Origin of the sequence: Nocardioides speluncae (assembly GCF_003121585.1) — a bacterium.
GTDB classification, from domain to species: domain Bacteria; phylum Actinomycetota; class Actinomycetes; order Propionibacteriales; family Nocardioidaceae; genus Nocardioides; species Nocardioides speluncae.
In genome coordinates, this window is record NZ_QEOO01000026.1 from 115,344 (window position 1) to 172,064 (window position 56,721).

Annotated in this window: 51 protein-coding genes (2 of these 51 running past the window's edge); 23 read left to right on the forward strand and 28 right to left on the reverse strand. The window is 70.6% G+C overall.

Translation table 11 applies throughout. The features are described from left to right. The 6 genes from DDV73_RS14975 to DDV73_RS15000 all read left to right on the forward strand — a co-directional run. Positions 1-1,257, forward strand: the 3' portion of a protein-coding gene (locus DDV73_RS14975; protein ID WP_109508061.1) for a wax ester/triacylglycerol synthase domain-containing protein. The gene continues 195 nt to the left of window position 1, outside the view; the window shows 1,257 of its 1,452 coding nt (coding positions 196-1,452); its start codon lies off the left edge, out of view; the stop codon is at positions 1,255-1,257. A gap of 310 nt (positions 1,258-1,567) precedes the next feature. Further along, complete coding sequence (locus DDV73_RS14980; RefSeq protein ID WP_161962413.1) at positions 1,568-3,574, forward strand: SGNH hydrolase domain-containing protein; 2,007 nt, start codon at positions 1,568-1,570, stop codon at positions 3,572-3,574. 15 nt (positions 3,575-3,589) lie between these two features. Further along, the gene (locus DDV73_RS14985) at positions 3,590-4,777 is read left to right on the forward strand and encodes an extracellular solute-binding protein (protein ID WP_109508063.1); all 1,188 of its coding nucleotides are present in this window, start codon (positions 3,590-3,592) and stop codon (positions 4,775-4,777) included. 4 nt (positions 4,778-4,781) lie between these two features. Beyond that, positions 4,782-5,696: an ABC transporter permease gene (locus DDV73_RS14990; RefSeq protein WP_240617297.1), complete on the forward strand. Its 915-nt coding sequence runs from the start codon at positions 4,782-4,784 to the stop codon at positions 5,694-5,696. Positions 5,697-5,711: 15 nt separating this feature from the next. Next, positions 5,712-6,512, forward strand: a complete 801-nt coding sequence (locus tag DDV73_RS14995) for an ABC transporter permease (protein ID WP_206050889.1) — start codon at positions 5,712-5,714, stop codon at positions 6,510-6,512. A gap of 39 nt (positions 6,513-6,551) precedes the next feature. After that, the gene (locus DDV73_RS15000; RefSeq protein ID WP_109508065.1) at positions 6,552-7,994 is read left to right on the forward strand and encodes a gamma-aminobutyraldehyde dehydrogenase; all 1,443 of its coding nucleotides are present in this window, start codon (positions 6,552-6,554) and stop codon (positions 7,992-7,994) included. 15 nt (positions 7,995-8,009) lie between these two features. Here DDV73_RS15000 and DDV73_RS15005 read toward each other — a convergent pair whose 3' ends face one another. The 3 genes from DDV73_RS15005 to DDV73_RS15015 form a co-directional block, all read right to left on the reverse strand. Continuing rightward, entirely contained in the window at positions 8,010-8,834 is an 825-nt protein-coding gene (locus DDV73_RS15005; RefSeq protein WP_109508066.1) for an alpha/beta fold hydrolase, read from the reverse strand. Between the two features lie 26 nt (positions 8,835-8,860). Then, positions 8,861-9,631, reverse strand: coding sequence for a M15 family metallopeptidase (locus DDV73_RS15010; protein ID WP_109508067.1), 771 nt, complete (start codon positions 9,629-9,631; stop codon positions 8,861-8,863). Between the two features lie 71 nt (positions 9,632-9,702). Beyond that, the gene (locus tag DDV73_RS15015; protein WP_109508068.1) at positions 9,703-10,098 is read right to left on the reverse strand and encodes a VOC family protein; all 396 of its coding nucleotides are present in this window, start codon (positions 10,096-10,098) and stop codon (positions 9,703-9,705) included. A 209-nt stretch (positions 10,099-10,307) separates the two neighbouring features. Between DDV73_RS15015 and DDV73_RS15020 the strand changes: the two genes are divergently transcribed. After that, positions 10,308-11,435 carry an HNH endonuclease signature motif containing protein gene (locus DDV73_RS15020; protein ID WP_240617298.1) on the forward strand — a complete coding sequence of 376 codons (1,128 nt, stop codon included), beginning with the start codon at positions 10,308-10,310 and terminating at the stop codon, positions 11,433-11,435. Positions 11,436-11,590: 155 nt separating this feature from the next. Here the strand turns inward: DDV73_RS15020 and DDV73_RS15025 are convergent, their stop codons facing one another. Then, a complete protein-coding gene (locus DDV73_RS15025; RefSeq protein ID WP_109508070.1) occupies positions 11,591-12,763 on the reverse strand; it encodes an ROK family transcriptional regulator in 1,173 nt (390 codons plus the stop codon). An 86-nt stretch (positions 12,764-12,849) separates the two neighbouring features. Between DDV73_RS15025 and zwf the strand changes: the two genes are divergently transcribed. Genes zwf through eda form a run of 3 tightly spaced genes read left to right on the forward strand, consistent with a single transcriptional unit; the run spans position 12,850 to position 16,815 of the window. Beyond that, on the forward strand, positions 12,850-14,340 hold the full coding sequence (gene zwf / locus DDV73_RS15030) for a glucose-6-phosphate dehydrogenase (protein ID WP_109508071.1): 1,491 nt from the start codon (positions 12,850-12,852) through the stop codon (positions 14,338-14,340). Beyond that, positions 14,337-16,190, forward strand: coding sequence for a phosphogluconate dehydratase (edd, locus tag DDV73_RS15035; RefSeq protein ID WP_109508072.1), 1,854 nt, complete (start codon positions 14,337-14,339; stop codon positions 16,188-16,190). The genes zwf and edd overlap by 4 nt, the downstream gene beginning before the upstream one ends. Continuing rightward, on the forward strand, positions 16,183-16,815 hold the full coding sequence (eda, locus tag DDV73_RS15040; protein ID WP_109508073.1) for a bifunctional 4-hydroxy-2-oxoglutarate aldolase/2-dehydro-3-deoxy-phosphogluconate aldolase: 633 nt from the start codon (positions 16,183-16,185) through the stop codon (positions 16,813-16,815). The genes edd and eda overlap by 8 nt, the downstream gene beginning before the upstream one ends. Before the next feature lie 38 nt (positions 16,816-16,853). Here eda and DDV73_RS15045 read toward each other — a convergent pair whose 3' ends face one another. From DDV73_RS15045 to DDV73_RS15060, 4 genes are read right to left on the reverse strand one after another with little or no spacing between them, the layout of a single operon-like run. Next, the gene (locus DDV73_RS15045; RefSeq protein ID WP_109508074.1) at positions 16,854-17,795 is read right to left on the reverse strand and encodes a PfkB family carbohydrate kinase; all 942 of its coding nucleotides are present in this window, start codon (positions 17,793-17,795) and stop codon (positions 16,854-16,856) included. Further along, positions 17,788-18,645, reverse strand: a complete 858-nt coding sequence (locus DDV73_RS15050; protein WP_109508075.1) for an ATP-binding cassette domain-containing protein — start codon at positions 18,643-18,645, stop codon at positions 17,788-17,790. The genes DDV73_RS15045 and DDV73_RS15050 overlap by 8 nt, the downstream gene beginning before the upstream one ends. Continuing rightward, positions 18,642-19,661 carry an ABC transporter permease gene (locus DDV73_RS15055; protein WP_109508076.1) on the reverse strand — a complete coding sequence of 340 codons (1,020 nt, stop codon included), beginning with the start codon at positions 19,659-19,661 and terminating at the stop codon, positions 18,642-18,644. Before DDV73_RS15055 ends, DDV73_RS15050 begins: the two co-directional genes overlap by 4 nt. 5 nt (positions 19,662-19,666) lie before the next feature. Beyond that, complete coding sequence (locus DDV73_RS15060) at positions 19,667-20,731, reverse strand: substrate-binding domain-containing protein (protein ID WP_109508077.1); 1,065 nt, start codon at positions 20,729-20,731, stop codon at positions 19,667-19,669. Positions 20,732-20,854: 123 nt separating this feature from the next. Between DDV73_RS15060 and DDV73_RS15065 the strand changes: the two genes are divergently transcribed. Continuing rightward, positions 20,855-21,880 carry a LacI family DNA-binding transcriptional regulator gene (locus DDV73_RS15065; protein WP_109508078.1) on the forward strand — a complete coding sequence of 342 codons (1,026 nt, stop codon included), beginning with the start codon at positions 20,855-20,857 and terminating at the stop codon, positions 21,878-21,880. A 314-nt stretch (positions 21,881-22,194) separates the two neighbouring features. Here the strand turns inward: DDV73_RS15065 and DDV73_RS15070 are convergent, their stop codons facing one another. From DDV73_RS15070 to DDV73_RS15095, 6 genes are all read right to left on the reverse strand, one after another. Beyond that, on the reverse strand, positions 22,195-23,163 hold the full coding sequence (locus DDV73_RS15070; protein WP_109508155.1) for an ROK family protein: 969 nt from the start codon (positions 23,161-23,163) through the stop codon (positions 22,195-22,197). Further along, positions 23,163-24,584, reverse strand: a complete 1,422-nt coding sequence (locus tag DDV73_RS15075) for a glycoside hydrolase family 3 protein (protein WP_109508079.1) — start codon at positions 24,582-24,584, stop codon at positions 23,163-23,165. Before DDV73_RS15075 ends, DDV73_RS15070 begins: the two co-directional genes overlap by 1 nt. Continuing rightward, the gene (locus DDV73_RS15080; RefSeq protein WP_240617299.1) at positions 24,581-25,435 is read right to left on the reverse strand and encodes a carbohydrate ABC transporter permease; all 855 of its coding nucleotides are present in this window, start codon (positions 25,433-25,435) and stop codon (positions 24,581-24,583) included. The genes DDV73_RS15075 and DDV73_RS15080 overlap by 4 nt, the downstream gene beginning before the upstream one ends. Before the next feature lie 3 nt (positions 25,436-25,438). Continuing rightward, positions 25,439-26,338: a carbohydrate ABC transporter permease gene (locus tag DDV73_RS15085; RefSeq protein ID WP_109508080.1), complete on the reverse strand. Its 900-nt coding sequence runs from the start codon at positions 26,336-26,338 to the stop codon at positions 25,439-25,441. A 104-nt stretch (positions 26,339-26,442) separates the two neighbouring features. After that, positions 26,443-27,720 carry an extracellular solute-binding protein gene (locus DDV73_RS15090; RefSeq protein ID WP_109508081.1) on the reverse strand — a complete coding sequence of 426 codons (1,278 nt, stop codon included), beginning with the start codon at positions 27,718-27,720 and terminating at the stop codon, positions 26,443-26,445. Positions 27,721-27,799: 79 nt separating this feature from the next. Further along, positions 27,800-28,921, reverse strand: coding sequence for an ROK family transcriptional regulator (locus tag DDV73_RS15095; RefSeq protein WP_109508082.1), 1,122 nt, complete (start codon positions 28,919-28,921; stop codon positions 27,800-27,802). 40 nt (positions 28,922-28,961) lie between these two features. On the opposite strand from DDV73_RS15095, the gene DDV73_RS15100 reads away from it, so the two are divergent. Next, entirely contained in the window at positions 28,962-30,053 is a 1,092-nt protein-coding gene (locus DDV73_RS15100) for an ABC transporter ATP-binding protein (protein WP_109508083.1), read from the forward strand. Positions 30,054-30,266: 213 nt separating this feature from the next. On the opposite strand, the gene DDV73_RS15105 is transcribed toward DDV73_RS15100, so the two are convergent. From DDV73_RS15105 to DDV73_RS15115, 3 genes are all read right to left on the reverse strand, one after another. Further along, complete coding sequence (locus DDV73_RS15105; RefSeq protein ID WP_109508084.1) at positions 30,267-31,397, reverse strand: trypsin-like serine protease; 1,131 nt, start codon at positions 31,395-31,397, stop codon at positions 30,267-30,269. 232 nt (positions 31,398-31,629) lie between these two features. After that, a complete protein-coding gene (locus DDV73_RS15110) occupies positions 31,630-32,778 on the reverse strand; it encodes a trypsin-like serine protease (protein ID WP_109508085.1) in 1,149 nt (382 codons plus the stop codon). A 126-nt stretch (positions 32,779-32,904) separates the two neighbouring features. Then, entirely contained in the window at positions 32,905-34,101 is a 1,197-nt protein-coding gene (locus tag DDV73_RS15115) for a saccharopine dehydrogenase family protein (RefSeq protein WP_240617300.1), read from the reverse strand. Positions 34,102-34,221: 120 nt separating this feature from the next. Here DDV73_RS15115 and DDV73_RS15120 point away from each other — a divergent pair, with 120 nt between their 5' ends. The 3 genes from DDV73_RS15120 to DDV73_RS15130 all read left to right on the forward strand — a co-directional run bounded on the left by DDV73_RS15120 (position 34,222) and on the right by DDV73_RS15130 (position 37,455). Continuing rightward, positions 34,222-36,141, forward strand: coding sequence for a beta-propeller domain-containing protein (locus tag DDV73_RS15120; RefSeq protein WP_109508086.1), 1,920 nt, complete (start codon positions 34,222-34,224; stop codon positions 36,139-36,141). A gap of 157 nt (positions 36,142-36,298) precedes the next feature. Further along, positions 36,299-36,619: a DUF2277 domain-containing protein gene (locus DDV73_RS15125; RefSeq protein ID WP_240617301.1), complete on the forward strand. Its 321-nt coding sequence runs from the start codon at positions 36,299-36,301 to the stop codon at positions 36,617-36,619. Further along, the gene (locus DDV73_RS15130; protein WP_109508087.1) at positions 36,616-37,455 is read left to right on the forward strand and encodes an NAD-dependent protein deacetylase; all 840 of its coding nucleotides are present in this window, start codon (positions 36,616-36,618) and stop codon (positions 37,453-37,455) included. Before DDV73_RS15125 ends, DDV73_RS15130 begins: the two co-directional genes overlap by 4 nt. Here the strand turns inward: DDV73_RS15130 and DDV73_RS15135 are convergent. Together DDV73_RS15135 and DDV73_RS15140 are read right to left on the reverse strand one after the other, a co-directional pair. Next, positions 37,452-38,372 (reverse strand): NADP-dependent oxidoreductase, encoded by a 921-nt coding sequence (locus DDV73_RS15135; RefSeq protein WP_109508088.1) that lies wholly within the window; start codon positions 38,370-38,372, stop codon positions 37,452-37,454. The genes DDV73_RS15130 and DDV73_RS15135 overlap by 4 nt on opposite strands. A 50-nt stretch (positions 38,373-38,422) precedes the next feature. Then, positions 38,423-39,109 (reverse strand): iron-dependent transcriptional repressor DtxR, encoded by a 687-nt coding sequence (locus tag DDV73_RS15140; RefSeq protein WP_109508089.1) that lies wholly within the window; start codon positions 39,107-39,109, stop codon positions 38,423-38,425. A 54-nt stretch (positions 39,110-39,163) separates the two neighbouring features. On the opposite strand from DDV73_RS15140, the gene DDV73_RS15145 reads away from it, so the two are divergent. Then, positions 39,164-39,958 carry a hypothetical protein gene (locus DDV73_RS15145; RefSeq protein WP_206050891.1) on the forward strand — a complete coding sequence of 265 codons (795 nt, stop codon included), beginning with the start codon at positions 39,164-39,166 and terminating at the stop codon, positions 39,956-39,958. Then, the gene (locus tag DDV73_RS15150) at positions 39,955-41,547 is read left to right on the forward strand and encodes a glycoside hydrolase family 13 protein (protein WP_109508159.1); all 1,593 of its coding nucleotides are present in this window, start codon (positions 39,955-39,957) and stop codon (positions 41,545-41,547) included. The genes DDV73_RS15145 and DDV73_RS15150 overlap by 4 nt, the downstream gene beginning before the upstream one ends. On the opposite strand, the gene DDV73_RS15155 is transcribed toward DDV73_RS15150, so the two are convergent. The 8 genes from DDV73_RS15155 to DDV73_RS15190 all read right to left on the reverse strand — a co-directional run bounded on the left by DDV73_RS15155 (position 41,530) and on the right by DDV73_RS15190 (position 50,699). After that, positions 41,530-42,000, reverse strand: coding sequence for a MarR family winged helix-turn-helix transcriptional regulator (locus tag DDV73_RS15155; protein ID WP_109508090.1), 471 nt, complete (start codon positions 41,998-42,000; stop codon positions 41,530-41,532). The two genes, DDV73_RS15150 and DDV73_RS15155, sit on opposite strands and share 18 nt — an antisense overlap. After that, on the reverse strand, positions 41,997-43,556 hold the full coding sequence (locus tag DDV73_RS15160) for an MFS transporter (RefSeq protein WP_109508091.1): 1,560 nt from the start codon (positions 43,554-43,556) through the stop codon (positions 41,997-41,999). Before DDV73_RS15160 ends, DDV73_RS15155 begins: the two co-directional genes overlap by 4 nt. Positions 43,557-44,302: 746 nt before the next feature. Then, on the reverse strand, positions 44,303-46,222 hold the full coding sequence (locus tag DDV73_RS15165) for an ABC transporter ATP-binding protein (protein WP_109508160.1): 1,920 nt from the start codon (positions 46,220-46,222) through the stop codon (positions 44,303-44,305). Between the two features lie 101 nt (positions 46,223-46,323). Then, positions 46,324-48,057: an ABC transporter ATP-binding protein gene (locus DDV73_RS15170; protein WP_109508092.1), complete on the reverse strand. Its 1,734-nt coding sequence runs from the start codon at positions 48,055-48,057 to the stop codon at positions 46,324-46,326. A 2-nt stretch (positions 48,058-48,059) separates the two neighbouring features. Beyond that, positions 48,060-48,638, reverse strand: coding sequence for a TetR/AcrR family transcriptional regulator (locus DDV73_RS15175; protein ID WP_109508093.1), 579 nt, complete (start codon positions 48,636-48,638; stop codon positions 48,060-48,062). A gap of 97 nt (positions 48,639-48,735) precedes the next feature. Beyond that, complete coding sequence (locus DDV73_RS15180; RefSeq protein WP_109508094.1) at positions 48,736-49,488, reverse strand: class I SAM-dependent methyltransferase; 753 nt, start codon at positions 49,486-49,488, stop codon at positions 48,736-48,738. A gap of 15 nt (positions 49,489-49,503) precedes the next feature. Next, positions 49,504-50,169: a pyridoxamine 5'-phosphate oxidase gene (gene pdxH / locus DDV73_RS15185; RefSeq protein WP_109508095.1), complete on the reverse strand. Its 666-nt coding sequence runs from the start codon at positions 50,167-50,169 to the stop codon at positions 49,504-49,506. A gap of 14 nt (positions 50,170-50,183) precedes the next feature. Beyond that, positions 50,184-50,699: a hypothetical protein gene (locus DDV73_RS15190; protein WP_109508096.1), complete on the reverse strand. Its 516-nt coding sequence runs from the start codon at positions 50,697-50,699 to the stop codon at positions 50,184-50,186. A gap of 68 nt (positions 50,700-50,767) precedes the next feature. Between DDV73_RS15190 and DDV73_RS15195 the strand changes: the two genes are divergently transcribed. Next, the gene (locus tag DDV73_RS15195; protein WP_109508097.1) at positions 50,768-51,871 is read left to right on the forward strand and encodes a citrate synthase 2; all 1,104 of its coding nucleotides are present in this window, start codon (positions 50,768-50,770) and stop codon (positions 51,869-51,871) included. A gap of 10 nt (positions 51,872-51,881) precedes the next feature. Next, positions 51,882-52,451, forward strand: coding sequence for a dihydrofolate reductase family protein (locus tag DDV73_RS15200; RefSeq protein ID WP_109508161.1), 570 nt, complete (start codon positions 51,882-51,884; stop codon positions 52,449-52,451). Between the two features lie 23 nt (positions 52,452-52,474). Here the strand turns inward: DDV73_RS15200 and DDV73_RS15205 are convergent, their stop codons facing one another. Beyond that, a complete protein-coding gene (locus DDV73_RS15205) occupies positions 52,475-53,311 on the reverse strand; it encodes a GNAT family N-acetyltransferase (RefSeq protein WP_109508098.1) in 837 nt (278 codons plus the stop codon). Positions 53,312-53,550: 239 nt separating this feature from the next. On the opposite strand from DDV73_RS15205, the gene DDV73_RS15210 reads away from it, so the two are divergent. The 4 genes in view from DDV73_RS15210 to DDV73_RS15225 are tightly spaced (at most 25 nt apart) and all read left to right on the forward strand, a layout consistent with a single transcriptional unit that may run on beyond the window. Continuing rightward, on the forward strand, positions 53,551-54,564 hold the full coding sequence (locus DDV73_RS15210) for a 3-oxoacyl-[acyl-carrier-protein] synthase III C-terminal domain-containing protein (RefSeq protein WP_109508099.1): 1,014 nt from the start codon (positions 53,551-53,553) through the stop codon (positions 54,562-54,564). Next, positions 54,555-55,415, forward strand: coding sequence for an MBL fold metallo-hydrolase (locus DDV73_RS15215; protein ID WP_109508100.1), 861 nt, complete (start codon positions 54,555-54,557; stop codon positions 55,413-55,415). Before DDV73_RS15210 ends, DDV73_RS15215 begins: the two co-directional genes overlap by 10 nt. Positions 55,416-55,440: 25 nt before the next feature. Beyond that, positions 55,441-56,697, forward strand: coding sequence for a F390 synthetase-related protein (locus tag DDV73_RS15220; protein ID WP_161962414.1), 1,257 nt, complete (start codon positions 55,441-55,443; stop codon positions 56,695-56,697). Beyond that, positions 56,697-56,721: the start of an NAD-dependent epimerase/dehydratase family protein gene (locus DDV73_RS15225; protein WP_109508102.1), read on the forward strand. It continues 977 nt past the right edge of the window; only the first 25 of its 1,002 coding nucleotides appear in the window; the start codon lies at positions 56,697-56,699; its stop codon lies off the right edge, out of view. Before DDV73_RS15220 ends, DDV73_RS15225 begins: the two co-directional genes overlap by 1 nt.

Genomic DNA, 56,721 nt, shown 5'->3' on the forward strand with positions numbered 1-56,721 from the left:
TACGCCGCGCACCAGTGGGCGGCCGAGCTGATCCCGCGGATGTCGGAGCGGGTGCTGGAGCCGTCGGTGCCGGTCGGGCCCGCGGCCTGGGTCGCCGATCCCGCGTTCGACCTCGACTACCACCTGCGGCGTGCCCAGCTGCGCGCGCCCGGGACGCAGGCCCAGCTGCTGGAGTTCGTCCAGGGCGAGGCGATGCGGCCCTTCGACCGCACCCGGCCGCTCTGGGAGGGCACGCTGATCGAGGGCCTTGAGGACGGCAAGGCGGCGTACCTGCTCAAGCTCCACCACTCGCTCACCGACGGCCTGGGCGGCATCCAGCTGATGGCGCTGGTGCAGAGCCGCACCCCCAAGCACACCCCGAAGCAGCCGATCGACCACTCCCACCGGCAGCCGCCCGAGCCCGACCCGAACCGGCTCGCCGTCGACGAGGCGACCGAGCAGGCGCGGGCGGTGCCGCAAGCGGCGCGCAAGCTGCTGGCGACCGGACTGCAGGGGCTGTCCAGCCCGGGTACGTCGGTCTCCTCGACGCTGCGTTTCACCGGCTCGCTGCGCCGGATGCTCTCCCCGCCGCCCACCGGGGGCTCCCCGCTGTGGCGGCAGCGCACCGGCCGGGTCTGGCGGTTCGGCACACTCGAGTGTGAGTTCGCGCGGCTGCGGGCCGCCGCCAAGGTGACCAGCGCGTCGGTCAACGACGCGTACGTCGCCGCGCTGCTCGGCGGCATCCGGCGCTACCACGAGGACCACGACGTCGAGCTGGACAAGCTGCCGATGGCGATGCCTCTGAGCGTGCGGAAGTCCGACGACCCGATGGGTGGCAACAAGTTCGCGGGCGCGATGTTCGCCGCTCCGGTGTCGATCGAGGACCCCGCCGAGCGGATCGCGACCATCCGGGGCATCGTGCTCTCGGTGCGCGTCGAGCCGGCGCTGGACACGCTGTCCCTGATCACCCCGGTGGTGAACCGGCTGCCGTCCAGCGTCGGCGCCGCCGCAGCCCAGATCTCCTCGGCGGCCGACCTCTCGGCCTCCAACGTGCCGGGCCTGCCGTACGCGACGTACATGGCCGGCGCGAAGGTCGAGAAGGTGATCCCCTTCGGGCCGCTGCCCGGCGTCGCGGTGATGGCCGCGATGGTCACCCACAATGGCACCTGCTGCATCGGCCTGAACATGGACGGCTCGGTCATCAACGACCCCGAGCACCTCATCGCCTGCATGCACGCCGGCTTCGACGAGGTCCTCGCCCTCGCCGACCAGAAGTAGCCGACCCGCCCCGTCTTCACGCCGTACGACGCCCACCCGGCCCGTCATCACGCCGTACGACGCCCACCCGGCCCGTCTTCACGCGATGGATGTCAACACCGGCCGGGTCAGCGTCCGTCACCGCGAACACGGGCCGGGTCAGCGTGCGTCACCGTGAACACGAGCCGGATCGGCGCGGACAAATGTGCGACGGCTGTCATCCAGAACGGCCTGCCATCTCGTCTGTCTACCAAGGGGGACCGCGCGAGCCGCGGTCTAGTGGTTGCGGCGACGGGGGCGTGGGGGCATGTATCGGACCGACATTCAAGGCTTGCGCGCGCTCGCAGTCGGGACAGTGGTCGCCTGCCACGCGGGTGTCCCCGGTCTTGCTGGCGGTTTCATCGGCGTCGACCTCTTCTTCGTGATCTCCGGCTTCCTGATCACCGGACTGCTACTCGCTGAGGCCGAGAAGGACCAGCGCGTGTCACTCCTCGGCTTCTGGGCCAGGCGCGCCCGCCGGATCCTGCCCGCCTCGACCGTCGTCCTGGCCGCGACCGGCCTGGCCTCCGCGCTGATACTGCCGGTGCTGCAGCGGCCGACGGTCTCGGTCGACCTGGTCTGGTCGGCCCTGTTCGGGGCGAACTGGCGGTTCGCGCAGCAGCAGACCGACTACCTGGCCCAGGACCGTGCCGAGAGCCCGGTGCTCCACTACTGGTCGCTGGCCGTGGAGGAGCAGTTCTACCTGGTGTGGCCACTGGTGGTCGCGGTCGCCGTAGCGGTGTTCGCGGGACGGCGGGTGTCCGCGCGGCTGGTCCTCGGCGTGACCACGGCGCTGATCGTCGTGGCCTCGTTCGGCTATGCGGTCCACCTGACCGCGGTCAACCAGCCCTTCGCCTACTTCGGTACGCCGGCCCGGGCCTGGCAGCTGGGCGCCGGCGCCCTGCTGGCCATCGCCTCGCCCCTCCTGCGCAAGCTCCGCCCGGTCGCCACGAACAGCATGGCCACGCTCGGCCTGGCCGGCTACATGTGGTCGGTGGTCAGCCTGCGCGAGACCGGCGGTACGACGCCGTACCCGGGCTGGCTGGCGCTGGTCCCGACGGTTGCCGCCGTCCTGCTGGTCGCATCCGGATCCGGGCCGCGGCTGCCAGTTGTCGGGCGAATCCTGTCGGTCCGGCCACTGCAGGTGATCGGCGACCTGTCCTACGCCTGGTACCTGTGGCACTTCCCGTTCCTGGTCCTCGGCCATGTCTGGTTCGCGGACCGCGCCGGGCCGCTGGTCACCACGGCGCTGGTCGTGGCCTCGCTCGGCGCCGCATGGCTGACGTTCCGCTACATCGAGGCGCCGATCCGGCGACTCCCCACGCTGGTCGTGAGCAGCCGGCGCTCGCTCCAGCTCGGCGCCGCGCTGGTCGCGTGCGCAGTGACGACCGGCGCCTTCGCCCCCTCGCTCGGCTCGAACCCGACCACCACTGTCGCCTCGGAGGACGGCCGGGTCGTCACCTTGCGGCCGGCGCCGGCCGACGCAGCCGGGGATGCGGTCTCGATGCGGGCCACCGGCTGCGACCTCGACTTCGAGGAGGTCGAACCGCCGGCCTGTGACTTCGGGCAGGCTGACTCCGACAAGCGGGTCATCCTGCTCGGTGACAGCCATGCAGCGATGATGTTCCCGCCGCTGGAGCGTGCGGCGCAGAAGCACGGCTGGTGGCTGACCAGCTGGACCAAGAGCGCCTGCCCGGTGGCAGACGTGACCAAGTACGACGAGAGCCGAGCACGCGAGTTCCGCGAATGCGACGAGTTCCGCACCAAGATCCTCCGGCGGATCATCGAGGCGAACCCCGACGTGGTCTTCGTGGCGTCCGCGGTGACGCCGGACCGACGCGTCATCGATCGCGCGAGCGGTGAGCTGCTGGAGCCTGGGCCTTCCCGGAGGCTGATCCAAGCGGGCCTCCGGAAGAGTGTCCGTCAGCTCGTCGCTGCGGGAATCCAGGTGATCGTCATGGTCGACCCGCCGAGCGCGCCGTTCAACCCGCCGGCCTGCCTGGCCGAGGCCGAGTCGGTCACCGAGTGCGAGTTCCCCCGGCCGGAGCTCCGCAACACTGAACGACGGGCCCTGACGGGCATCGGCGGCGTCTCCTTCCTGGACTTCACCAAGCAGATCTGCGCCACCGAGACCTGCACACCGGTACGCGGCAACATCCTGATGTACCGCGACACGGCACACATCACCAAGACCTACGCGATGACGCTGACCGACCGGATCGCCTCGCTACACGACCTCGTGCTCCTCCACGACGACGGCACCACCGCAGCAGTTGCAGATCCCCAACCCGCACATTGAGACACGGAGACAGACATGAGAATCCGAAAGCTGACCAGGCGGACCCGCGCCGTGGTCGTGGCGCTTGCGATCGCGCCGCTGCTGATGGTCGCCGCCTGCGGTGACGACGGCGGCTCCGACGAGGCCTCCGAGGAGGCGATCACCGAGCTCGGCGAGAACGAGGGACAGGTGTCGATCCTGGCCTGGCCGGGCTACGTCGAGGACGGCAGCAACGACCCCGAGGTGGACTGGGTCACGCCGTTCGAGGAGGACACCGGCTGTGAGGTGACCAGCAAGGTGTACGGCACCTCCGACGAGGCGCTGAACCTGGCCAAGACCGGCGAGTACGACGTCGTCGCGGCGTCGGGCGACCTGTCGCTCCGGCTGATCGCAGCGGGTGAGGCCGCACCGGTGAACACCGATCTGGTGCCGAACTACGAGAACGTCTTCGACTTCCTCAAGGACACCGAGTGGAACAGCGTCGACGGCGTCAACTACGGCGTACCACACGGGTACGGCGCCAACCTGCTGATGTACAACGAGGAGTCGGTCGACCCGCCGACGTCGTGGGGCGCGGTCTTCGAAGAGGAGGAGCTGGCCAAGCACAAGGGCAAGGTCACGGCGTATGACTCACCCATCTACATCGCGGACGCGGCGCTGTACCTGATGAAGCACCAGCCCGACCTCGAGATCACCAACCCGTACGCACTCGACCAGAAGCAGCTGGACGCCTCGGTCGACCTGCTCAAGACCCAGCGTGAGTACGTCGGCGAGTACTGGTCGGACTACCTCAAGCTGATCTCCGCGTTCGAGACCGGCGACACCACCATCGGCACCACCTGGCAGGTGATCGTCAACGCGATCGGCAAGGACAACGTGAAGGCGGTCCTTCCCGAGGAGGGCGCGACGGCGTGGAACGACACCTGGATGCTGTCGGCGCAGGCCGAGAACGTGAACTGCGCGTACGCCTGGATGGACTACATCGTGAGCCCCAAGGCCAACGCCCAGGCGACCGAGTACTTCGGCGAGGCACCCAACAGCGAGGCCGCCTGCGCCGAGACCACCGACCCGACCCACTGCGAGACCTTCCACGCCGGTGACGAGGAGTTCTCCAAGCAGCTCTGGTACTGGCGCACGCCGGTCAAGGAATGCCTCGACGGGCGTGATGTGGAGTGCACCGACTACTCCCAGTGGACGACGGCCTGGACCGAGATCAAGGGCTGATGCCGTGTCCGTCGACACCAGCAGGGCAACCGTCCCCCGTCAGCGGGGGACGGTTGCCCGTCGGATCTCCTCACTGTTCAGCAGGCATGCCTGGATGCGGCTGACGGCGCTCCTCGCGGCGCCGCTCGTCTGGCTGATCGCGATCTACGTCGTCGCGCTGGCGGCGCTGCTGATCACGGCCCTGTGGCGGGTCGACAGCTTCACCGGGAACCTCGACCGCAGCACCTACTCGCTCGACAACATCAAGACCGTCCTCACCACGCCGCTGTACCGCACGGTCGCCATCCGCACCGTCGGCATCGCCGCGCTGGTCACCGTGATCGACATCCTGATCGCGTTGCCGATCGCGTTCTACATGGCCAAGGTGGCCTCGCCCCGCATCCGCGGCGTGCTGCTGATCGCCGTACTCACCCCGCTGTGGGCGAGCTACCTGGTGAAGGCGTTCGCCTGGCGGGCGACGCTCTCCAACGGCGGGTTGCTGGAGTGGCTCGGCGCGCCTGTCGGCCTGCAGTCCCCCGGCTACGGGCTCACCGCGGTGGTGCTGACCCAGGCCTACATCTGGCTGCCCTACGTCATCCTGCCCATCTACGCCGGGCTGGAGCGGGTGCCGGACTCGATCCTGAACGCGTCCAGCGACCTGGGCGCTCCGGCGTGGACCACGCTGCGGCTGGTCGTGCTGCCGATGCTGGTGCCGGCGATCATCGCGGGCTCGATCTTCAGCTTCTCGCTGACCCTGGGTGACTACATCACCGTCAACATCGTCGGTGGCGCCAACCAGATGCTCGGCAACCTCGTCTTCGTCAACGCCGGCGCTGCCAACAACCTGCCGCTCGCGGCGGCCGTGGCGCTGATCCCGATCACGATCATGATCGTCTACCTCGCGGCGGTACGTCGTACCGGCGCCCTCGACAACCTGTGAACCTGTGAGGCCGAAGTGATTCTGAGCTCGAGCGCACGCCGGGTCCTCGCCGTACTCACCTGGGCGGTGCTGGCACTGATCTACGTGCCGCTGATCGTCGTGGTGTTCAACTCCTTCAACACCAACCAGGCGATGACCTGGCCGCCGGACGGGTTCACCCTCACCTGGTGGAAGCGCGCGTGGGAGAGCCAGGGCGCTCGAGAGGCGGTGCTCACCAGCCTCCAGGTCGCGGCGCTGGCGACGCTGACCGCGCTCGTGCTCGGCACCCTGCTCGCGTTCGCCCTGCAGCGCTTCGACTTCTTCGGCAAGAGCTCGGTGAACCTACTGGTGATCCTGCCGATCGCGCTGCCCGGCATCGTCACCGGAATCGCGCTGAACAACGCGTTCAAGGGCATCATGAACGTCGAGCTGTCCCTGCTCACGCTGGTCGTGGCGCACGCGACGTTCTGCATCGTGACGGTGTTCAACAACGTCCAGGCGCGGCTGCGGCGGATGGGCGGGAACCTCGAGGAGGCGTCGTCCGACCTGGGTGCGGGGATCTGGACCACCTTCCGGCTGGTCACCTTCCCGCAGCTGCGCTCGGCGCTGCTGGCCGGCGGCCTGCTGGCCTTCGCGCTGAGCTTCGACGAGATCATCGTGACCACGTTCACCGCCGGCATCGACCTGACGACGCTGCCGATCTGGATCCTCAACAACATGTTCCGCCCCAGCCAGGCACCTGTGGTGAACGTCGTCGCCGTGGTGATGATCCTGCTGTCGATCGTCCCGATCTGGATCGCGCAGAAGCTGTCCAGCGACACCCAGGGTGTCCAATGATCCGAGTACAGCCGAGCACAGAGACCGAGGAGTAGCGCGGTGTCCCACCTGAAGATCCAGAACATCATCGACGGCGTCAGCCGGCCCGCCGAGTCCGGCGCCACGCTCGAGGTCGTGAACCCGGCCACCGGCCAGGTGTACGCGACCTCGCCGAACTCAGGCGAAGGCGACGTCGACCTGGCGTTCGCCGCCGCGGCGAAGGCCTTCGAGACCTGGCGCTGGTCGACCCCGTCGGACCGGCAGCGGGCGCTGCTCAAGCTCGCCGACGTGATCGAGGAGAACGCCGAGGAGCTGGTGGCGGTCGAGAGCGAGAACACCGGCAAGCCACCGGCGCTGACGCTGTCCGAGGAGATCCCGCCGATGGTGGACCAGATCCGCTTCTTCGCGGGCGCGGCCAGGTCGCTGGAAGGCCGGTCGGCCGGCGAGTACATGAAGGGGCACACCTCATCGGTACGCCGCGAGCCGATCGGGCCGGTCGCCCAGGTGACCCCGTGGAACTACCCGATGATGATGGCGGTCTGGAAGTTCGCGCCCGCCCTGGCCGCCGGCAACACGCTGGTGCTCAAGCCGTCGGACACGACCCCGGCGTCGACGTACTGGATGTTCGAGCGGATGCAGGAGATCTTCCCTCCCGGCGTCTGCAACCTGGTGTGCGGTGACCGCGAGACCGGCGCCGCCCTCACCCGGCACCCGGTCCCCCAGCAGGTCTCGATCACCGGCTCCACCCGCGCGGGGATGGCGGTAGCGACGGCGGCCGCGCAGGACCTCAAGCGGGCGCACCTCGAACTCGGCGGCAAGGCGCCCGTGCTGGTCTACGACGACGCCGACATCGCGGCCGCGGTCGACGGGATCTCGGTCGCTGGCCTGTTCAACGCCGGCCAGGACTGTACGGCGGCCACCCGAGTGATCGTGCAGGGCGGGATCTACAAGGAGTTCGTCGAAGAGCTGACCAAGGCAGCGGCGGCGACCAGGACCGGCTTCGACCCGGCCGACGAGGACATCCTCTACGGCCCGATCAACAACCAGAACCAGCTCGACCACATCAGCGGCCTCGTCGACCGCGCCCCCGACCACGCGCGGGTGACGACCGGTGGCCGGCGGGTCGGTGACCAGGGCTACTTCTACGCACCGACCGTGATCGCCGATCTTCAGCAGACCGACGAGCTGATCCGGACCGAGGTGTTCGGGCCGGTGATGACCGTCCAGTCGTTCACCGACGAGGACGACGCGATCGGCAAGGCCAACGACACCCGGTACGGCCTCTCGTCCTCGGTGTGGACCAAGGACGCGGGGACCGCGGCCCGCTCGGCCGCGCGGCTCGACTTCGGCTGCGTCTGGATCAACACCCACATCCCGCTCATCGCGGAGATGCCGCACGGCGGGTTCAAGCACTCCGGCTACGGCAAGGACCTGTCGGCGTACAGCCTGGAGGACTACACCCGGATCAAGCACGTGATGCAGTACCACGGCTTCGAGGGCTAGCTACTACTGCTGTTGCTACTGATCGGCGAGCCAGCTTCGTAGCGCCGTCGCCAGGGCGGCCGGCGCGTCGAGGTGGACCAGGTGGCCGGCGCCGGGGACCCGGGTGATTCTCGCCCCTGGGATCGCCGCGGCCAGCCGCTCGCCGGTCGCGAGCGGGATCCAGGTGTCCTCGACGCCCCACACCACCGCCACCGGGAGGTCGAGGCGGGCCAGCGACTCCTCGGTCTCGACCAGGTACCGCTCGTCGAAGTCGGCGATCTGCCGATAGAAGGCCGGCTGGCCTTCCGGGCCGAGCCAGGGTGCGGTGAGCGCGTCGAGGTCGGCGTCGAGCAACCCGCGGTGGCTGGCGCCGGCGATGTAGGCGCGGACCACCGCCTCGTGGATGTACGGCGGCAGCTGGGCCAGCACCTCGGCGTACTCCTGCACGTAGCGGTAGAACGGCGAGCCGGCGGGCGGGATCGCCACCACGTCGGCCAGCAGAAGCGAGGCGTACGGCCCGCCGTGGGTCAGGTGGGTCCGCAGCGAGACGATGCCGCCGATGTCGTGCGCGACGACGTGCGGCCGGTCCAGCTGCCAGTGGGCGAGCAGCGCGGCGAACGCCCCGGCCTGGACGCCGAAGTCGACCGGATGCTCGGCGTCCTTCGACGAGCGGCCGTAGCCCGGCAGGTCCCAGAGGTAGACGGTGAACTCGCCGGCCAGCGCCTCCGCGAAGGGCCGCCACAGCCACGACGACCAGGGCGTGCCGTGGCAGAACACCACCGCCGGGCCGCTGCCCGAGCGGCCCCAGGCGATCCGGCGACCCTGCCAGGTGAACGTCTCGGTCAGCTCCACCAGAGCCATGCTAGGTCGGTCGTGTTGGCCGAGGGTCAGGGCCGGTAGTCGCCGCCGGTGATGCCGAAGAACTCCTCGAGGGTGGTCACCTGCTGCCGGCGGAGCTCGGCGGCGAGCGGCCGGCCGACGTACCGCAGATGCCAGGGTTCCGGCGCATAGCCGGTGATCGCCCGGGCGCCCGGCTGGTAGCGGACGATGAACCCGTACCGCCATGCCTCGCGCGCCAGCCACCGGCCGGCCCGGGTCTCGCCGAAGCAGCGATCGAAGTGGCAGCCCGGATCGGCCGGCGTGACGATGTCGACGCCGAGCCCGGTCTGGTGCTCACTGTGTCCCGGTCGCGCCGAGACCCGGTCCGCGCCGGCCACACCCCGCGCCGCGACCGTCGCCTGGTAGACCGACTCCTGATACCCGTAGGACCGGTAGGCGCTGCCGATCTTCAGCCCGAGGCCGCGCCGGTCACCGGCGTCGAGCAGCCGGGCCAGCGGTCCGGCGGCCGCGGTCGCGACCTGGTAGCCGCGCACCAACGCGATGTCGGGCTCGAAGTCGAGCGGCGCGATCGGATGCTTCTTGTTGACCACGACCCAGATGCTGCGCGGGTCGGTGGTCGAGTGCCGCTCGCGGTCGAACTCGGCCGGCGTCTGCGGCGCCGGACGGGCCTCCTGGCCGCCGGTCGCCCCCTCGGTCACGGTCTCGGTCACGCGCTTCGCGGGGTAGGCGGCGGGGCTGGTGGGTGGGCCCTGCAGCATCCAGGCCACCGCCAGTCCGACCAGCACGATCACGACCGTCACGGTCCCGAATGTCGCCACCCATCGAATGCTCCTCACACCTCATTGACAGGTGCCGGCGCGCGCTGGGTTGCCTCTGGTCGCCCTCCCGGTCAGGGGTTCGCGAACGAGACGACCTCCAGCTTGAACCCGCGCGGTTCGAGCCAGTACGTCGCGTAGTGGAGCGGGTGGTACTCGGCGAAGACCCGGGGCGGGTGCAGGATCTGGTCGCCGCCGGCGACCGCCCAGGCGTGGGCCGCGTCCACCTCCGCGCGCGTCCCGACCCGGAAGCAGAGATGCTGCAGGCCGGTCGCATCGCCGTCGTACGCCGCGTCGCTCTGCGCCGGGTAGAAGAACAGCTGAACCCCGGTGTCGCCGTCCGGCGCATACGCGAACCAGCCGTCGCCCGACCCGAACGGCACGAAGCCGACCAGCGGCGCCAGCGCGTCGTAGTAGGCCCGCGCGGACTCCATGTCGGGGACGCCGATGCCGAGGTGGTCGAGCGGCATAGAGCCAGCCTAGCTGAGTTCGTTGAATTGACCTGTGGATAACCTCGAACCGATGTTCGATGGCCCCTACGATGGCTTTAGTTGATCTCGTCAGCGGCATTGAAGGAGGTGTCGGAAGAATGCTTGTGAATGCGCCCCACCCAGTGCTTGCCTGCGCTGCTGCTATCGGGGCTGCATTGCAGGATGTTTCTGACACCGAACCCGCTTTCATGCGCACCTCGGAGAAGGCCGATGCCTTGCTCGCGCTGTCTCGGCTGGAGGTTCAGCTGACCGCGTTGCGGATGCGGATCATGGCGGCGGCTGACGATGTGGCTGCCGATGCGGGCGCCCGGGATGTGGCCGCGTGGCTGGCCCATGAGTCTCGCGATGCCCCGGCGGCCTGTCGGGCCGATCAGCACCTCGCGGTCGGGCTCGACACGCAGTGGGTCCGGCTCGGCACGGCGGTCGCCGAGGGCTCTGTGAACCTCGCCCAAGCCCGAGTGATCGCTCGCGCGTTGGACGAGCTGCCCGGTGACCTCGACCCGGATCTGTTGGTGCAGGCCGAGGAGCATCTGGTCGAGGCCGCACAGGAGTATCGACCGGATCAGTTGCGGTTGCTGGGTCGGCGGATCCTGGACGTGATCGCCCCGGAGGTCGGCGAGGCCGAAGAAGCCAAGCAGCTCGCGCGGGAGGAAGAACTTGCCTGGGAGAGCAGGAGCCTGACGCTGGCCAGGCGGGGAGACGGCGCCACTCGACTCAGCGGCCTCCTGCCCGACGCCGCGGCGACACGGCTTGCGACCTACCTCGACGCGTTCACCTCACCCCGCCAACACACCGCCGTGGTGCCGCAGCACCGCGCCCGCGGCCAGGCGTTCATCGCACTGCTGGAACACCTAGACCCGGCCAAGCTCCCGGCGCACGGCGGCGACGCCACGACGGTGATGGTTACCATCAACCACGACGCCCTCACCCGCGACCTCGCCACCGCCGGGCTGGTCGGCACCGACGACAAGATCACCGCCGCCCAGGCCCGACGCCTGGCGTGTACCGCCCAGATCGTGCCGGTGGTGTTGGGCGGTAGATCAGAGATCCTCGACTTGGGCCGCACCCGCCGCCACTTCTCACGCGCCCAGCGCAAGGCGCTCCGGCTCCGCGACAAGCGGTGCCGCGGAGATGGGTGCACGATCCCGGCGGCCTGGACTGAGGCCCACCATTGGAAACCGTGGTCGAAAGGCGGAAAGACCAACCTCGCCGACGGTGTACTCCTGTGCAGCCACCATCACCACCGAGCCCACGACCCGAGATATTCAACGGAAAGAATGCCCAACGGCGATATCCGATTCCACCGGAGAAACTAAATGGACCGCAACCACAGACCGTTGACCACTGCGGCGCGCAAGAATAGACGCGGACAATGAGTAGTACCGCAACCAAACGCCGACGGTGACCACGTAATTCGATAACCCCTAGTGCCAATCCGCCCTGCCAGCATGCCACCACAGCTAGCTCGCAACTAGGCCGACTGCGTGGCCGACACCCGCTGTTCCACGGCGGCGGGGCTCAGCACGTGCTCGAGCGCGAGTGCGGCGCAGCCGACCAGCCCAGCGCGCTCGCCGTACGACGACGGCAGCACGGTGAGCTCTCGGGTGGCGGGTGCACAGGCGCGGGCGTAGAGGCTCTCCCGGACGCCGGCGGCGTAGACGTCGAAGGCGGCGGCCATGTCGCCGCCGAGGACGACGGCCTCGGGGTTGGTGAGGTTCACCGCGACGGCGAGTACGTCGCCGAGCAGCCGGCCGCTCTCGCGCAGCAGGTGCTTGGCCTCCGGGTCGCCGTCGAGTGCAAGCGCGACCAGCTCGCGGATGTGACCGACCGGCCGCTGCGAGTCTCGGAGCCGGGCCACCAGAGCCCAGCCGCCGGCGATGGTCTCGACGCAGCCGATGTCGCCGCAGCGGCACTGGTTGCCGGCGGCGGCCTCGACCTTGGTGTGCCCGATCTCGCCGGCCCCGCCACGGTGCCCGGACACCACGCGGCCGTCGGCCACGATGCCGAGGCCGAGGCCGGTCGATGCCTTGACGACGAGCAGGTCGCGGTAGCGGTCGCCGTGCGCGAGCAGCTCGGAGCGGGCCAGGAGGTCGGCGTCGTTGCCGACGTACAGCGGGGCCGGCGCCACCTCTGCGAGGTACGGCGCCAGCTCGACCCCGTCCCATCCGGCCATCGCCGGCGAGTCCACGCCGACGCCTCGGGCCACGTCGACGGCCCCGGGCAGGCTCAGGCCGACTCCGAGCACCGGCGTCCTCCGGTCGCCCAGCAGCCGCGCCAGCTGTTCGGCGACCACCGGCATCACCGCGTCCGGGCTCGCGCCGACCTCGTGGTCGACGGCGGCCGCGTCCAGCTCGCTCCCGAGCAGGTCGAACAGCGCGACCTGCGACCGCGACCGGCCCACGGCGGCCGCCGCAACCACCCCGGCGTCACGGTTGAAGACCAGGCCGCTGGGAGGCCGACCGCCGGTGGAGGCGAGCTCGGCTCCGAGCATGAGGAACCCCGCGCGCTGCAGTGCCTCGACCCGCGACACGACCGCCGTCCGGGACAGGCCGGTGAGCCGGCCCAGGTCGGAGCGGGTGCTGGCCCGGCCGGTGCGGACCAGGTCGAGGATCGCTCCCGGCGATCCCAGTGCACTCTCGGACATCGGGACAGCCTAACCATCCATTCTTTTGTCTTTCAAAGTCCTAAGTAGGGTTGTATCGATCCAAACTTTGGCCTTAGCGTTGACACATGCCCGCTTTCCCGGAACCGAGCCTCGTGCTGCCGGCCTGCGACTTCACCGTCTTCGGCGGCACCGGCGACCTCGCCCTCCGCAAGCTGCTTCCCGCCCTCTACCACCGCGAGCGCGAGCACCAGCTCGACAGCGACACCCGGGTGATCGGGGTGTCTCGCCACCAGCTCGACGACGCCGGCTACCGCGAGCTCGTCGCCAGCGCGCTCGACGAGCACCTGGCCGCCGAGGACCGCGACGACGACGCCGTACGCCGGCTGCTCGGGCGACTACACCACCTCACACTCGACGCCCAGGCGCCGGACGGCTGGCACCTGCTGCAGGGGATGCTCAAGGACCGGCCACAGCCGGAGCCGGTCCGCGTCTTCTATCTGGCGGTCGCGCCACAGCTGTTCGGCCCGATCTGCGCTCGGCTCGACGAGCTCGGCGTGGTCAGCGCAGACAGCCGGCTGGTGATGGAGAAGCCGATCGGCACCGATCTCGCCTCCTCTCAGCGCATCAACGACGCCGTGGGTGAGGTCTTCGAGGAGCAGCAGATCTTCCGGATCGACCACTACCTCGGCAAGGAGAGCGTCCAGAACCTGCTGGTCACCCGGTTCGCCAACACCTTCCTCGAGCCGCTCTGGAACTCGCGCTGGGTCGACCACGTGCAGATCACGGTGGCCGAGACGCTCGGCGTCGGCGACCGGACCGCCTACTACGACGGCGCCGGCGCGCTGCGCGACATGGTGCAGAACCACCTGCTCCAGCTGCTGTGCCTGGTGGCGATGGAGCCGCCGACGTACGTCGGACCGGAGACCGTGCGCGACGAGAAGCTCAAGGTGCTCCAGGCGCTGCGGCCGATGACGCCGGAGGAGGTCGACCGGCACACGGTGCGGGGTCGCTATGGCACCGGCCTCGCGGCCGGCGCGACCGCGGCGTCGTACGTCGACGACCTCGGCCACGAGAGCAACACCGAGACGTTCGTGGCGATCCGCGCGGAGGTACAGAACTGGCGCTGGGCGGGCGTGCCGTTCTACCTGCGCACCGGCAAGCGGATGGCCCTGCGCGAGTCGCGGATCGAGGTGGTGTTCAAGGAGCCACCGCACGCGATGTTCCCCGGCAGCGCCGGTCACACCGCGCCCAACCGGCTCACCATCCACGTCCAGCCGGACGAGGGCATGCAGCTCCACCTGATCGCGAAGGTGCCCGGTCCCGGCGGGATCCGGCTGCAGCCGGTGTCGCTGGACCTGAGCTATGCCACCGCGTTCCTCGAGCGCTGCCCCGACCCCTACGAGCGGCTGCTGATGGACGTCGTCCGCGGCTTCCAGACCCTGTTCATGCGCCGTGACGAGGTCGAGGCGGCCTGGTCGTGGGTGCAGCCCATCGCGGCCCGCTGGGCCGAGCGCGGCGACCGGCCGCGCACCTATCCGGCAGGCACCAACGGACCCACCGCCGCGGCCGTGCTGATCGAGCGGGACGGCCGCTCCTGGCAGGAGGACAACACATGACAACGCCCATCGACCCGACCGTCGCCGCGGTGACCGAGCGGCTGATCGCCCGCAGCGCGGACACGCGTACGGCGTACCTGCGGACCGTCCGCGCCGCGGCCGACACCGGCCCGCGCCGCGGCCGCCTCGGCTGCGCCAACCTCGCGCACGGCTTCGCCGCCGCGGACGGCGAGGAGAAGCAGGCGCTGCGCCGCGGCGGCAAGCCCAACCTCGCGATCGTGACCAGCTACAACGACATGCTGTCGGCGCACCAGCCGTTCGCCGACTACCCGCCCGTGCTCAAGCAGGCCGCGATCCGGGCCGGCGGCATCGCCCAGGTCGCGGGCGGCGTGCCCGCGATGTGCGACGGGATCACCCAGGGCCGGGCCGGCATGGAGCTGTCTCTGTACAGCCGCGACGTGATCGCGATGAGCACCGCGATCGCGCTCTCCCACGACATGTTCGACGGCGCGCTGATGCTGGGCGTCTGCGACAAGATCGTGCCCGGCCTGCTGATCGGGGCGCTCGCGTTCGGCCACCTGCCGACGGTGTTCGTGCCCGCCGGCCCGATGGCCTCCGGGCTGCCGAACGGCGAGAAGGCCAAGGTCCGTCAGCTGTACGCCGAGGGCAAGGTCGGCCGCGAGGAGCTGCTCGACGCCGAGGCGGCGTCGTACCACTCGCGCGGGACGTGCACCTTCTACGGCACCGCGAACTCCAACCAGCTGCTGATGGAGGTGCTCGGGCTGCACTTGCCCGGCTCGTCGTTCGTGAACCCCGGTACGCCGCTGCGCGAGGCGCTGACTCGGGCGGCCGCCACCCGCGCGGTCGCGATCACTCCGCAGGGCGATGAGCCGACGCCGATCGGCGAGATCGTCGACGAGAACGCGATCGTCAACGCCTGCGTGGCGCTGCTCGCCAGCGGCGGCTCCACCAACCACACCCTGCACCTGGTCGCGATCGCCCGCGCGGCCGGCATCGCGCTGACCTGGGACGACCTCTCCGACCTGTCGGCGGCGGTGCCGCTGCTGGCCCGGATCTACCCCAACGGCGCCGCCGACGTGAACCACTTCCACGCCGCCGGCGGCATCGGCTTCCTGATCCGCACGCTGCTCGGCGCCGGACTGCTGCACGACGACGTCCGCACCGTCGCGGGGCTCGGGCTGTCGCGCTACACCGCCGAACCGCGGCTCCGCGAGGGCGAGCTGACCTGGGTCGACGGCACCGCGTACAGCCTCGACGAGGACGTCCTCCGGCCGGCGGAGCGGCCCTTTGCTGGCGACGGCGGCCTCAAGGTGCTGCGCGGGCCGCTCGGCACCGGCGTCATCAAGGTCTCGGCCGTGGCGCCGGAGCACCGCCAGGTCACCGCGCGGGCCGTGGTGTACGACGACCAGGCCGACTTCCTGGCAGCCTTCGCCGCCGGCGACCTGGACGGCCGCGACCTGGTGGCCGTGATCCGCTACCAGGGCCCGGCCGCCAACGGCATGCCCGAGCTGCACAAGCTCACCCCGGCGCTCGGGGTGCTGCAGGACCGCGGCCAGCGGGTCGCGATCGTCACCGACGGCCGGATGTCCGGTGCGTCGGGCAAGGTCCCGGCCGCGATCCACGTGACCCCGGAGGCGGCGCTCGGCGGGCCACTGTCGCGGGTGCGCGACGGCGACGTCATCACCGTCGACGCCGACGCCGGCGTACTCGACATCGGTGACGCGGAGCTGGTCGCGCGCCGTTCCCCCGCCGGTGCCGCGCCCGCGAACTGGTCGGGCACCGGCCGCGAGCTCTTCGCCGCGTTCCGGGCCAGCGTCGGTCCGGCCGACGCCGGCGCCAGCGTCTTCCCCTCAACCGTCGCACCACTGCCGGAGGTATCCCATGTCTGAGTCGCTGTCTGAGTCGCTGCTCGACGTCGTACCGGTACTGCCGGTCGTGGTCGTCGACGACATCGCGTCAGCGGTGCCGCTGGCCCGGGCGCTGGTGGCCGGCGGGCTGCCTGCGATCGAGCTGACCCTGCGTACGCCGGTCGCGCTCGACGCGATCCGCGCGATCGCCGCCGAGGTGCCCGAGATCCTGGTCGGCGCCGGCACCGTGCTGAACGGCGGTCAGGCGAAGCTGGCGGCCGACGCCGGCGCCCGGTTCCTGGTCTCCCCCGGCGCGACGCCGGACCTGTTGGCCGGCCTCGCCGACACCGGCCTGCTGTTCCTGCCCGGCACCGCGACCGTCTCGGAGGTGCTGGCGGTGCTCGAGGCCGGTGTCACCGAGATGAAGTTCTTCCCGGCCGAGGTCTCCGGAGGCGTCGGCTTCCTCCGTTCGGTCGCGGCTCCGGTGCCGGCCGCCCGGTTCTGCCCGACCGGTGGCATCACCGCGGACTCGGCGCCGTCGTACCTCGCGCTGCCGAACGTCGGCTGCGTGGGCGGCACCTGGATCGCCCCGCCCGCCGCCATCGCGGCCGGCGACTGGGCCAGGGTGACCGCGCTGGCCCGCGCCGCGTCGTCGCTCCGGGCCTGAGCAGCCGACCGGGATGCGACCGCTCGGCCGAGGCGGCGTCAGGCGACGGCGGTGCGGGAGGCGAGCTCGGACCGGGTCGGCGGGTCGGCCCCGCGCCGCCCGACGCTGATCGCGGCGGCGGCACAGGCACGGCTGAGCACCGGCTTCCAGAGCCTGGCGCCGCCTCCGTAGAGGACCGATCGCCCGCTGGCACCCAGCGCGCCCGCTCGCCAGAGCCCGTCAAGGAGCGCGGCCATGAACGCGTCCCCGGCGCCGATCGTGTCGACGACCTCGACCGGCGTACCGGGAACCTCGATGGACCGGCCGGGCGTGAAGCAGACCGCGCCCGCCGCTCCGCCGGTCACCACGACCGCGGCGGCGCCGAGGGCGAGCAGCCGGCCCACCGCCTCGCCCGTGCCGAGCCGCGGATAGACGACCACGAGATCTTCGTCGGATGCCTTGACCACGTCGCTGCGGCGGACGACCTCCTCGACCGCGGCGGTCAGCTCGGGTCCGGAGCCGGTGACGGCCGGCCGTGCGTTCACGTCGTAGCTCACCGTGGCGTGGGTGGCGTGCTCGGCGACCGCCTGCGCGACGACGGCGGCGCCCGGCTCGAGCAGCGCCCCGATCGAGCCGGTATGAAGGTGGACCCGGTCCGCCGACCGGCCGGGCGCGCCCAGGTCGCCGGTCACGTCGAAGCGGTACGACGCCGCGCCGGTGCCGTCGATCGTCGCGATCGCCGTCGAGGTCCGCCCGAGCCGCTCGGGGTCCCCGGCTAGGCGGACACCGTTGGCGGCGAGGTGGTAGCGGATCAGCTCACCGCGCCGGTCGAGCCCGAACGCCGTCGCCAGCTCGACGGGAACCCCGAGCCGTGCCATCGCGACGGCGACGTTCGCCGGACTTCCTCCGGGGTGCTCCGCGACCCGGCCGTCGTCGAGCTGGACCACATCGACAAGCGACTCCCCGAGTACCAGGACCGAGCCGCGCGCCGGGTCACGCATCGGCGCGCACGCCTGCCAGTTCGTCAATCGTGGCCGCCCCCGTCATCACCGTGACGCCCTCCGGCATCGTGTGCATCCTCGGATCCAGTACGCCGGCCCCGCGGCCGAGCCGCTGCACGTGGATCCGGTCGGCCACCTGCCACACGTGCGGCATGTTGTGGCTGATCAGGATCACCGCGAGTCCCGCGTCCCGCAGCCGCTCGATGGTGCCGAGCACCTGGCCCGACTCCTTCACGCCCAGGGCCGCGGTCGGCTCGTCGAGGACCACGACCCGGCTCCCGAACGCGGCCGCCCGCGCCACCGCCACTGCCTGCCGCTGACCACCGGACAGCGTCTCGACGGCCTGGCCCATGTTCTGGATCGTCTGCACGCCCAGCTCGCGCACCGCGGTCTCCGCCCGGCGCCGCATGCCCTTCTTGTCGAGCATCCGGAACACCGTGCCGAGCGGTCCTCGCCGGCGTACCTCCCGGGCAAGGAAGAGGTTGGTCGCGATGTCGAGGGCGGGGATCACCGCAAGCGACTGGTAGACGGTCTCGATGCCTGCCTCGCGGGCGTCCTGCGGCCGCTTGAACGCGACCGGCCGGCCGTCCAGGCGCAGCTCACCCTGGTCGGGCACGAGCGCGCCGGTGAGGCACTGGATGAGCGTGGACTTGCCGGCGCCGTTGTCGCCGATGACCGCCAGTACCTCGCCTGCGTACAGCTCGAGGTCCACGCCGGCCAGTCCGACGACGTGGCCGAACGTCTTGACCAGACCCTTCGCCTCGAGGACCGGCGTACCGGTGCGGTCGATCTGTCGCGGGTTCTTCTTCTCCATGTGTCCGGCCTCCGTGGGAGTGCTGAGCATGGTCATGCGCGTGCCTTCCTGATCCACTGGTCGGCCGCCACGGCGAGGATCACCAGCGCTCCGACGGCGAGCAGGCGGTAGTGCTCGTCCACCCTGGCGAGCCCGAGGCCGAGGGTGAACGACTGCACGATCAGGGCGCCGAGCAGCGTGCCGATGAGGGTGCCGCGCCCGCCGAAGAGGCTGGTGCCGCCGATCACGACAGCGGTGATGCTGGCGAGGTTGGCGTCGGAGAGCGCGTTCGGGCTGGCAGCGCCAGCACGGCCGATGAGCACCCACGCGGCGACCGCGTAGATCACGCCGGCGACCACGTAGACGCTCAGCAGCACCCGCCGCGCGCTGACGCCGGACAGCCGCGCCGCCTCGGGGTCGTCGCCGACGGCGTACACGTGCTGGCCCCAGGCGGTCTGGGAGAGCGCGTAGCCGACGCCGGCGTACAGGCCGAGCACGAGCAGGACACCGACGGTGATCCGGAACTCCCCGACCGCGAACGAATTGCCGGTCCAGTTCAGGAGGTCGGGCAGCACGCTGCCCTGGATGCTGGTGCCTCGCGTGTAGATGAGCGTGAGCGCCGTGAACATGCTCAGCGTCCCGAGGGTGACGATGAACGGTGGCAGGCTCAGCCGGGTCACGAGTACGCCGTTGAGCAGGCCGGCGCCGGCACCCACGACGAGGCCCAGGGCCAGCGCGGCCGGTCCGGACAGACCGTTCTCGGCCGCGGCCTTTGCCGACACCATCATCGCCAGGATCGCGATCGCGCCCACCGACAGGTCGATGCCCGCGGTGAGGATGATCAGCGTCTGCCCGATCGCCAGCGCCGCGACCACGGCGGTCTGCTGGATCAGCAGGGACTGGATGCCGGGCTGGGCGAAGCGCTCGTTGAGCAGCGAGAAGACGACGTACGCCGCCACCAGGACGACCGCCGGGCTGATCCAGGGGTGCGCGTGCAGCGTCCGCTGCAGCCGCTGCACCGGCGTGGTCGGCCGCTTGAGGACCGCGTCTGCGGTCAGGGTCTGTGCGGTCATGGCACTCAGCCCCAGCAGATGTCGGTGGCCGCCTTGGTGTCGATGCTCTCGACGCCGTCGACGGGCTCGTCGGTCACGAGCGCCACGCCCGTGTTGTAGAAGTCGAGACCGTCGCTGGTCTCCGGGGTGTCACCGCCGCGGGCCAGGTCGGCGACGGCAGCGACGCCCTGCGAGGCCATCTCCAGCGGGTACTGCTGGGAGGTCGCGCCGATCACGCCGTCGGCAACCGACCCGACGCCGGCGCAGCCGCCGTCGACGGAGACGATCAGGGCGTCGTCGATGCCTGCCGCCTCGAGTGCCTCGTGGGCGCCGACCGCGGCCGGCTCGTTGATCGTGTAGACGACGTTGATGTCGTCGCTCTGGGCAAGGCAGCTCTCCATCGCGGTCCGGCCGCCGTCGGTGTTGCCTCCGGTGGGCTCGTTGCAGACGATCTCGTACTCACCGCCGGAGTAGCTCCCGGTGGCGGCCTCGTCGCCGTTGGCCTCGGGGTCCGCGGTGTCGATGCCCATGCCGGTCAGGAAGCCCTGATCCCTGCTGTAGTCCACGCTGACAACCTTGTCGTTGAACAGGTCGAGAAGCGCGATCGTGGCCGGCTCGCCACCGAGCTTCGCCGCCGTCCACTTGCCGATCAGCTCGCCCGCCAGGAAGTTGTCGGTGGCGAAGGTGATGTCGACCAGGTCGGCCGGGTCCGGCGGGGTGTCGAGGGCGATGACGTACAGGCCGGCCTCACGGGCCTTCTCGATGGCCGGGTTGACACCGGGGCCGTTCGGAGTGATCAGGATGCCGTCGTCACCACGGGCAACCGCCTCCTCGATCGCCTCGATCTGACCGGCCTCGTCACCGTCTTCGGCGCCTGCGGCGACCGTGAGGTCGACGTCCTCCTCCTCGGCACTCTTCTCGGCGCCGTCCTGCATCGCGACGAAGAACGGGTTGATCGAGTCCTTGGTGATCAGCGTGACGCCGACGGTTCCACCGCCTCCGCCGTCCCCGTCGGCCGAGCACGCGGCAAGGGTGGTGGGGAGCGCAACGATCGCGGCGACCGCGAGCACGCGACGAGTGGTGAGGTACATGGTGCTGCCTTTCGGTGGACTGTGAGCGATCTATGACAACGATGTCATCCGGTATTGAGTCATGTGATGGCGTTCACGTCAAGGACTTGATAGAACTGTCCCGGCCGACGAGAGGGTGACCGGGTGACGAACGCGAAGCCGCGCGCGACGATGAAGGACGTTGCCGCGCTCTCCGGAGTGAGCCTCAAGACGGTGTCCCGCGTGGTCAACGAGGAGTCGCCGGTCTCCGACGACCTCCGCACCCGGGTGCTCAAGGCCATCGACCAGCTCGACTACCGCCACAACTGGGCCGCCAGCAACCTACGGCGGCGCGTGGGCCGCGCGCGCGTGCTCGGCGTACTCCTCCAGGACCTCGCCAACAGCTTCTCCAGCGGCCTGCTCCGGGCGCTCGAGGACGCGTGCCACGAACGCGGCATCGCGCTGCTCGCCGCGAGCCTCGACGAGGAGCCGGACCGGGAACGGCTGCTGGTCGCCGACCTGGTGTCGCGCCGGGTGGACGGGCTCGTGCTGATGCCGGCGACCGAGCAGCAGCGTTACCTCGAGGCGGAGCTGCGGGCCGGGCTGCCGACGGTCTTCGTCGACCGGCGGCCTCGCGGTGTCGACGCCGACTCGGTCACTGTCGACAACCTCGCGGGCGGGTACGACGCCGCGCGCCACCTGCTCCAGCACGGACACCGCCGGATCGCCGTACTCAGCGACCTCCTGACGATCACGACCGCCCAGCACCGGATCGAGGGCGTGCACCGCGCGATGCGAGAGGCCAGCGTCGAGCCCGATCCCGCGCTGGTGCGCACCGACATCCGCACCAGCGAGGACGCCGAGCTCATCCTCGCCGACCTGCTGGCCGGCGAGGACCCGCCGACCGGCGTGATCGCGCTCCGCAACATCCTGAGCATCGGCACCCTGCGCGCCGTTCGGTACGCCGGCGCCTCCGGCCGCGTCGCGGTGGTCGGCTTCGACGACTTCCCCACCGCCGAGCTGATGGACCTCACCGTCATCCGTCAGGACGTCGCGCAGCTCGGTGCTCGCGCCGCCGAGCTGGTGCTCGGCCGCCTCGACGGCGAGGACTCACCGCCCCAGCACGTCGTCGTACCCCACACGCTGATCGAGCGCGGAAGTGGCGAGATCGCGCCGCCCGCGCGGCACTAGTGTCCCGAGTCAGAAGTTCGTCGCCAGTAGCCGTCGTCCAGGTGCGCGCAGCGCAAGGCCGAGGAGGGAGGCGTGGCGGTGCCACGTCGACCGACGAGAACGCAGCGATGTGCGTGCCTGGGCGGCGGGGACTGGCGACGAACTTCTGACTCGGGACACTAGGGCGCCTCACGATCACTCGCGCTGCATGACTGGCGGCGGGTTGTTCGTCGCAGCGTGGCTGCTGCCCTGAGCTCGGGCGGGGCGCTCCGACCGCCAGTCGCCGTTGGTGATCCAGGTGTGTCACTAACGGCGGCCGTAGTGACACACCTGGATCACCAGCCGCCCGGCCCACTCGACCGGCGCCGAGAGCCGACCCCGACTGAACGGCGTTCCGGGCCCTGCCCGCCGAGGAGCGCGGCGCCCAGGGCGGCGACCGGGACCTCGAGCGGAGCGAGCAGCACCCGGCCCGGCAGGTCCAGCGAGCGGAGGAACGCTGACGACTCCGCCTGCGCGGCGAGTGCCTGGGCGACCGCGACCCGCAGCCGGTCGCCGACCTGGGCGACGCCGCCGCCGAGGACGACGTACTCGGGGTCGACGGCGAGGCAGAGCAGCCGGACCGCGTCGGCGACCCGCGCCGAGAACTCGTCGCGCACCGTCACCGCCCGCTGGTCGCCGGCAGCCGCGGCGTCGAACAGCGCCAGCGCGGGAGGTACGTCGGCACTCGGCCAGGCCGCGGCCACCGCCGAGCCGGACGCGAACGTCTCCAGGCAGCCGATCTGCCCGCATTGGCAGCGCCGGCCGGACGGGTCGACCGGGACGTGGCCGATCTCGCCGGCGGCGCCGTGCGCGCCACGTCGGAGCCGGCCGTCCTGGACCACGGCGGCGGCCAGCCCGGTGCCCAGGCTGAGGTAGGCGAGGTCGTCGTGGCCGAGGACCCGCGCGGCGCCGAGGGCGGCCGCGTTCACGTCGTTCTCCACGACCACCCGAGCCCCGGTACGCCGGGTGAGCTGTTCGCCGATCGGGAACCACTCGGCCTCAACGCCGAGGTTCACCGCGTGCTTGACCGCGCCGCGAGCCGCGTCGACCAGGCCCGGGATGCCGACGCCGACCGTGCCATCCAGCCGTTCCCCGGTGGCGTCGCGCAGTTCCTCGACCACCGCCGCGGCCGCGCCGACCACCTCATCGCCGCCGGTCGGCGTGGTGGCGAGCACCTCCGCCCGCACCCGGCCGTCCGCTCCCGCGGCAACACCCAGCATCTTGGTGGCCCCGATATCGAGTCCCACCATCAGTTCCCCCGTCATCACCGCCATCCTGCCTCGCGCAGGACCTCCTCCACTGCCGCAACGGTCGGGCGCGAGTTGCCCCGGGTGCAGATCCGGGCGACCCGGCTGTGCGGGTCCCCAGTTGTGCCGGGGCCCGGCCAGCCCCACTCGACCACGACCGAGCTGCCGTTTAGACCGGCGAGCATCGCGCCGACCTCGGGCCGGCGATGGGCGTCGCGGACCTGGACCACGAGCGGCCCGGCGGGCAGCGCCTCTCCTGGAGTGACGACCAGGTCGGGCCGGACCCCCCACGGTCCCGGCCCGACCGCGATGTTGGCTGTGGTCTCGATGCTCGCCACCCGCGCGCCGGTCAGGTCCGGCAGCTCGCCGTCCACGATCAGCGCGGCCCGGGCAGCGGCTCGCAGCTGGTCGGCGCCCGGCATCGGCGTACCGGCCGCGGCGTCTGTCGGCGTCGGCCGGACCCGGCCGACCCGCTCGGCGGCGTCGTACAGCCGCTCAGCCGGCAGCCGGCCGCTCTCGACGGCCGCGACGACCGCGCCTTGGATCTCGCGCACCAGCTCGGCCGGCTTGTCCGGGCCGATGCACAGCAGGTCGGAGCCGGCGGCCAGTGCGAGTACGGCGGCCTCCGGGATCCCGCGGCCCTCCGACGCACCGGCCATGTCCAGCGCGTCGCTGACCACCACACCGTCGAAGCCGAGCTCGTCGCGCAGCAGCTGCGACATGATCCGGTGGCTGAAGGTGGCGGGAACGTCGCCGTCGAGCGCCGGCACCACGATGTGCGAGGTCATCACCGACGCCGCGCCGGCCCGGATCGCGGCCGCGAACGGCGCCAGCTCGCGAGCGTGCAGCGTCTCCTCGTCCGCCTGCAGGATCGGCAGGGTCAGGTGGCTGTCTTGGGCCGTGTCGCCGTGCCCGGGGAAGTGCTTCAGGCAGGCGGCGACGCCGGCCTCCTGCAGCCCACCGACCCAGGCCGCGACGTGGCGGGCGACCAGGTCGGGGTCGGCGCCGAAGCTGCGGGTGCCGATCACCGGGTTGTCGTCGTTGCTGTTGACGTCGGCGACCGGGCCGAGGTCGAGGTCGATGCCGACGGCTGCGAGATCGACACCGACGGCCCGGCCGGTGGCCGCCGTCAGCGAGAGGTCGTCGACCGCGCCCAGCGCGGCGGCGCCGAGGACCGGGCTACCGGTCCTGATGTGCAACCTGGTGACGTCGCCACCCTCCTCGTCGATCGCGATCAGCGCGGCCGGGCCGGCCGCCCGGATGGCCGCGGTCAGCGCCACGACGTCGTCGCGATCACCGGTCAGGTTCGACCCGAACAGGCAGATCCCACCGAGGCCCTCGGCCAGCAGCTCCGCCCACTCGGCGGGCAGCGACGGCCCGGCGAACGACGGCAGCAGGACCGTCAGGGCGGCGGTCTCCACGCTCGTCTCGGTGGTCATCCCTTCACCGCCCCGGCGGTGAGCCCGGCGACCATCCGGCGCTGCACGATCAGGAAGAAGACGATCACCGGGATCGTGATCAGCGTCGAGGAGGCCATGATCGCGCCCCAGTCGACGCCGCGGCTCCGCGACTCGGAGAACCCGATCAGCCAGACCGGCAGCGTCTCCTTCGCCGGGTCGGTCATCACCACCAGCGCGAGGGTGAACTCGTTCCAGGCCTGGATGAACCCGAACAGCCCGGTCGCGACCAGTCCGGGCGCGAGCAGCGGCAGGGTGACGGTGAAGAACGCCCGGAGCCGCGAGCAGCCGTCCATCATCGCGGCCTCCTCCAGCTCCATGGGTACGCCGTCCACGAAGCCGCGCAGCGTCCACACGGTGAACGGCAGCACGCTGGCGACGTACACGAGGGTCAGGCCGAACACCGAGTTGAGCAGGCTCATCCCCTCGAGCATCTTGTACTGGCTGATGAACAGGCCCTCGGCCGGGATCATCTGGATCAGCAGCAGGGTCATGATGAACGACGCCCGCCCGCGGAACCGGAACCTGCTCACCGCCACCGCCGCCAGGAAGGCGAACAACAGCGCGACCGCGACCGTCATCAGGGTGACGGCCAGGCTGGTGGTGAGCGCGTTGCGGAAGCCGTCGCCGTCCAGGACCCGGCCGTAGTTGTCGTTGGTCGGGTTCAGCGGGAGCCAGGTCTGGTCCTTGGTGCGGATCCGGTTGTTGGGCAGCGTCGACCGGCTGATCATCCAGTAGACCGGGAAGATGCAGACCAGCAGCACCGCCAGCCCGACCGCGTTCGCGGTCAGCCAGAGTGGTGTCGACGTACGGCGACGTCCGGGGGTGGCCACTGGTCAGTCCTCCTGCTTGAGCATCATGCGGATGTACGGCGCGGTCACCACGACGGTCAGCGCGAGCATGAACATCGCCGCCGCGGCGGCGGTGCCGAAGTCGCCGCCCTTGATCCCGAGCGAGTAGATGTAGGTGCCGAGCAGGTTCGTGTCGCGGGTGATCCCGCCGGCCTTCTGCAGGGTGTAGATCTGGGTGAAGACCCGTAGGTCCCAGATCAGCTGGAGCAGGAGCACCACCAGCAGCACCGGCCGGATCGACGGCAGCACCACGTGCACGAACCGCTGCCAGCCACCGGCCCCGTCGATCTCCGCCGCCTCGACCACGTCGTCGGAGACCTGGGTGAGCGCGGCGTACAGCGTGAAGACCACGAACGGCACGCTCATCCAGACCACGATCAGCGTGGCGACGGCGAAGAACGACATCGGCGAGGCCAGCCACGAGTGCGATTCGTAGTCGCCGCCCCACCAGGTGAGTACGGCGTTCACGGCGCCGTACTCGGTGTCGAAGAGGAACTGCCACACGATCATCGCGGCCACCACCGGCATCGCCCACGCCAGCAGCAGTCCGCACTGGGCAGCGATCCGGACCCAGCTGGTCATCTTGGTCATCAGCACCGCGATCCCCATCCCGATCCCGAGGGTGAGGGCGGCGTTCACGAAGCAGAAGATGACCGTCCGCAGCACCACCGTCCACAGGTACGAGTCACCGACCAGGTCCCGGTAGTTCTGGATCCCGACCCATTCGGGTGGTGCCCCGAACTGCTGCGCGAGACCGAAGCTCTGCAGCGACAGCACCACCTGCCGACCGAGCGGGTAGGCGAGGGCGAGTGCCAGCAGCGCGGCGGCGGGTAGCACCAGGCCGAGCGGCAGCGACGTACGCCGCGCACGCGAGCGTGCGGACATGGATGGATCTCCTCAAGGTGTCGAGTCGGTGGAGCCACCTCCTCCGACCGGTTCCCGAGTCCGGCCGGAGGAGGTGAGTCAGCGGTGCGTGTCGCGGGTGCGGATCAGCGCTGGAGCTCCTCGGTGATCCGCTCGTCGGCGTCCGCCGCGAGGTCCTCGACGTCACCGCCCTGCGCGATCTGGCTGAATAGGTCCTCCAGCACCCGAGTGCCCTCGACCACCGCCCAGTTCGCCGCGGCCGGCGTCAGCTTGGCGTTGGACGCGGCCGCGATCGTCGCCTGTGCGAACTCGTCGTCACCGAGCAGCGACGTGAGCGACTCCTTGGCCGGGGTGAGGCCGTTCTGGGCCAGGATCCCCTGGTAGTCCTCGCTCAACATCAGCGCGACCGCCTTGCGGGCCAGGTCCTGGTTGGGCGACTTCGCGGACACCGCGATGTCGGAGCCACCGAGGAGCACCGGAGCCGGCTGGCCGTCGGTACCGGGCAGTGCGAAGACGCCGACCTGCTTGGCCAGGTCCGGGCAGCCGCTCTTCGGGTCGGTCAGCATGCCGTAGACCCAGCCGGGACGCGACATCATGCCGATGTTCCCGGCACAGAACGGCGTGACCGGGTCCTCCTCGTTCGCGTCGGCCGGCGCACCGGACGCCTCGGTGAACAGCTTCTGGTAGGTGTCCAGACCCTCGAGCGACTCCGGCGTGGACAGCGTGCCGGACCACTCGTCGCCGTCCTGGGCCGCGAAGTCGCCGCCGGCGTTCCACAGGAACGCCGCACCGTCGCGCCAGTCCTGGCCGGGCAGCCAGTACCCGGAGAAGTCCTTCTCTCCGCTCTTCTTCTTGAGGGCGACCGCGGCGTCGACGAACTCCTCCATCGTGGTCGGGACCTCGAGGTTGGCCTGCTTGAGCAGGTCCTTGCGGTAGAAGACGTACGTCGAGCCCGCGTAGTAGGGCACCGCGTAGGTCTTGCCCTCGATGGTCGCGCCCTCGACGAAGCCCGGCAGCAGGTCGTCGCCGCCGAGGTCCGGCAGCGCACCGGTCAGGTCACTGAAGGCACCGGCCGTGGTGAACGTCGGGGCCTGGGTGTTGCCGACCTCGACCACGTCGGGCGTCTGGTCCTCCGAGGACAGCGCGGTCGTAAGCCGCTCGACCAGGCCGTCCCACTCCTGCTCCTCGATGGTGAGCGTGGAGCCGGGGTTCTCCTCCTCAAAGGTCGTCTTCAGCCAGTCGCGAGCCTCCTGAGGGGTGTCGGCGCCGTTCAGCCAGACGACCAGGTCGGCGGTCTTCGGACCGCCATCGGCCTCGTCGCCGTCATCATCGGAGCCACAGGCGGCGGTGACGCCCAGGAGGGCGATCACGGCCGCGGCGGCCAGTGTCTTGTTTATACGCACCGTTGTTCCTCTGCTTTCTCACTGTGCTGGTTTTCTTGGGAGAGCGGACCTCGGGCGGGGCCGCATCGATCGGGGGAGGTCACGAGACCCCCAGCTCGCCGGCGAGGACCAGACCGGTCGCGCCGACAAGTACGCCGTCGTCGCCGAGCTTGGATGCCCGGACCACGAACTGTTCGTTGGAGACCGGCATCACCTGCTCCGCGACGGTCTTCGCTGCCTGCCGGGCCAGCGGCTCGACAAGGTCGAGGGGCCCGCTGAGGACCACCTCACCGAGGTTGAGCGTCGCCACCACCGGGGCGAGTGCCGCGCCGAGCCGGCGTCCCGCGTCGGCGATCACGGCGGACTGGGTGCCGGCGGCGATCCGTCGCCGCAGCCGGGGTACGGCGAGGAACGTCTCCAGGCAGCCGCGCCCGCCGCAGGCACACTCCTCGCCGCCGGGGTCCACCCGCAGGTGGCCGAGCTCGCCGGCGGCGCTGCCGCGGCCGTGGAGCAGGGTGCCGCCGAGCACCAGCCCGGCACCGACGCCGGTGCTGATCCGCAGCAGCATCAGCCCGGCCTCGTCGCCGCCGCCGAAGGTGTACTCCCCGACGACGGCGGTGTTCGCGTCGTTGGCGACGTACGCCGGCTGGTCGAGGGCCGCCTGCAGGTCGGCGGCCAGCGCGAGGTCGTGCCAGCCGAGGTTCGGCGCGTCCAGCACGACGCCGTCCGGGCTGACCACGCCGGGGCTGGCCACGCCGACGCCGAGCAGCGGCCGGGTGGCGCGCTCGATCAGGCCCGCCGCGAAGTCGCGGACCACCTCGAACGCCGCCTCTCCGTGCCCTTCGAGCGGCCGGGCGGCGCGGGCGACGACCTCGCCGGTCAGGTTGAGTACGGCGCCCGCGACCTGGTCGTCAACGGACAGGTCGATGGCGACGATCTGCTTGGCGTCGGGGACAAGGCCCACCAGCGTCGGCGGCTTGCCGACGCGGATCTCGGCGGGCGCACCGAGCTCGGCGACCAGGCCCTCGTCGATCAGCTCGGCCACCAGGTCGGAGACGGTGACCCGGGTCAGGCCGGTGCTGCGCGCCAGATCGGCCCGGCTCGCCGGGCCGTCGGCGAACAGGTGCTGCAACAGCATCGACCGGTGGTGCCGACGGGAGTCGGCCCGGTGGAGCTTGGTCCGGTCCCGGTGTGGCCGGTCGGTGGGGGTGCGCCACGACATGTTTGTTAGTTCAACATACTTACATATATGGTGTCTAGGTATGGCGCGCATCACATTCGAAAAGGCCCGGCGCTGGTACGCCGGCGCCGACCGCCCGGCGGTCCCGGGCATCGACCTCGAGGTCCAGGACGGGGAGTTCCTCGTACTGGTAGGTCCCTCCGGCTGCGGCAAGACGACCACGCTGCGGATGCTGGCCGGACTGGAGGAGGTCGACAGCGGCCGGATCCTGATCGGCGACCGCGAGGTCACCCACCTCGCGCCGAAGGACCGCGACATCGCGATGGTCTTCCAGAACTACGCGCTCTACCCGCACAAGTCGGTGCGCGACAACCTCGCCTTCCCGCTCAAGATGGCTCGTGTGGAAGCCGGTGAGCGGGACCGGCGGGTCGACGAGGTCGCCGCGATGCTCGGGCTGACCGAGCTACTCGAGCGTCGGCCGAAGGCGCTGTCGGGCGGCCAGCGGCAGCGGGTGGCGATGGGCCGGGCCATCGTCCGGCAGCCGCAGGTGTTCTGCATGGACGAGCCGCTGTCCAACCTCGACGCCAAGATGCGGGTGCAGACCCGCGCCGACATCGCCGGGCTGCAGCGCCAGCTCGGGGTGACCACCGTCTACGTGACCCACGACCAGGTCGAGGCGATGACCATGGGCGACCGGGTCGCGGTCATGCACGAGGGCGAGCTCCAGCAGGTCGACACCCCGCTGGCGCTCTACGACCAGCCCGCCAACCTGTTCGTCGCCGGCTTCATCGGCTCCCCGCAGATGAACCTGCTCGAGGCCACTGTGGACGCCGGCCGGGTCCAGCTCGGCGGCTACCGGGTGCCGGTGGGCGACCCGGGCGTCAACGCGGTCACCGTCGGCGTCCGGCCGGAAGGCTGGCAGATCGTCGAGCCCGGCGAGGGCATCCCGGTCCAGGTCCAGCTCGTCGAGGAGCTCGGCTCGGACAGCTTCGCCCACGGCGAGGCCGACCTCGGTGACCGGGTCGCACGCGTCGCCGTACGCCTGCCCTCCCGTGGCGCGATCCCCGCCGACGGCCCGCTGTACGTCGCCGTCGAGCCCGGCCGGGCCCAGCTCTTCGACACCGAGAGCGGCCTCCGCGTGACTGCGGATTCGTTCGAGCTGCTCAAGAAATGAAGATGGCGCGCCGTCCCCCCACGGACCGGCGCGCCACCTCAGCCCGGATCCACCGATTGGCGCCGTTAGCTGCGCGTCGCCAGGCGGGTGCGATGGCAAGGCGGCGGAGCGAAGGCGGGCCGGCGGCCCGTCGAGTCTCCGCCAACGCAGCCAGCGTGCCCGCATGGTGGCGCGCAGCCGGCGGCCATCGGTGGATCCGGGCTCAGGGCGGGATCAGAGGTTGAGCGTCCAGGTGTCGATCTTGCCGACGTCCTGAGCGGCCGCGTCCCGGACCCGGAGCTTCCAGGTGCCGTTGCGAGGCTCGCTGCCGAGGTTGACGGTGTAGCTGCGGTTGATGTTGTCGGCGCTGCCACCGGAGCGGTTGTGCAGCGTGTACGTCGAGCCGTCCGGCGCGACGAGCGAGACGATCAGGTCACCGATGTAGGTGTGCTGGATGTTCACCGCGACCGTCGAGGACGTCGAGGCGTTGCCGGTGCAGCCGCTGACCGCGATCGAGGACTCGACGGTGCCCAGGTCGACGATCGTGACGTCGGTGCCGTTGGTCCGGCTGCAGCCGGTCGGCGGCGGTGTGGTTCCGCCGGACAGCTCGTCGGCCTTGGCGTTGATGGCGGAGGCGAAGTGGCTGACCTGGGCGTAGATGCCGTAGGCGTTCGGCCGGGCGCAGCCGTCACCCCACGACACGATGCCGACCTGGACGTAGCCGCTTCCGGTGCTCTTGACCATCGGGCCGCCCGAGTCACCCTGGCAGGTGTCGGTGCCACCCTGCGGGAAGCCGGCGCAGATCTCGGTGGTCTTGTTGAGGCGCGAGCCGTAGTAGTCGTCGCACGTGGTGTCCGGGACGAACGGCACGGTGGCCTTGAGCAGCCGGTTGCTGCCCGAGCCACCCTCGCTGGTGGCGCCCCAGCCCATGATCGTGAAGTTGCCGGTCTCGTGGGAGGTGTTGCCGAGCTGGATCAGCGGGGCGTTGGTGACCTTCGACTGGAGCTGGATCAAGGCCCAGTCGTTGCCGATGCTGCCGCTGTCCCAGACGTACTTGGAGTTGATGGTGGTGCCGCTGCCGAGGTTCACGTTGCCGTACTCGACTCGGATGCTGGTGTTGTTGCCGGTGCCGGACACGCAGTGGGCGGCGGTCAGGATGATGTCCTGGCGGATGAACGAGCCACCACAGCCCATCGACAGGTGGACGACCCAGGGAAACTCCCCCTGAGCGGCGGGGGTGCCACCGACGACGTTCGGGGAGATGTCCCCCGGGTCGTCGTCGGCCTGGGTGGGGGCCGAGACAAGGGCCAAGGCGATGATGAGACCGCCGAGAACAGCTGCCAATCTGGAGAAGCTGCGTTTCATCGTTGCTCCTAGCAGGGTACGCCGAGCGCGGGGCACGCCCGAGAGTGTGCGGAACGTATCCCCAGGGAGAACAACTGGGCAATAGATTCGACTGGACAGGTTCCGGACATGCCGGAAAATGTCAAATCGAGCGATCGTTTCGAAGGAGATCTCCGCCATCGTCATGAAATGGCGATGGCGCGCCATCCTGCCACGGACCGGCGCGCCATCTCGATAAGCGGTGAGGCTGGACTCAGAGGTTGAGGGTCCAGGTGTCGATCTTGCCGACGTCCTGAGCGGCCGCGTCCCGGACCCGGAGCTTCCAGGTGCCGTTGCGGGCCTCGCTGCCGAGGTTGACCTTGTAGGTCTTGCTGATGTTGTCGGCGCTTCCTCCCGAGCGGTTGTGCAGGACGTACGACGAGCCGTCGGGGGCGACGAGCGAGACAACCAGGTCACCGATGTAGGTGTGCTTGATGCTCACCGCGACCGTCGACGAGGTCGAGGCTTTGCCGGTGCAGCCGCTGACCGCGATCGACGAGCCCACGGTGGCCAGGTCGCGGATCATGACGTCGGCGCCGTTGGTCCGGCTGCAGCTGGTCGGCGGTGGGGTGGTGCCGCCCGACAGCTCGTCGGCCTTGGCGTTGATGGCGGCGTGGAAGTGGCTCACCTGGGTGTAGACGCCGGGCGCGTTGCGCTGCGCGCAGCCGTCGCCCCACGACACGATGCCGGTGAGGATCCAGGCGTCGTTCACTCGCTTGACCAGCGGGCCGCCGGAGTCACCCTGGCAGGAGTCCTTGCCGCCCGCTTCGAAGCCGGCGCAGATCTCGGTGGTCGCGTTCAAGCCGGAGTAGGAGCCGCCGTACGCCTTGCAGGTCGCGTCGGCGATGAACGGAACGTCGACCTTCAGCAGCCGGTCGCTGCCGGGGCCGCCCTCGCTGGTCGCGCCCCACCCAGCGGTGGTGAACGTGCCGTTGTCGTGGGCGGTGGTGGTCGCGAGCGGAACCAGCGCGACGCCGGTCGCCTTGGACTGGAGCTGGATCAGCGCCCAGTCCGCGCCGACGTCACCGTTGTCGTAGACGTACTTCGAGCGGATCGTGGTGCCGCTGCCGAGGTTCACGTTGCCGTACTCGACGGTGATGCCGGTGTTGCTGCCGGTGCCTTCCACGCAGTGGGCGGCGGTCAGGACGATGTCCTCGCGGATGAACTGTCCACCACAGCCCATCGACAGGTGCGCGATCCAAGGGAACTCTCCCGCGGCAGCGGGGGTGCCGCCGACGATCTTCGGCGGACTGCCGTCGTGGTTGTGTGCTTCGTCGTCTGCTTGAGAGGGCGTGGCGAACAGTCCGACGGCGATGGTGAGTCCGCCGACGAGTGCGGCGAGCTTGGTGGCGCTGCGTTTCATCGATGCTCCTAGCAGGGTACGCCGAGCGCGGGCCGCGCCCGAGGGTGAGCGGAAGTTACCCAGCGCAAGAACATCGGGACCACAGATTCGGCGGGCCGATCGCAGCCATGGCCGAAAATAGTCAGGTCAAGAGACCGTTTCGAAGGAGATCCCGGCCGCGCGCAGCCTGGCAAGCAGATTCTCGCCCATCGCGGTCGCCGTCGTGACCTGCCCCGAGGTCTTGGGGTTGTCGTCGAGCGCCAGGCACAGCGCCGACTCAGCGAGCATCTTCGAGGTCTCGCCGTACCCGGGGTCGCCGCCGGACACCCGGGTGCGCACGGTCTGCCCGCCGCCCTCACCCACGAAGTCGACGGTGAACCACGACTTCTCGCGGCGCCCCTCCGACGGACCCTGGCCCTGCTCCAGCTTGCCGAGCAGGAAGTTGCGGGCCGGCTTCACCTGCGCGGCGGCGGCGAGCAGGCCGACGCCCGCGACCCCGCCGGCGGCGTACCGCAGGGTCTTGGTGCCGGCGTAGTGGGAGTAGCGGAACTCGGGTCCGTACGACGGCAGCGCGGCGCCGCTGCGGGCCACGATGAACGGATCGATCGTCGGCAGCGGCAGCAGGTAGTAGCCGAGCACCTTGTCGCGGTGCGGCTTGCCCTGGACGGCCCGCGAGGAGCGGCCTTCCAGGCGCGGCTCGGCCTTGCGCCGCGCCTTCATCGCCTCGCGCATCTGGCGCGCCCGCTGGAACGCGGTCATCGCGGAGTGGAAGGTGCCGCCCGACGGCTGGCCCGACGCGCGGACCACGCCGCGCAGCGTGATCGGCACGTCCTTCGGAAGCAGCCCGACGGTGTACATCGCGCCGAGGTCGTGCGGGATCGAGTCGAACCCGCAGGCGTGCACGATCCGGGCCCCGGAGTCGACTGCGGCCTGGTGGTGACGGACGTACATGGTGTCGATGAACTCGGGCTCGCCGGTGAGGTCGAGGTAGTCGGTGCCGGACTGCGCGCAGGCGGCGACCAGCGGCTCGCCGTACGTCAGGTAGGGGCCGACCGTGGTGATCACCGACCGGGTCTGCGCAGCCAGGTCGCGCACCGAGCTCTCGTTGGTCACGTCGGCGTGCAGCAGCGGCAGCTTCTCGAGGCGCTCGTCGATCGCGGCCAGCCGGGAGCGGACCCGCGCCAGCTTCTCCTCGTTGCGGCCGGCCAGTGCCCAGCGCAGCCCGTCGGGAGCGTGCTGAGCGAGGTACTCGGCGGTGAGCCGGCCGGTGAACCCGGTGGCGCCGAACAGCACGACGTCGAACTCGCGGTCCTTGCTCATGTCACTGCTCTTGTCGCTGCTCATGGGCGCCATGCTTCCTTACGCACGATCGTGCGGGAACCCCGCGTGAGTCATTTCACGGGGAACCGGCCTCCCGGCGCCGCCGTCTGACACCCAGGCTTCGGCACATCGAGAGGAACGGTCATGGGCGGCAGGCAGCGGGCAGGGATCGCGATCGCAGCGGTGGGGATCTTGGGGGCAGGCTTCGCAGCCGGAAACGCGTTCGGGGGCGGCTCCGGCGGCTCGGCCGGCAATGGCAAGCCGGACGTCACCGGCGAGGAGATCAAGCCGGTCTCCGATACCCGCGCTCTCAAGCCGGTCGCGTCGTGCGAGGACCTGCTGGCCTACTACGTCGACCAGGGCCTGGAGCGGGTCACCGCGTGGGGCTGGGACGGGCCGATGCTGCGCGACGAGCTCTACATGTCAGGCGACTTCAGCCGGTCGGACGGCCTCTCGGCCACCGCGCCGGGCGCGGCCGAGGCGGCGCCGGTCGCACCGAAGGCGGCCGAGTCCAGTGAGACCGGCACCAACGTCCAGGAGGCGGGCGTCGATGAGCCGGACGTGGTCAAGACCAACGGCGAGCTCCTGGTCCGGATCGAGGGTGGCCGGCTGACGACGTACGACGTGAGCGGAAGCGCGCCGGAGCGGCTCGCCTCGCTCCGCGTACCGGGCGTCGACGAGGGCGAGATCCTGCTGGTAGGCACCCGGGTCGTGGTCCTCGACAGTGAGGAGTCGGGCGTCGGGGAGCCGACCTCGACCGTCGTGGTGACCGTCGACGTCTCGGCGCCGGACGCGCCAGAGGTGGTCCAGGAGACGACGTACGACACCGGGCTGGTGTCGGCACGGCAGTTCGGCGACACCGTCCGGCTGGTGGTCGAGGCGGGGCTGCCGGACCTCGACTTCGTGCTGCCCGGCGACGAGCGGACCGAGAACACCGCGGAGCGGCGCAACGAGAAGATCGTGCGCGAGTCCACGCTGGACGACTGGCTGCCGCACGTGACCGACGGGGACGGCAAGGAGAAGCGGCTGCTCGACTGTGGTGATGTCCGGATCCCCGACGAGAACGCCGGGCTCGGCACCGTCGCGATCGTGTCGTACGACGCGGCGGAGCCGACCGAGCGGCACGCCACCGGCGTGGTCGCCGACACCGACATCGCCTACGCCTCGACCGACCGGATCTACCTCGCCACCCGGGCCGGCGGCTTCGGCTGGTGCTGCTGGGACGTGCCGATCATGGAGGGCGACGTGATCCGGCGCGAGAGCGCTCCGAGCCGCGAGCTGAGCGGTACGACCGAGCTGCACTCGTTCACGCTGGAGGCCGGCCAGGCGAGGTACGAGGCCTCCGGGTCGGTCGACGGCTCGGTCGCGAACAGCTGGTCGATGGACTCCTACGACGGCGTACTCCGGGTCGCGGTCGGCGCCACCGAAGAGACCGGGAACTTCAACTCGATCGTGACGCTGGAGGAGGACGCCGGCGAGCTGATCGAGGTCGGTCGTCTCGACAAGCTCGGCGTGAACGAGGACATCAAGTCGATGCGGTGGTTCGACGGCCTGGCGATCATGGTGACGTTCCGACAGGTCGACCCGCTGTACGCCGTCGACCTGTCCTCGCCGGAGAAGCCGAAGCTTATCGGCCAGCTCAAGATCCCCGGCTACTCGTCGTACCTGCACCCGATCGCGCCCAAGCGGATCATCGGCGTCGGCCAGGCCGGCGGCGGCTGGGGCGACGGCGCTCAGGTCGGGCTCTTCAACACCGAGGACCTCAGCAAGCCGAGCCGGCTATCGCAGGTCACCTACGGCCGGGACACCACCGCCCTCGCCGGCGTCGACCCGCGCCAGTTCACCTGGCTGCGCGACAAGCACACCGCCCTCACCGTGATCTCGAAGGGCTACGACGGCCGCACCGGCTACGTGTCGGTCCTCGAGCTGCACGACGGCAAGATCTCCAACCGAATGATCGAGGCCGAGTACGGCAACGACGTCGCCGACGTCCGGCTGGTCCCGCTCCCGTCCGGCAAGGTCGTCCTGGTCACCGGCGACGACATCTCCTTCCTCAAGCTCTAGCTCCGCGACCCGGCCCGTGTTCACGCGGACGAGCGCTGACCCGGCCCGTGTTCACGCGGACGAGCGCTGACCCGGCCCGTGTTCACGCGAGCGAGCGCTGACCCGGCCCGTGTTGACACGGCGCATGTGAAGACGGGCCGGGTCGACGCTCTCTGGCGTGAACACGGGCCGGGTCGGTGATGTCCTGGTCCGGCGTACGCTCGGTGACATGTGCCGCAACATCCGACCCCTCCACAACTACGAGCCGCCCGCCACGCGTGACGAGGTGCACGACGCCGCACTGCAGTTCGTCCGCAAGATCAGCGGTACGACGAAGCCGTCGCAGGCCAACCAGGAGGCGTTCGACCGCGCGGTCGAGGAGATCGCGCACGTCACTCGCCATCTCCTGGACGAGCTGGTCACGACCGCCCCGCCGAAGAACCGCGAGGTCGAGGCGGCCAAGCGGCGGGCCAAGGCCGAGCTGCGCTACGCAAGATGAGCCTGGTCTCGGCCTCGGTGCATGGTGAGGCACGGGCGCTGCTGGCCGAGCGGCCGTTCGTCGCGCTGACCGGGGCCGGACTGTCGACCGACAGCGGGATCCCGGACTACCGCGGCCCGGGGTCGCCGGTACGGCAGCCGATGACCTACCAGGAGTTCGTCGCCGGCCCGGAGGCGCGGCAGCGCTACTGGGCGCGCAGCCACCTCGGCTGGGGCCGGATGAAGCAGGCCGCACCCAACGCCGGTCACCACGCGCTGGCCCGGCTGGACGCGGCCGGCCGGATGCCGCTGCTGATCACCCAGAACGTCGACGGCCTGCACGAGCGCGCCGGCGCCGAGCGCCTGGTCGCGCTGCACGGCCGGATCGCCGACGTGCGCTGCCTCGACTGCCGGGACCAGTCGTCGCGGGCAGTGCTGCACACCCGCCTGGAGTCACTGAACCCGGGCTTCGCCGGCCGGCACGCCGCCGCCGTCATGAGGCCGGACGGCGATGTCGAGCTCGACGACACCGGCGACTTCGTGGTGCCTGACTGCCTCGCGTGCGGCGGCGTACTCAAGCCGGACGTGGTCTTCTTCGGCGAGAACGTGCCTCCGGCTCGCGTCGCCCGCTGCTACGAGGCGGTCGATGCGCTGCCCGAGACCGAGGGCGCGCTCCTGGTCGCCGGCTCGTCGCTGGCGGTGATGAGCGGGTTGCGGTTCGTGAAGCGCGCGGCCAAGGCCGGTACGCCGGTCGTGATCGTCAACCGCGGCTCCACCCGCGGTGACGAGTACGCGACGTACAAGCTGGACGCGGGGTGCAGCGAGTTCCTCGCCGACGTGGCTGGACGCCAGAGCTAGCCGATCTCGAGGACCGCGCGGCCGGTGGTGTGCCCCGCCTCGACGTCGGCGAGCGCCGCGGCCGCCTCGGCGAACGGGTAGACCTGGACCACCGGCACCAGCTCCCCCTTCTCGACCAGCGCGGCCAGCTCGTCGAGCACCTCGCGCGCCGGAGCCTGCGCGCGGTCGACGACCGCGCCGCCGAGGTCCGCCACCCGGTCCTCGCCGACCGAGACCAGGCGCCCCACCGGGGCGAACGGCGCCGCAATGTCGAGGGCGTCACCACCGGCGGTATCGATGACGGCATCCACGCCGTTCGGCGCCGCGGCGCGGATCCGGTCGGCGACCTCGTCGGCCGTCCCGGCCGAGCTCACATGTACGGCGCCGAGGCCCGTCAGCAGCGCCTGCTTGGCCGGCGAGGCGGTGCCGACGACGGTCAGGCCGGCGCGCACCGCCAGCTGCACCAGCGGTACGCCGACGCCGCCACCCGCGCCGGTCACCAGCAGGGTCGTGCCGGTGGGCAGCGCGACCTGGGACAGCGCGTTGTGCGCCGTCGCGGAGGACACCGGGAGCGTGGCGGCATCGGTGAAGGAGACTGCGGACGGCTTGTGGGCCAGCAGGGCGGTGGTCACGGCGGTCTGGGTCGCGTAGCCTCCGGCATCGGTAGCGCCGAAGACCTCGTCACCGACCGCGAAGTCGGTCACGCCCGCGCCGACGCCGTCGACCACGCCGGCGATCGTCCGGCCGAGCACCGACGGGAAGTCCCGCTGCTCGAAGTCTCGGTGCCAGCCGGCCCGGAGCTTCCAGTCGACCGGGTTGACGGCCGCAGCCCGGACCCGGACCCGCACCTCGCCGGGGGCCGGACTGGGCTCCGGGATCTCACGGAGCTCTTGGACCTCGGGGCCGCCGTACTCGGTGAACACGAACGCTGTCGTCATGCTCCGGCCAACCCGCGTCGGCGGCCGGGCATGCCCCGTTCGCGGCGAGCTTAGAGCCGGCGGACGAAGATGTGCTCGGCGGCCTCGGGCATGATCTCGGCGGTCTCGCCGCCGGAGCCGACCAGGACGCCTTCGGGCGTCGCGACGATCGTGACGGTCTTGTCGGGCAGCGCGCCGACCCGGCGCAGGGCGCTCATCAGCACCTCGTCCTTCTGCATCTCCTCGGAGATCCGGCGCACGTGCACCCGCGCATCGTCGGGGCCGGCGACCTCGGACAGCGCCTCGACGCCGTCCATGAACTCCTCGCCCAGCTGCTCCTCGCCGAGCTCGTCGAGGCCAGGGATCGGGTTGCCGTACGGCGAGGACGTGGGGTGGCCGAGCAGCTCGACGAGGCGCCGCTCGACGGTCTCGGACATGACGTGCTCCCAGCGGCAGGCCTCGGCATGCACGAGCTCCCAGTCGAGCCCGATCACGTCGGTCAGCAGCCGCTCCGCGAGCCGGTGCTTGCGCATCACGCGCATCGCAAGCCGGTTGCCCTCGTCGGTCAGCTCGAGGTGCCGGTCGCCTTCGATGGTGAGCAGCCCGTCGCGCTCCATCCGAGCCACGGTCTGCGACACGGTCGGCCCGCTCTGGTGCAGCCGCTCGGCGATCCGGGCGCGCAGCGGCACGATGCCTTCCTCGACCAGCTCGTAGATGGTGCGGAGGTACATCTCGGTGGTGTCGATGAGGTCGCTCACTGCGCCATTCTTGCACTCGGAACCCACAGAACAGGGACAAGGCAGGATGGTCCCATGACCGAGCTGACGATCCCGGCCCGCTTCAGCGGCCCACCCACCTCAGCCAACGGCGGCTACACCGCCGGACTGCTCGCCGCGGCCCTGGCCGGCGACGGCGACACGCTGCCGAAGACGCCGGTCGAGGTGACCCTGCGCAAGCCGCCGCCGATGGAGACGGCGATCCCGCTGCAGCCTGCTGAGGACGGTCACCTGGTCGCGGGTGGCGAGGACGGTGTGGTCGCCGAGGCCAAGGTGTACGGCGGCGAGCTGGAGCCGGTCGCGCCGGTGACGTACGACGAGGCGGCCGCCGCGCAGGCGTCGTACCCGGGACTGGTCCGGCACCCGTTCCCGCGCTGCTTCGTCTGCGGACCCGACCGCGCCGAGGGAGACGGGCTGCGGATCTTCCCGGGCAAGGTCGGTGAGACCGACGGCGGCCTGCTCCGCGTCGCCGCCACCTGGACGCCCGGCGAGAGCGTGGCCGAGGAGCCGGGCCTGGCCTCGTTGCCGGCCACCTGGGCCGCGCTCGACTGCACCGGCGGCTGGGCCGGCGACCTCACCGAGCGCTGGATGGTGCTCGGGCGGCTGACCGGCCTGGTCCACTCGCTGCCAGCGATCGGGGCGCCCCACGTGGTGGTCGGCGAGGGCCGTGCGGCCGAGGGTCGCAAGGCGTTCACCGCGACCTCCCTGTACGACGACGCCGGCACCCTGCTGGCCACCGCCGAGCACGTGTGGATCTCCGTCGCCAGCGGAGCTCCGGGTTGGTCGACAACCGCTCCGCGATCGTCGACCGACCCGGCGGCCTTCTCATGAGCACCCCGCTGACCGGCCCGTGGTGGAAGCACGCGGTCTGCTACCAGATCTACGTCCGCAGCTTCGCCGACGCCGATGGTGACGGGGTCGGCGACCTGCCCGGGATCACCGCGCGGCTGCCGTACCTGAGCGACCTCGGCGTGGACGCCATCTGGATCACGCCGTTCTACACCTCGCCGCAGCACGACCACGGCTACGACGTCGCCGACTACTGCGACGTCGACCCGCTGTTCGGGACCCTGACCGACTTCGACGCGCTGCTCGGCCGCGCTCACGAGCTGGGGCTGCGGGTGATCGTCGACCTGGTGCCCAACCACACGTCCAGCGCGCACCCCTGGTTCCAGGCCGCGCTCGCCGCCGCGCCGGGAAGCCCGGAGCGGGCGCGCTACCTGTTTCGCGACGGCATGGGCGAGAACGGCGAGGAGCCGCCGAACAACTGGAAGTCAATCTTCGGCGGACAAGCATGGACCCGGGTTGAGGACGGCCAGTGGTACCTCCACCTGTTCGACACCACCCAGCCCGACCTGGACTGGACCCACCCCGAGGTCCCGGCGATGTTCGAGGACGTGCTGCGGTTCTGGCTGGACCGTGGGGTCGACGGGTTCCGGATCGACGTCGCCCACGGGATGTACAAGGCACCCGGCCTGCCCGACGCCGACTACTCGGCGCCGCACCCGGTGGGCCCGCTGGACCAGGACGACCCGTCGATGGTCGACCTGCCCAGCAAGGACGAGCCGATGTGGGACCAGCCGGAGGTGCACAACCTCTACCGGCGCTGGCACCAGATCCTCGCGTCGTACGACGGCGACCGGATGGGCGTCGCGGAGGCCTGGACCGCCACTCCCGAGGCGATGGCGCACTACGTCCGCCCGGACGAGCTGCAGCAGACGTTCAACTTCCACTGGCTGAGCGCCCCGTGGTCCGCGGCGGCGTTCGCCGAGGTGATCACCGGGACCCTGGATGCGGTCGGCTCGGTCGGCGCATCGGCGACCTGGGTGCTCAGCAACCACGATGTGATCCGGCACGTCACCCGGTACGGCGGCGGCGCCCGCGGGCAGGCACGCGGTCGCGCGGCACTGCTCGCGATGCTGGCGCTGCCTGGATCGGCGTACATCTACCAGGGCGAGGAGCTCGGCCTGGAGCAGGTCGCCGTACCACCCGAGCTGCGCCGCGACCCGCGCTCGCTGGTCACCGGCCTGGTCGGCCGGGACGGCTGCCGGATCCCGCTGCCGTGGGGCGGCGAGCAGCCGCCGTACGAGTTCGGGCCGACCGCCGGCCAGCCGTGGCTGCCGCAGCCGGAGGCCTGGGCGGCGCTGAGCGTAGCCGCGCAGAAGGGCGTGGCCGGCTCGACGCTGGAGTTCTACCGGGAGGCGCTGGCGGTACGCCGTACCTTCGCGGAGACGGCCGGCGACGAGGTCGAGATGCTCGACCTGGGCGCCGACGTGCTGGCGTTCCGGCGCGGTGACCTGGTCTGCCTGCTCAACTGCGGAGCGACCGCGGTCGAGGTGCCGGAGGGCGAGGTGCTGCTGTGCAGCGGCGATGTGCCCGGCGCCTCCGACACGACGACGTGGTTACGGTCCCCACACTGAGTTGTAGCGGGTGAGCGCGTCGGCGAGCTGCTCCAGGTCCTCCTGCGACCACTCGCCGAGGCGCTCCTGGAACCGCTTGCGGCGGGCCCGGCGCAGGGCGTCGGTGCGCTCGCGGCCGAGGTCGGTCAGCCGGACCAGCTGGGCGCGGCCGTCGTCGGGGTCGGGCACTCGCTCGGCCAGCCCGAGCCCGATCACCTCGCTGACCGCCCGGCTCAGGCCGCCCTTGTCGAGGTCGATGATCTCGGCGAGCTCGCCCTGCCGGCGCTCGCCGCGCTGCGCGAGGGTCTGGATGACGGCGTACCCGTTGAGGCCGAGGGCCGGGTCGACCTCGCGCGCTCCCTCGCGCTCCTTGCGCCGGAACCGCCGGCCCATGAACCACAGCTGAGACTCGACCTCGAGCATCGCGCGTTGCCGGGCCTGTCTGTCTGTCTCGCTCTCGGCCTTCGTGGTCACGCGGCCACCTCCACCTCGTCGTCTCGGTGGATGGTAGTCCGCAGCGGAACCTCGCGGATCAGCAGAACGCAGACCAGCGCGATCACCGCGAACGGAACCGCGACCAGGAAGATGTGGCCGGTCGCGTCCCCGAACGCCGCCTCGAAGACCGCGCGCACCGGCGGCGGCAGCTCGCGCATGTCGGGTACGGCGCGGCTGCCGCTCTCGTCGACGGCGATGCCGAGCTTGGCCAGCCCGTGAGTGACGTCCTCGGACACCTGGTGGGCCAGGATCGCGCCGAGCACCGAGACGCCGACCGAGCCGCCCATGGAGCGGAAGAACGCGACGACCGAGCTGGTGGCGCCCATGTCGCGCTGCGCGGCGTTGTTCTGTACGGCGAGCACGAGGTTCTGCATCGTCGCGCCGAGGCCGAGGCCGAGCACCGCCATATAGAGGCCGACCACAACCAGGTTGGTCGACTCGTCGATGGTCGCCAGCAGAATCAGCCCGATCACGACCGCGACCATGCCGGCAACCAGGTAGCGCTTCCAGAGGCCGGTCGTGGCAATGATCCGGCCGGTGACGACGCTCGACACCACGAGGCCGCCGACCATCGCGATCGACATCAGGCCGGCGTTGGTGGGCGTCATCCCGCGGGAGATCTGGAAGTACTGGCTCAGGTAGACCGTCGAGCCGAACATCGCGATGCCGACCATCACCGAGGCGACGGTGGCCAGGCTGATGGTCCGGTCGGCGAACAGATGGAGCGGGATGATCGGCTCGCGGGCGACCTTCGCCTCGACGTACACCGCGGCGACCAGGAGGCCGACGCCGACCGCCACGAGGACGGCCGTCGTACCGGACAGCCACGCGAACTGGTGGCCGGCCAGCGACACCCAGATCAGCAGCACCGAGACGCCGCACGCGATCAGCGTCGCGCCGAGGTAGTCAATGTGCACCTCGCGGCGCACGGTGGGCAGGTGCAGGGTGCGCTGGAGTACGACGAACGCGAGGGCCGCGAACGGGATGCCGACGTAGAAGCACCAGCGCCAGCCGAGGCCGGGCGTGTCCACGATCAGGCCGCCGATCAACGGGCCGGTGACCGTGCCGAGCGCGAAGACCGCGCCCAGGTAGCCGGAGTAGCGGCCGCGCTCGCGCGGCGAGACCATCGTCGCGATCACGACCTGCACCAGCGCGGTGAGGCCGCCGACGCCGAGACCTTGGACGGCGCGCGAGGCGATCAGCGTGCCCATGTTGGGCGAGACAGCCGCGAACAGCGACCCGACCACGTAGATCACCAGCGCCGACTGGACCAGCACCTTCTTGTTGAAGAGGTCGGCGAGCTTGCCCCAGACCGGCGTGGACGCGGTCATCGTCAGCAGCGTCGCGACCACGACCCAGGTGTAGCCGGACTCGCTGCCGTCGAGGTCGGACACGATCCGCGGCAGCGCGTTGGAGACAACAGTCGAGGAGAGGATCGCGACGAACATCGCGATCAGCAGTCCCGACAGCGCCTCCAGGACCTCGCGGTGGGTCATCGGTGGGGCCTCGTCGTACGGCTTGGGTGTGACGGTCAACGCGGTGCGGCTTTCAGTCGAGATCGGATTAGTTGCGGATCTCAACTTACGCTCGGTGGTTGTGAATCACAACTACTTGGGCATGCGATCCCGCTCACGTGCGTCGACATGGGCGGCGGGGCGGGGGATGGGACAGCCCGCAGGCGGCGACCTGCGGGCTGGAGCGGAATCCGCCACGCACGGGTGCGGCACTTCTCGGGTACCCCCCGGCCCAGTGACGGGTGCTAGGCGACCGCACCGTGCAGATCCGCTCAACCCCCCATATGCAGGTTAGACGCGACGACCGTCGGCTCGCGTTGGCACTGGGGGTCACAGGTCGGCATCGAATCGGTACCGGAAATAGGGACGGCCCGCAGGCGTTGGTGCTTGTGCACCGTCTCCGGCGGACTTGTACCGGAGCGCCTGCGGGCCGGGTGACTACCCTTGAATTGCCAGCGGCTTCTCGACACCACTGGCTGCGAGTCGCTTCGGAGGTGACCCCGGTACGTCGTACCACGGGTCCTCGACGACTCGCTTCTCTGCGGTGGAGCTGCTAGCGGGCAGCCACCTCACGCGTCCTAAAAGAATTCACTTCTGGACCACCTCCTTTCCCGTGTCCCACAAACGTACGGCCCCTCCCGCACCGCCACAAGGGAATTAACGCCTGCCGACATCCGGAGGCCTCGAGCAGCGCGACCGCGATAGTCCAGAACGTTTGACATCACTTCTGGGCCGAAAGTGATGTCAACCGTTCTGGACTATCCCCCTCACGCGCTGACTGCGGCGGCGAACTGGGAGCGGTAGAGGGCGGCATAGGCGCCGTCGGCGGCGAGCAGGGAGTCGTGGGTGCCCTGTTCGACGATCGAGCCGTTCTCCATCACCAGGATCAGGTCGGCGTCGCGGATCGTGGAGAGGCGGTGGGCGATCACGAACGACGTGCGGTCGGTGCGGAGGGCGGCCATCGCGTGCTGGAGCAGCAGCTCGGTGCGGGTGTCGACCGACGACGTGGCCTCGTCCAGGATCAGCAGCGCCGGGTCGGCGAGGAAGGCCCGCGCGATGGTGATCAGCTGGCGCTCGCCGGCCGAGACTCCTCCGCCATCTTCGTTGATCACGGTGTCGTAAGAGTCCGGGAGCGAGTGCACGAAGCGGTCCACGAAGGTCGCCTTCGCCGCCGCGAGGATCTCCTCCTCGGACGAACCCGGCCGGCCGTAGCCGATGTTGTCGCGGATGGTGCCCTCGAACAGCCAGGTGTCCTGCAGCACCATCCCGATCCGCGATCGCAGCTCCCCGCGCGGCATCGACGCGATGTCGACCCCGTCCAAGGTGATCCGGCCGCCGTCGAGCTCGTAGAACCGCATCACCAGGTTGACCAGCGTGCTCTTGCCGGCACCGGTGGGACCGACGATGGCAACCGTCTGGCCGGGGTGTACGTCGAGCGAGAGGTCCTCGATCAGCGGCTTGTCCTCGTCGTACCGGAAGGAGACGTCCTCGAACACGACCTCGCCGAAGTCGTTGGCCGCGACCTTGGTGGTCTCGACGACGCTCGCTGGCGCTCGCTGCTCGACCACCCGGGATCCAGACTCCTCCTCGGCGTCGAGCAGCTCGAATACCCGCTCGGCGGAGGCGACGCCGGACTGCAGCAGGTTGACCATCGACGCGACCTGGGTGAGCGGCTGGGTGAACTGGCGGGAGTACTGGATGAAGGCCTGGACGTCGCCCAGCGACATCGTGCCGTTGGCGACCCGGAGACCGCCGAGGACGGCGATCACGACGTAGTTCAGGTTCCCGATGAACATCATCACCGGCATGATCAGCCCGGACACGAACTGCGCTCCGAACGACGCCTTGAACAGCTCGTCGTTCTGCTCCTCGAACGCCTGCTCCACCTCGTGCTGGCGGCCGAAGACCTTGACCAGCGAATGGCCGGTGAAGGCCTCCTCGATGTGCGCGTTGAGCTTGCCGGTACGCCGCCACTGCTGGATGAACATCCCCTGCGAGCGCTTCATGATCCGGCCGGTCACCAGCATCGTGATCGGCACCGTGACCAGGGCGACCAGGGCCAGCGTCGGCGAGATCCAGAACATCATCGCCAGCACCCCGACGACCGTCAGCAGCGAGGTAAGCAGCTGGCTCATGGTCTGCTGCAGGCTCTGGCTGATGTTGTCGATGTCGTTGGTGACCCGCGACAGCAGCTCGCCGCGCGGCTGCTTGTCGAAGTAGCGCAGCGGCAGCCGGTTGATCTTCTCCTCGACGTCCTCGCGCATCCGCCGCACCGTGCTCTGGACGACATCGTTGAGCAGGTAGCCCTGCAGGAACGCGGCGATCGACGACGCGACGTACACGCCGAGGACCAGCAGGAGTACGCCGCCCACGGCGCCGAAGTCGACACCCTGACCGGGCACCACCTCCATCCCGCTGAGCATGTCGGCGAGCTGGCCGTCGCCGCGGTCGCGCAGCGTCTCGAGCGCCTGCTCCTTGGTGGCACCAGTCTCGCCGAGCTGGCGGCCGAAGAGGCCCGCGAAGATCAGGTCGGTCGCGCGGCCGAGGATCTTCGGGCCGATCACCGCGAACGCGACCGACAGCACCGCGAGCCCGACGACGCCGACGACCTTGCCGCGGTCCGGCCGCATCCGCGCGATCAGCCGCTTGGCCGAGGGGCCGAAGGTCATCGCCTTCTGGCCGACCATGCCACCACCGAACGGGCCGCGGCCCGGACCGGGCCCCTGGACGACGCGCTCGGTCTCCTTGAGCTGCCCGCCCTTCTCGGCCGGCGCTCCCCCGTTGGTGCTCACGCGACCTCCTCCTCGGTCAGCTGGGACTGGACGATCTCTTGGTACGTCGGGTTGTCGGCGAGCAGCTCGTCATGGCTGCCGTGACCGACGATCTCGCCGTCCTCGAGCACCACGATCTGGTCGGCGTCGAGGATCGTGGAGACCCGCTGTGCGACGATCACCACCGTCGCGTCGCGGGTGATCGGCTGCAGCGCGCGGCGCAGCCGGGCGTCGGTGGCGACGTCGAGCGCGGAGAACGAGTCGTCGAAGAGGTAGATCTCCGGCATCTTGATCAGCGCCCGCGCGATCGCGAGCCGTTGCCGCTGACCACCCGAGACGTTGGTGCCGCCCTGCGCGACGGCTAAGTCCAGGCCCTCGGGCATCGCCTCCACGAAGTCGCGCGCCTGCGCGATCTCCAGGGCCGCCCACATCTCCTCCTCGGAGGCGTCCGGCTTGCCGTACTGCAGGTTCGAGCGGATCGTGCCGCTGAACAGGTACGCCTTCTGCGGCACCAGCCCGATCGTGCTCCACAGCAGGTCCTGGTCGAGGTCGCGGACGTCGACGCCGTCGATGGTGACCCGGCCGCCGGTGGCGTCGTACAGGCGCGGCACCAGGTTGAGCAGCGTGGTTTTGCCGGCGCCGGTCGACCCGATCACGGCCGTGGTCTCTCCCGGTCGCGCGGTGAGCGAGATCCGCCGCAGCACTGGGTCGTCGGCGCCGGGGTAGCAGAACTCGACGTCGTCGAGCGCGAGTACGCCGCGGCGGGCGAGGCTTACGACCGGGGACACAGGGGGTCTAACGGAAGTTTCGGCCTCTAGTACCTCGGTGATCCGGTCGGCGCAGACCGCCGCCCGCGGGACCATCACCAGCATGAACGTCGCCATCATCACCGACATCAGGATCTGCATCAGGTAGCTCATGAACGCGGTCAGCGAGCCGATCTGCATCTCGCCGTTGTCGACCCGGTGGCCGCCGAACCAGAAGACGCCGACGATCGAGGCGTTCATGATCAGCATCACGATCGGGAACATCGTCGCCATCCAGCGGCCGGTGCTGACCGCGACTCCTGTGAGCTTGTCGTTCGCGTGGGCGAAGCGCTGGGTCTCGTAGGGCTCACGGACGAACGCGCGGACCACCCGGATGCCGGTGATCTGCTCGCGCAGGATCCGGTTGACCGAGTCGATCCGGTCCTGCATCACCCGGAAGCCCGGGATCATCCGGCTGATCACCAGGCCGACGGCGAGGAAGAGCGCCGGGATGCAGATCGCCAGCAGCCAGGACAGGCCGAGGTCCTCGTGCATCGCCATCAGGATGCCGCCGACCATCATCATCGGCGCCGCCACGACCATGGTCGCGCCCATCAGCACGACCATCTGGACCTGCTGGACGTCGTTGGTGGTCCGGGTGATCAGGGACGGGGCGCCGAAGCGGTCGACCTCGCGGCTGGAGAACGTGCCGACGCGGTGGAATATCGCGCGGCGTACGTCGCGGCCGAACGCCATCGCCGTACGCGCTCCGAAGTAGACCGCGATCATGCTGCACACGACCTGGACCAGCGAGACCGCCAGCATCAGCCCGCCGACGCGCAGGATGTAGCCGGTGTCGCCCTGGGCCACGCCGTGGTCGATGATGTCTGCGTTCAGGCTCGGCAGGTAGAGCATCGCGAGGGTGCCGAGGAACTGCAGGAGTACGACGAGCATCAGGTAGCCCTGGTAGGGCTTGAGCCACTCGCGGAGCAGTCGGGGGAGCAAGTTCAGTCCTTCCTCAGGATGCCGTGCAGGACCGTGTCCACGATCTGCTCGGGGGTCAGGATGTGCTGGTCCGAGATGTGCGGGTGGCTGCCGGAGAAGGTCAGCAGGCGGAGCAGGTGCACGGCCTGCGCCGGGTCGACGGTGAGGTGGCCAGCGTCGTCGCCGATCAAGGCGACCGCCAGCTGCCGGTACTCGTCCTCTGGCTCGATGCGCCGGTGCCGCTGATGCCGCTCCGGCGGCTTGCGGAGACCGAGCGCGGTCATCACCGCGAAGATCTCGATGAACCGGCCCTGCAGCAGCCCGGTCAGGGCAACCAGCCGGTCGCGCAGCGGCTGGCCGGCGTCGATCCGACGTACCTCCGCGATGAACTCGTCGGCGTCGAAGACGTGGTCGAGCAGCGCGTCGAAGATCTCGTCCTTGGACGAGAAGACCCGGAAGATCGTGCCCTCCGCGATCCCCGCCGCCTCGGCGATCATCTTGGTCGTCGTCGCCGTACCGCGCTCGACGACCAGCGGTCGGGCCGCCTCCAGGATCGCCGCCCGGCGGTCCTCCGGCGACATCGGCGCTGCACGTGGGCTCATGTCGTACGACGGTAACTGAGTGAGCACTCACTCACAAACGGTTTTGGCTGGGTGGTCGAGCAGGTTGCGCAGCAACCGTCGTCGAGACCACCAACGCTCAGCGACGCCGGGCGCGGTACACCAACGTCCGGATCGGCAGGTCGAACTCGGCGGCCGCGGTCTCGGGACGGGAGCCGAGGAAGTCGCGGATCCGGCCGAGCACCTCGGCCCGTTCCTCGGGCGAGACCACGATCGTGTGCGAGTGGGTGCCGATGGTGGCGGTGAGGCTGTCGGCGGTACGCCGCTGCGCGTGGTCGAAGGCGCCCTCTTCGAACGGGGTGAGCGACGGGTGGGCCAGGGCCTCGACAACAGCGAACTGGACGTTCGAGCGACTGGCTTCGGTCCGGCTGAGCCCGTCGAGCTCGCGGACCCACTCGACGCGGTCGTCGCTGACGTTCCAGAACCCGGCCACGGCACCGCCCGGACGGAGCACCCGGGCGATCTCGGAGAGCGCCGGCTCCGGATCGAACCAGTGGAACGCCTGGCCGACCAGCACCGCGTCGACCGAGTCGTCGGCAAGCGGGATCGCCTCGGCGGCGCCGAGGTGGGCGGCTACAGCGGGGAACCTGAGGCGCAGCTCGGCCAGCATCCCCTCGTCCGGCTCGACCGCGGTCACGTCGTAGCCGAGGTCGAGCAGGGTCCCGGTCAGCTTGCCGGTGCCGGCCGCGAGATCGAGCACGTCGCGCACCGGATGGTCGGCCGCGGCCAGCGCCCACTCGATCCCGCTGACCGGGTAGTCGGGCCGGTGCTCGGCGTACTCCCGCGCGGTCGCGCCGAACGATTGCGACCGCCGTGCCATCAGCTCGTCCATGGGACCGAAACTACGTCAGGGGGCCAGCCGTTCGATCCGCCAAGTCTCGACAGGCTCGACCACCGAAGAAGGCTCCCGGATGTAGACGAGCCGGTCGTGCATCCGGCCGGGGCGGCCCTGCCAGAACTCCACGCGGTCGGGGCGGACGGCGTACCCGCCCCAGTCATCGGGCACCGGCACCTGGTCAGGGAAGCGCTCGGAGACCTCGGCGTACGCCGCGTCCAGCTCGTCGCGGCCGGTGACCACCGAGGACTGGGGCGAGGCCCAGGCGCCGAGCTGGGAGCCGCGCGGGCGGCTGTCGAAGTACGCCGCGACCTCGTCGCGCGGCAGCGGCTCGGCGACACCGTCGACCCGGACCTGCCGCTCCAGCACGAACCACGGGAAGTGCAGCGCGCAGACCGGGTTGGCGGCCAGCTCCTCACCCTTCTGCGATGCGGTGTTGGTGAAGAAGATGAAGCCCCGCGAGTCGAGACCCTTCAGCAGCACCGCCCGCGCCGACGGCCGACCGGCCGCGGAGACCGTCGACAGCACCATCGCGTTCACGTCGTACAGCCCGGCAAGGCGCGCGTCGGCGAACCAGCGCTCGAACATCGTCACCGGGTCCGGCGCGAGGTCGTCCTCGCGCAGGCCGTCGGCGGCGTACTCCTCGCGGAGCGCCGTCAGGTCGACCGGCTCGGCCATCTACTTCGGCTCCGTCACTTCATGGGAGCGGCGAACCCGCGGGCCTGGCTGCCGGAGTCGTCGAGGTGCTCGCCCAGCTTGGCGAGCGCGGCGCCCACCTTCGCCAGGGTGTCGGCGATCGCCTCCATGGAGGTGGCCAGGTCGCCGAGCCGGCTGGTGGTCGAGCCCATCTCGTCGGCCGCCTCGGCGAAGCGCTTCGCGGGGCCGTCCATCAGCGGGACCTTCTTGGCGCTGTCGGCGGCATCGCCGATCAGCGACACGCCCTTGCCGAGCGACTCGACGATGTCGCCGAGGGCGCTGGCCGAGTCGCCGAGAGTGCCCTTGATGCCGGACGAACCGTCCTCGCCGACCAGCGCGACGGCGGCCTGCTTGGCCTGCTCGCCGGCGTTGCTCAGCCCCGCCGCGAACTTCTCGAAGAACTCCGGCAGCTGGCCGACGGCCTCCAGCGAACCCTGGTTCTTGGTGACGATCTCAATGACGTTGCCCAGCTTGTCGGCGTCCAGACCGCCGAGCAGGTTTCCGAGGTCCATGGCGCTGACACTAGTGCCCAGTGAGGCAGAATGCGGCGACGGAAGAACCAAGTCTAAGGAGCCAGCGCATGACCGAGGTTCACCACGGGCTGGAGGGTGTGGTCGCCTTCGAGACCGAGATCGCCGAACCCGACAAGGAAGGCTCCGCGCTCCGCTACCGCGGTGTCGACATCGAGGAGATCGTCGGCCGGATCCCGTTCGAGAACGTCTGGGGCCTGCTCATCGACGGCGCCTACGAGCCTGGCCTGCCGCCGGCCGAGCCCTACAACCTGCCCGTCCACAGCGGCGACGTGCGCGTCGACGTACAGGCCGCGGTCGCCATGCTGGCGCCGGCGTTCGGCTTCGGGCAGACCTATGACATCTCCGACGAGCAGGCTCGCGACGACCTCAGCCGGGTCGCGGTGATGGTGCTGTCGTACGCCGCGCAGTCGGCCCGCGGCCTGATGCAGCCGGTCGTCCCGCAGCGTGAGGTCGACAAGGGCGCCACTCTCGCCGAGCGGTTCATGATCCGCTGGAAGGGCGAGGCGGACCCCGAGCACGTCAAGGCGATCGACGCCTACTGGAGCTCGGCGGCCGAGCACGGCATGAACGCCTCCACCTTCACCGCGCGGGTGATCACGAGCACCGGCGCCGACGTGGCTGCCGCCTTCTCCGGTGCCATCGGCGCGATGTCCGGGCCGCTGCACGGCGGCGCGCCGTCGCGGGTGCTGCACATGATCGAGGAGGTCGAGAAGCGCGGCGACGCGGCGTCGTACGTCAAGGAGCTGCTGGACGCCGGCGAGCGGCTGATGGGCTTCGGCCACCGCGTCTACCGGGCCGAGGACCCGCGGGCCCGGGTGCTGCGGCGTACCGCGCGCGAGCTGAACGCGCCCCGGTACCAGGTCGCCGAGGCGCTGGAGCAGGCCGCGCTCAAGGAGCTGCGCGAGCGGCGCCCGGACCGGGTGCTGGAGACCAACGTGGAGTTCTGGGCCGCGATCGTGCTCGACTTCGCACAGGTGCCGCCGCACATGTTCACCTCGATGTTTACCTGTGCTCGTACCGGCGGCTGGTCGGCGCACATCCTGGAGCAGAAGCGCACCGGCAGGCTGATCCGGCCGTCGGCCATCTATACCGGTCCGGCCGCCCGCAAGGCCGCCGAGGTCGACGGCTGGCACGAGGAGTGGGCCACGTAACTTGGCGGTCATGCGAAAGATGACCTACTACGTCGGCCTGAGCGTCGACGGCTACATCGCCGGGCCCGAGGGCGAAGTCGACTTCTACGGGGTGCCGTCGGCCGAGCTGATCGGGCACTGGCGGCAGGAGTACCCCGAGGTGCTGCCGACCCATGTCCGCGCGGCGATGGGCAGCGACGAGCCCAACCGGCGGTTCGACACGATCGTCATGGGCCGGGCGACGTACGACCTCGCCTACCGCGAAGGCATCACCTCGCCGTACGCGCATCTCAAGCAGTACGTCGTCAGCTCGCGCCTGCCGGAGGACGTCGACCCGGCGGTGACCGTGGTGCGCGAAGATCCGGCCGCCGTCGTCCGCGCGCTGAAGGAGGAGGACGGGCTGGACATCTACCTCGCCGGCGGCGGCAAACTCGCCTCGCACCTGATCGACGAGGTCGACGAGCTGATCGTGAAGCGCTACCCGGTCATCGCCGGGGCCGGTACGCCGATGTTCGGCGACACGTTCTCGCCGACCCAGTTCCGGCACGTCGTCACCCACGACCTCGACGGCGGCCAGGTCTCGACGTTCGCCCGCGTCTGACGTCCGCCCAAGACCTATTGCGATCAGGAGGTCAGCGCGGCGCGCGCATCGTCGACGGTCATGGCGAGGTGTGCGCCGCGCGAGAGTGGCACGAATCCGTATTTCTCGTAGAAGGTCCGGCCGAGTGGCGTAGGGGCGGAGACGACCACCAACTGGGCGCCGTCCACCTCACTCGCGCCCAGGAGCCGACGCAGAGCCTCGACAAGCAGCAGGCCACCCAGGCCTTCTCGCTGGTAGTGCTCCGCCACGGTTAGTCGCCCTATCAGGAGCGCCGTCATCTCCTCACCCGGCTCGAACGGCGGATCGCCCCAGACGAGTCGGTGCGGCCGCACGGTGTAGAAGCCCTCGATGTATTGCCACTCGTTGCGGCTCAGGACGAAACAGGACTCGACGGTCGTCGCGGCCGACGGGCGCGCCAGCCCTTCCGCACGCAGCCCGAGGAGGTGGTGCTCGTGGTCCTGGAGCCACACGTCGACCGGTCCGGGCTCCAGGTCCCAGGCCGATCTCCCCGAACCGGTGCCCGAGGTGAACGTGTCAACGCGGTGCCGGCCCGGCGCGAACAGCTCGGCCCGGAGCTGTTGCTGCTCAGCGGCGGGCAGTGCACCGAACCGCGCCGCGAGTTGTTGCAGTCCGGTTGGCGGGCTGGCTGGAGCGCCTAGCTTCGCCCGCCACCGATCGAACTCGGGACGCTCTACTCGAGTCAGCGAGTCATGCCTGGTGAGAACGAGATCCGTGAGCTCTTGGATGGCGCGACGGGCAAACCGACTGACGTTCGTGGCGACCACCTGGGCCGCCCGCTCCAGTCGTTCCTTCTCGTCCGGCCGCAGTCTGAACTCGACCCGCTCCGTCGCGTTCGCCATTCGGCGAGGGTAGGCGGGATCGACATCGCGCCGCTCGCGTTGTCCACAGGCTCCTGCGCAACGCCTGGCCCAGCCGAGGATCTCGGGAGGGTGTGGTCGGCGAAAAGCGGATCTGTCCGTACAGATCTGTCCGTACAAATCGCGATTCACTGAGCACGTCGGCCCCAAACCGCTGGCTGGACATCCTGAGTACCCGCACTGATGCCCTCGGCCCGGGTGCGGGGCTTAGGTTGGCGACCATGACCAACGGGGACTTCCACCATCGGCGCCGCGGCCTGCGGATCCTCGGGACCGGCGCGGCGCTGCCCGACGAGGCGCTCACCAGTGCCGACCTCGACCAGCGGCTGGGCCTGGCGCCCGGCTCGGTCGAGGAGGCGACCGGCGTCAAGGTGCGGTACGTCGAGCGCGGCAGCGCCGCGGCCCTCGGCGCCCGGGCCGCTCGGCAGGCGCTCGACGCCGCCGGCCTCGAGCTCGCCGACGTCGACCTCATCGTCTGCTCCAGCGGCACGCCCGACCAGCCACTTCCCTACAACGCCGCGCTGCTGCACGAGCAGCTGGCGCCCGCGCGGCCGATCCCGGCCTGGGACGTCAACGCGAGCTGCCTCGGGTTCGTGGCCGGGCTGGACCTGGTGGCGACGCTGGTCGAGGCCGGCCGGCACCGCACGGTGCTGATGGTCTCCTCCGACCTGGCCTCGACCGGGCTGGACTGGTCGAACCTCGGGGCGTCCGGGATCTTCGGTGACGGTGCGGCAGCGGCGGTACTCGGCCCGGCCGACGCCACCGACTCGGCAGTCGTGGGGTCCGGCTTCGCGACGTACAGCGAGGGCGCGCACACCTGCGAGATCCGCGGCGGCGGCTCCCGGCACGCGCCGGGTCGGATGGACGAGCCGGCCGACGTGCTCGGGCTGATGAGGTTCCGGATGGACGGGATGGGCGTGTTCCGGCTGGCGGCGCGGTACCTTCCCGGGTTCGTCGACGAGCTGCTCGCCGGCTGCGACCTGACCCTCGACGAGCTGCTCGTGGTTCCCCACCAGGCCAGCCACCACGGCCTCGCTTACCTGCGCCGGCAGTTCAAGCTCCGCGATGAGCAGGTGGTCGACATCTACGCCGACCATGGCAACCAGGTGTCCGCCTCGCTGCCCTCGGCGCTGCACGCGGCCGTCACCTCGGGCAGACTCGCTCGCGGCGAGCACGCGCTGCTGCTCGGAACCGGCGCCGGCCTGAGCATCGGAGGAGTGGTCCTGTGCTACTGAGTCAACCCCTGCTGGAACAACCCGAGGTCGAGTTCCACTGGCTGCGCCTCGGCCGCTGCAACCAGCTCGAGGCGCTGTCCCGCAAGGGCGGCCCGTGGAAGAACATCGAGTTCCCGTCGCTGGCGGCCGCGATCAAGCACCCGACCGAGGGCTGGGTCATGTTCGACACCGGCTACTCGCAGCACTTCTTCGACGCCACCGCACGGATGCCCGAGCGGCTCTACCGGACCCTGCTGCCGGTGCATCTCGACACCTCGATCGCGGCGGAGCTCGGCCGGATCGGCGCGGAGCCGGAGGAGGTACGCCGGGTCGTCGTGTCGCACTTCCACGGAGACCACGTGGCCGGGCTGCGCGACCTGCCGAACGCCAGGATCAGCGCGGGCCGGGCCGGCCTCGAGCAGGTCACCTCGCTGCGCGGGATCTCCGCCGTACGACACGGCCTGCTGCCCGCGATGCTGCCCGAGGACGTGAAGTCCCGGTTCGATGCCGTCGAGGAGCGGACCGCTGTGTCGGTCGACGGCCTCACCGGGTGGGACCTGGTCGGCGACCGCAGCCTGGTCGCCGTCGACCTGCCCGGCCACATGCCGGGTCACATCGGCCTGCTGCTGACGGTGGCCGACGGTCCACACGGCGGGGGTCAGGTGCTGCTCGCCGGAGACGCCGCCTGGTCGAGCCGGGCGATTCGCGACCTCCAGCCGCCGGCCCGGCCGGTGGCGGCGATGTTCGACGATCCGGGCGCGGCCCGGTCGACGCTGAGCTCGCTGCACCGGCTGGACGCCGACCACGCCGACCTGACCATCCTGCCCGCCCACTGCGTCGAGGCCTTCCGGGAGTGGAACGCCGGTGCCTGACTCCCCCTCGACTGAATCGATTGCGGTGGGGGCGACGTTCGCCCACGACCGCTGGCTTCCGGGCCAGCGGTGGTACGACGCCCGCCGGGCCCGAGCGCTGGCCAGGTTCCTGCGGCGCGACCTGCCGCGGGCGAGCTTCTACGCGCCGTACGTCGGCAGGCCGCTGGCCGAGCTGCCGGTGGTCGACAAGGCGACGGTGCTGGCGGACTTCGCCGGCTTCAACCGGTACGGCGTGACGCTGGAGCAGGCGATGGACGTGGCCAGGGAGGCCGAGCGGACCCGCGACTTCACTCCGACCGTGCACGGCGTGACCGTCGGGCTGTCGTCGGGCACGTCCGGGCGGCCCGGGGTGTTCCTGGTCAGCGACCGGGAGCGGCGCCGCTGGGCGGGCGCGCTGATGGCCCAGCTGCTCGCGCCGGCGTCACTGCGGATCGTCGCCCGCCGCGCGCCCCTCAAGGTCGCGCTGTTCCTCAGGGCCAACAGCAACCTCTACGAGACCCTCGGCAGCAGCCGGGTCGAGTTCCGCTACTGCGACCTGACCCGTCCACTCGAGGAGCACGTCGCCGCGGTCTCGGACGTCGACGTACTCGTCGGCCCACCGAGCGTGCTTCGGCAGCTGACCACCCTGGTCGCGCTTCGGCCGACGCAGGTGATCGCGGCAGCGGAGACGCTGGAGCCGGACGACGCGGCGGCGATCGAGGCGGCGTACGGCGTGCCGGTCGAGCAGATCTACCAGGCGACCGAGGGCCTGCTCGGGGTGTCGTGCCCGGAGCGGCGGGTCCATCTCAACGAGGGCTACGTGCACATCGAGCCCCAGTGGCTGGACAACCAGGGGCTCGACGACGAGCGGTTCGTGCCGATCGTCACCGACTTCACCCGGACCACCCAGCTGGTGGTCCGCTACCGGCTCGACGACGTACTGCTCGCGGCCGACGGGCCGTGCCCGTGCGGGCGGCCGGGCCGGAGCGTGCGGGCTGTGCTCGGCCGCTGCGACGACGTCCTCGACCTCCGCGGGACGGACGTGCAAACGGTGTCGGTCTTCCCCGACGTCCTGCGGCATGCCATGGCGTTTGCACGTCCGAACGACTACCGCGTCGAGCAGCACGGCGAGATCTGGCGGATCGCGCTGCGAGGGGCGACGGCGGAGCAGGTCGAACGCGAGATCGGCGACCTCGCCGAGCGACTGCACGCACCGCCGCCGAAGCTCGAGACGATGCCGTGGCCCGTCGAGGCGGCCACCGACAAGCGGCGGCGGATCCGCCGAGTGAGAGGGCTGGACTGATGAAGATCCTGGTGACCGGCGCGT

What these genes read in the sequence shown, in the direction of transcription:
- DDV73_RS15085 (WP_109508080.1), bottom strand. Translation starts at nt 26,338, where the DNA reads ATGTCCGCACGCTCGCGTGCGCGGCGTACGTCGCTGCCGCTCGGCCTG.
- DDV73_RS15130 (WP_109508087.1), top strand. Translation starts at nt 36,616, where the DNA reads ATGAGCCTGGTCTCGGCCTCGGTGCATGGTGAGGCACGGGCGCTGCTG.
- DDV73_RS15095 (WP_109508082.1), bottom strand. Translation starts at nt 28,921, where the DNA reads ATGTCGTGGCGCACCCCCACCGACCGGCCACACCGGGACCGGACCAAG.
- DDV73_RS15100 (WP_109508083.1), top strand. Translation starts at nt 28,962, where the DNA reads ATGGCGCGCATCACATTCGAAAAGGCCCGGCGCTGGTACGCCGGCGCC.
- DDV73_RS15050 (WP_109508075.1), bottom strand. Translation starts at nt 18,645, where the DNA reads ATGACCATGCTCAGCACTCCCACGGAGGCCGGACACATGGAGAAGAAG.
- DDV73_RS15110 (WP_109508085.1), bottom strand. Translation starts at nt 32,778, where the DNA reads ATGAAACGCAGCGCCACCAAGCTCGCCGCACTCGTCGGCGGACTCACC.
- DDV73_RS15135 (WP_109508088.1), bottom strand. Translation starts at nt 38,372, where the DNA reads ATGACGACAGCGTTCGTGTTCACCGAGTACGGCGGCCCCGAGGTCCAA.
- DDV73_RS15055 (WP_109508076.1), bottom strand. Translation starts at nt 19,661, where the DNA reads ATGACCGCACAGACCCTGACCGCAGACGCGGTCCTCAAGCGGCCGACC.
- DDV73_RS15205 (WP_109508098.1), bottom strand. Translation starts at nt 53,311, where the DNA reads ATGGCGAACGCGACGGAGCGGGTCGAGTTCAGACTGCGGCCGGACGAG.
- DDV73_RS15150 (WP_109508159.1), top strand. Translation starts at nt 39,955, where the DNA reads ATGAGCACCCCGCTGACCGGCCCGTGGTGGAAGCACGCGGTCTGCTAC.
- DDV73_RS15060 (WP_109508077.1), bottom strand. Translation starts at nt 20,731, where the DNA reads ATGTACCTCACCACTCGTCGCGTGCTCGCGGTCGCCGCGATCGTTGCG.
- DDV73_RS15115 (WP_240617300.1), bottom strand. Translation starts at nt 34,101, where the DNA reads ATGAGCAGCGACAAGAGCAGTGACATGAGCAAGGACCGCGAGTTCGAC.
- DDV73_RS15015 (WP_109508068.1), bottom strand. Translation starts at nt 10,098, where the DNA reads ATGCCGCTCGACCACCTCGGCATCGGCGTCCCCGACATGGAGTCCGCG.
- DDV73_RS15200 (WP_109508161.1), top strand. Translation starts at nt 51,882, where the DNA reads ATGCGAAAGATGACCTACTACGTCGGCCTGAGCGTCGACGGCTACATC.
- DDV73_RS15045 (WP_109508074.1), bottom strand. Translation starts at nt 17,795, where the DNA reads ATGCGTGACCCGGCGCGCGGCTCGGTCCTGGTACTCGGGGAGTCGCTT.
- edd (WP_109508072.1), top strand. Translation starts at nt 14,337, where the DNA reads ATGACAACGCCCATCGACCCGACCGTCGCCGCGGTGACCGAGCGGCTG.
- DDV73_RS14985 (WP_109508063.1), top strand. Translation starts at nt 3,590, where the DNA reads ATGAGAATCCGAAAGCTGACCAGGCGGACCCGCGCCGTGGTCGTGGCG.
- DDV73_RS15120 (WP_109508086.1), top strand. Translation starts at nt 34,222, where the DNA reads ATGGGCGGCAGGCAGCGGGCAGGGATCGCGATCGCAGCGGTGGGGATC.
- DDV73_RS15005 (WP_109508066.1), bottom strand. Translation starts at nt 8,834, where the DNA reads ATGGCTCTGGTGGAGCTGACCGAGACGTTCACCTGGCAGGGTCGCCGG.
- DDV73_RS15070 (WP_109508155.1), bottom strand. Translation starts at nt 23,163, where the DNA reads ATGACGGGGGAACTGATGGTGGGACTCGATATCGGGGCCACCAAGATG.
- DDV73_RS15195 (WP_109508097.1), top strand. Translation starts at nt 50,768, where the DNA reads ATGACCGAGGTTCACCACGGGCTGGAGGGTGTGGTCGCCTTCGAGACC.
- DDV73_RS15075 (WP_109508079.1), bottom strand. Translation starts at nt 24,584, where the DNA reads ATGACCACCGAGACGAGCGTGGAGACCGCCGCCCTGACGGTCCTGCTG.
- eda (WP_109508073.1), top strand. Translation starts at nt 16,183, where the DNA reads ATGTCTGAGTCGCTGTCTGAGTCGCTGCTCGACGTCGTACCGGTACTG.
- DDV73_RS15175 (WP_109508093.1), bottom strand. Translation starts at nt 48,638, where the DNA reads ATGAGCCCACGTGCAGCGCCGATGTCGCCGGAGGACCGCCGGGCGGCG.
- DDV73_RS15165 (WP_109508160.1), bottom strand. Translation starts at nt 46,222, where the DNA reads ATGGTCGGCCAGAAGGCGATGACCTTCGGCCCCTCGGCCAAGCGGCTG.
- zwf (WP_109508071.1), top strand. Translation starts at nt 12,850, where the DNA reads ATGCCCGCTTTCCCGGAACCGAGCCTCGTGCTGCCGGCCTGCGACTTC.
- DDV73_RS15020 (WP_240617298.1), top strand. Translation starts at nt 10,308, where the DNA reads ATGCGCACCTCGGAGAAGGCCGATGCCTTGCTCGCGCTGTCTCGGCTG.
- DDV73_RS15210 (WP_109508099.1), top strand. Translation starts at nt 53,551, where the DNA reads ATGACCAACGGGGACTTCCACCATCGGCGCCGCGGCCTGCGGATCCTC.
- DDV73_RS15025 (WP_109508070.1), bottom strand. Translation starts at nt 12,763, where the DNA reads ATGTCCGAGAGTGCACTGGGATCGCCGGGAGCGATCCTCGACCTGGTC.
- pdxH (WP_109508095.1), bottom strand. Translation starts at nt 50,169, where the DNA reads ATGGCCGAGCCGGTCGACCTGACGGCGCTCCGCGAGGAGTACGCCGCC.
- DDV73_RS15190 (WP_109508096.1), bottom strand. Translation starts at nt 50,699, where the DNA reads ATGGACCTCGGAAACCTGCTCGGCGGTCTGGACGCCGACAAGCTGGGC.
- DDV73_RS15145 (WP_206050891.1), top strand. Translation starts at nt 39,164, where the DNA reads ATGACCGAGCTGACGATCCCGGCCCGCTTCAGCGGCCCACCCACCTCA.
- DDV73_RS15105 (WP_109508084.1), bottom strand. Translation starts at nt 31,397, where the DNA reads ATGAAACGCAGCTTCTCCAGATTGGCAGCTGTTCTCGGCGGTCTCATC.
- DDV73_RS15180 (WP_109508094.1), bottom strand. Translation starts at nt 49,488, where the DNA reads ATGGACGAGCTGATGGCACGGCGGTCGCAATCGTTCGGCGCGACCGCG.